The following is a 57,671-nucleotide window of genomic DNA, read 5'->3' on the forward strand; positions in this document are numbered from 1 at the left end:
ATACAAACTCATATCAGGTCGTAATAATATTGCAGCATATATAACACCGCTAACTGCTCCACTTGCACCAACAGCACTATAATTATACTCATTTTTATGAAAATAGAATGATAAAAAATTCCCTATTAACAAACTACCGATATAAACGGTTAAAAAACCCACAATACCCAAGTAAAGTATTACTAAACCAGAGAAAAAATAAAGTGATATCATATTAAAAAGAAGGTGCTGCATATCTACATGCAAAAACCCAGAGCTAAACATTCTAATTTGCTCACCTCTTCTTAACCCTCCAATGTTAAACTTATACTTTTCAAAAAAACCAAAGTCGTTAAATCCTTTATAAGAGATTAAAACATTAGCCGCTATAATTACTATTGTAACAACATCTATTTTACCCATAGAGTAGAAACGTTTAAAATGAAATTAATATATCTTTGCGCTTACAAATCTAAAACTTATAAATGCATTTTCTAGCGTATATTCTGCTTTATCCTTTTTTATATTTCATTTCTTTACTCCCTTTTAGGGTATTATATATAGTTTCAGACGGATTATATGTTTTACTATACCGCGTTTTTGGCTATCGCAAAAAAGTAGTTAAAAGTAATTTAAATTTAGTCTTTCCCAATAAAACAAATGAAGAAATAAAACGCATAACAAAAGTATTTTATCATCATTTGTGTGATATGATTGTTGAATCCATAAAGTCTTTAACAATCTCCAAAGAAGAAATGCAAAAGCGTTTTAAATTTACCAATGTAGAATTGATACAGAATATTGAAGCTAAAGACAAAAGTATCATTTTAATGTGTGCACATTATGGAAGTTGGGAATGGATTTTTATACTTCAAACTTACGTTAAATCCAGAGGCAATGCTGTTTACAAACAACTAGCCAATAGGTATTTTGATAAACTGGTTAAACGTATTAGAGCAAAATATAATAGCTATTTAATTTCCACTAAAGAAATTATTCCTACATTGATAAAAGAGAAAAGAGAAGGCATTATTTCTATAAACGGTTTTGTATCAGACCAATCTCCTAAACTCAACAAAGCCTATCATTGGAATGAATTCTTGGGCATAAAAGTACCTGTACATACTGGTGCCGAAATGCTTGCCAAAAAACTAGATATGGCTGTAGTATTTTTTGGAGTAAAAAAAATAAAACGTGGCTACTACGAAACCACATTTAAAACTATCACGCTAACACCAAAAGACTACAAAGATTACCAAATTACTGATATATTTTTAAAATTGGTAGAACAGCAGATACATGAAGCTCCTGAATATTATTTATGGACGCATAAACGTTGGAAACATAAAGACAAAGCACCTAAATAGTATTAGGTACTTTGAAAAAACAATAGTGTTATAGTTTTATAATTAAGACTTGGCTATGGCATCAATCTCTTCAATAAACTTATCTGCCAGGTTATCTGCCTCTTCTTGGGATTTGGCTTCAGTATAAATTCTAATGATAGGCTCCGTGTTACTTTTACGTAAATGCGCCCAACTTTCAGAGAAATCTATTTTTACACCGTCAATAGTAGTTAACTGCTCATTTTGGTAACGGTCTTCCATAGTCTTTAAAATACCATCAACATCTAAATCTGGTGTTAGTTGTATTTTCTTTTTGCTCATAAAGTAGTTAGGATAGGTTTTGCGTAATTCGCTTACCTTCATCCCTTTGTCAGCCAACAAACTTAAAAATAAAGCAATACCTACCAGTGCATCACGTCCGTAATGTAACTCAGGATAAATGATACCGCCATTACCTTCTCCACCAATCACGACTTTATTTTTCTTCATCAGCTTTACAACATTTACTTCTCCTACTGCAGAGGCCTCATACATACCTCCATGTTTTTCAGTAACATCCCTCAATGCCCTTGTAGAGCTCATATTACTTACTGTATTTCCTGGAGTTCTACTCAAAACGTAATCCGCACAGGCTACCAAGGTATATTCTTCCCCAAACATCTCTCCATTTTCATCCATAAACGCTAAACGGTCTACATCAGGATCTACTACAATTCCAAAATCTGCATTATGCTTTTTAACAGCATCAGATAGATCGGTAAGATGTTCCTTTAAAGGCTCTGGGTTGTGAGGGAAATGTCCGTTTGGTTCACAATATAGTTTTATTACTTCTACCCCTAAACGCTCTAAAAGTAAAGGAATTATAACGCCCCCAGTAGAATTTACACCATCTACAACCACTTTAAAACGCTCATCTTCAATAGCTTTTACATTTACCAGAGGCAAATCTAAAACTTCAATAATATGCAAATCAAAATACGCATCATTCTTAGTGATCTTTCCTAAACTATCAACATCAGCAAATTCTATAGTACCTGCCTCAGCCAGTTCCAAAATCTTTGCGCCTTCAACAGCATCTAAAAACTCCCCTTTCTCATTTAAAAGTTTTAAGGCATTCCATTGCTTTGGGTTGTGACTAGCCGTTAAAATAATACCACCATCGGCATGCTCCATAGGCACAGCTACTTCAACCGTAGGTGTCGTAGACAATCCTAAATCTACCACATGAATACCCTGACCAACTAAGGTTTGCATTACTAAACTTTGTATCATGTTACCAGAAATCCTTGCATCTCTACCAACCACAACTTTATAATTTTCTTTGTTGCGGTTTTGTTTTAACCAAGCGCCATATGCTGCTGCAAATTTCACAGCATCTATGGGTGTTAAGTTCTCTCCTACTTTCCCTCCTATAGTGCCTCGAATTCCTGAAATAGATTTTATTAGTGTCATGTCGTGAATTTCAAATTTAGCCACAAATATACAGTTTCAAAATTGTATTTGTAAAACTGAAATTTGTAAATTTCACGAATGAACTATTTGGCTCATATTTACCTGTCTGGAGATAACGATTTAGTAACTATTGGAAACTTTATAGCTGATGGCATAAAGGGAAACAATTATAAGAAATACAATAAAAATATACAGGTTGGTATTTTATTACATAGACATATAGATACGTTTACCGATGCGCATAAAACAGTTAGAAAAAGTACAAAACGCCTACATGCAAAGTATAGTCATTATTCAGGTGTTATTGTTGATATTCTCTACGATCATTTTTTGGCAAAAAACTGGAGTGTCTATAGCAAAACACCTTTGGAGGATTACGTAAACCATTTTTACACCACCCTACAACACCACTATCAAATTTTACCATCTCGCATACAAAAAATGATGCCGTATATGGTTACGGATAATTGGCTTTTAAGTTATGCGTCTATTGATGGCATCGCTAAGGTTTTAGCCGGAATGAATAGAAGGACACGTAATAAATCGAGCATGAATGAAGCTGTAGAAGAGCTGCAAGAGTACTATTTGGAATTCGAGGAAGAATTCACAAGTTTTTTTAGTGAGCTAATGGTGTTTTCAAACAAGAAAAGGATTGAATTAAATAAAAAAATACTGTCCTAATTACAAACCCATAAAATTATAATCACTCGATATAATTCCTTTTTTTAGTGACAACGTGCTGGTAGTTATTACAGGTTATCGAAAGGATGATACAACCATCGGTTTTTGTTTATTATATTTCTGTAACCGAATGATATTTGATACTTTAGAGGCCTAAAGCCTCAATCTACTTATTTACGATGAAACTGAAAAAACCAATAAAACTCATCCTAGGAGTTGTTATTTTCTTAACACTTCCAAGTCTCCTTTTTTTCGGTTTTTTATATTTTAAACACCACCAAGATTTGCCAAATGGCACAGAAGGCAAAGCTGCAGACGATCTAGCCACCAGAATGTTAGTAGCCTTAAATTATGAAGCCTATACTAGTACAGATTATATTGAATGGACCCATAAAAACAGACGCCATTATGAATGGGATAAAACCAAAAGTACCTGTGATGTGTTTTGGAAAGAGTATAAGATAAGACTGGATTTAAAAGACCATGCAGAAAGTAAAGCTTACGTACATGGATTTACCATAGAAGGCGACATGGGTAAAGATTTAGTGAATGAGGCAAAAGACTATTTTAAAAATGATGTATTTTGGCTTATTGCACCTTTCCAGGTTTTTGATGAAGGCGTATCCAGAAAACTTGTAACACTTCCTAATAACGAAAAAGGATTATTGATGACCTACAGTAATAAAGACGCCTATCTATGGAATTTTGATGAAACAGGAAAACCAAAAAGTTTTAACATGTGGGACTCTAAAACCCCTATAGATGGTTTATCTGCCTCTTGGGATGATTGGCAATTGGTAGAAACAGGCGTAAAGCTTCCCAAGTTTCATAAAATACTGTTTTTTGGAATAGAAATATCAGATATCAAAGCCAATTAGTATTATCCAAACAAATGCGCTCCCCTAAAATTCAAGCTTTAACGCTTTTATAACATTACCCCACCTTCATTTTTAACATCAAAAAACGTAACTTCGCAGTTTTGCGTTGCTATGACTGAATTTGAAGAGAAAATTGAAGTAAAAGGTGCCCGTGTGCACAATTTAAAGAATATTGATGTTTCCATTCCAAGAGAAAAACTGGTTGTTATTACTGGGTTATCTGGAAGTGGAAAATCATCATTAGCTTTTGATACCATTTATGCAGAAGGCCAACGCAGATATATAGAAACATTCTCCGCATACGCTAGGCAATTTTTAGGAGGGCTAGAACGCCCAGATGTTGATAAAATTGATGGATTATCTCCCGTAATTGCCATAGAGCAAAAAACAACCAGTAAGTCCCCACGCTCTACCGTTGGGACAATTACCGAAATTTACGATTTTATGCGCCTCTTGTTTGCCAAAGCTAGCGACGCCTATAGCTACAATACAGGTAATAAAATGGTAAGCTATAGCGATGAGCAAATTAAAGCATTAATTCTCAAAGATTTTGAAAATAAAAGAATTAACATACTGGCACCTGTAGTGAGGTCTAGAAAAGGACACTATAGAGAATTATTTGAACAAATTGCAAAACAAGGTTTTGTTAAGGTAAGAACCGATGGCGATATTAAAGATCTTGTAAAAGGCCTGAAACTAGATCGCTACAAAACCCATGATATAGAAATAGTAATAGACCGCCTAGTTGTAAACAAAAGTGTAGATAACGATAAAAGACTTTCTGAAAGTATAAATACCGCAATGTATCATGGTAATGATGTATTGATGGTTATAGACCAAGACACCAATAAAGTCCGCTATTTTAGTAGAAACCTTATGTGTCCATCATCGGGGATATCATATCCTAATCCAGAGCCTAATAATTTTTCGTTCAATTCCCCTAAAGGCGCCTGTTCACATTGTAATGGCATAGGAGAGTTGTACCAAATCAATGAGAAAAAAATTGTTCCAGATGACTCGCTTTCTATAAAAAATGGTGCTTTGGCTCCACATGGCCCAGAAAAGAAAAGTTGGATTTTTAAACAACTTGAAACCATAGCGCAGCGCTATAATTTTAAATTAAGTGATCCTTTTAGGGACATTCCAGAGGAAGCCAAACAAGTGATTCTCTATGGAGGAAATGAAAAATTCTCTGTGGAGAGTAAAACATTAGGCGTTACTAGGGACTATAAAATTGATTTTGAAGGCGTTGCTAATTTTATTGAAAACCAATACAAAACAGCAGATTCTACCTCTTTGAAACGATGGGCAAAAGCCTATATGGATAAAATTAAGTGCCCAGTATGTGAAGGTACAAGATTAAAAAAAGAATCGCTTTACTTTAAAATAAACAACAAAAACATAGCAGAACTTGCCAATACAGATATTGCTGAGCTAGCAGAATGGTTTAACGATTTACACCACCACCTATCAAATACACAGTTAAAAATTGCAGAAGAAATACTGAAAGAAATAAAAAGCCGCTTACAATTTTTGTTAGATGTTGGTTTAGACTATTTAACACTAAACAGGAGCTCTAAGTCTCTTTCTGGCGGGGAAGCCCAACGTATTAGACTTGCAACACAAATAGGATCCCAGCTAGTTGGTGTACTCTACATTTTAGACGAACCTAGCATTGGCCTGCACCAAAGAGATAATCAAAAACTTATTGATTCATTAGTATCGTTGCGGGATATTGGCAATTCTGTAATTGTTGTAGAACATGATAAAGATATGATAGAACGTGCCGATTATGTAGTTGATATTGGCCCTAAAGCAGGCAAACACGGCGGCGAAATTATCAGCATAGGCAATCCTGAAGAACTAAAATCCCATAATACACTTACAGCAGATTATTTAAATGGTAAAAAGGAAATTGAAGTTCCTAAAAACAGACGTAAAGGCAATGGGAAATTTCTAGAACTAAAAGGATGCACTGGCAATAATCTAAAAAATGTATCAGTAAAATTTCCTTTAGGTAAGATGATTGGAGTTACAGGGGTATCAGGAAGTGGAAAATCAACATTAATTAATGAAACCCTCTATCCCATTTTAAATGCACATTATTTCAATGGCGTAAAAAAACCAATGCCTTATAAAAGTATTAAAGGTCTGGAGCATATAGATAAGGTTATTGATATTAATCAATCTCCCATAGGAAGAACTCCACGAAGTAATCCAGCAACTTACACAAAAACATTCGACGAGATTAGAAGTCTTTTTGCTAAAGTACCAGAAGCTATGATAAGAGGCTACAAAGCCGGTAGATTTAGCTTTAACGTAGCAGGTGGACGTTGCGAAACATGCAAAGGCGGAGGGGTACGGGTTATTGAAATGAATTTTCTTCCTGATGTTTATGTAGAATGCGAAACCTGCCAAGGGAAACGTTTCAATAGAGAAACACTAGAAATTCGATATAAAGGAAAAAATATTAGTGATGTTTTAAACATGACTATTAATGAAGCTGTAGACTTTTTTGAACACATACCTAAAATATATCGAAAATTAAAAACGATACAAGATGTCGGCTTAGGCTATATTACGCTTGGGCAGCAAAGCACAACCCTATCTGGTGGTGAGGCACAACGTATTAAGCTCGCCACAGAATTGAGCAAAAGAGATACAGGCAATACCTTATATATTTTAGATGAACCCACCACAGGTTTACATTTTGAAGACATAAGAGTATTGATGCTTGTACTAAACAAACTTGTTAACAAAGGGAATACCGTGCTTATTATTGAGCATAACTTAGATGTTATAAAAACAGTAGACCATATTATTGATATTGGGTACGAAGGTGGTAAAGGTGGCGGACAAGTAGTAGCTAAAGGTAGCCCTGAGGAAATTATTAAAGACCAAAAAAGTTATACCGCTAAATTTTTGAAAAAAGAATTAAATTAAAAAAATAAATACCCGAAAAGGGCATACAAACACTATAACAATGAGAAAAGAACAAAGACATAAAAGCTGGAATGAAATAAAAACTAATGATTCTTGGGCCATATTTAAAATTATGGGAGAATTTGTTTCAGGGTTTGAGAAAATGAGTAAAATTGGGCCGTGTGTTTCTATTTTTGGTTCGGCCAGAACAAAACCAGAAGATGAATACTACCAGCTTACCGTTAAAGTTGCTGAAAAAATTGTAGAATCAGGGTATGGTGTTATCACTGGCGGTGGACCAGGAATTATGGAAGCAGGAAACAAAGGTGCACATCTGGGAGGAGGAACCTCGGTTGGATTAAATATAGATTTACCTTTTGAGCAACACGATAATCCCTACATAGATACTGATAAAAATTTAGATTTCGACTACTTTTTTGTACGCAAAGTCATGTTTGTAAAATACTCGCAAGGGTTTGTAGTTATGCCCGGTGGTTTTGGTACTTTAGATGAGTTATTTGAGGCCATGACACTAATACAAACCCATAAAATTGAAAAATTCCCAATCATACTTGTTGGGAAAAGCTTCTGGCAAGGACTAATAGACTGGATTAAAGCCACCTTGTTAGAAAAACATGGGAACATTAGTGCAAAGGATATAGATTTAATGCATATCGTTGATACTGAAGATGAAGTCATAGAAATTTTAGATGAATTCTACCAAAAATCAAGCTTAACACCAAACTTCTAAATTACCATAACATCTAATAATTAAGCGTTCATCATATAATTCATTATATTGCCGTGCCTTGTAACAAATCTTATAAACTATAAATTACAATTTGAAGTTCAGGTTTTTAACTTACTTATTACTTCTAACTTATTCTGCAATAAGTTATGGCCAAAATGCAATCGACATCAAAGCTGAATTTGATGTTGAACAAAGGCTTATTACCATATCTCAAGTTATTACTTATAAAAACACTTCAAAAGACACCCTAAAAACAATTTACTTAAACGATTGGAGTAATAGTTATGCTACGAAAAAAACAGACTTAGCCATACGGCTGGCTGATGAATACATCAATAAGTTCCATTTAGCAAAAAAAGAAGAGCGAGGGTTTTCTAACATAACCACAATACTACAAGGTAAAGACAGTTTATCTTTTACCAGATTAAAACATCAAATTGATGTGGTAGAAGCTACCTTGTTAACCCCTGTTTTACCACATCAATCTTACTCCATACAACTCAACTATACCGTTAAGCTACCAAGTGATCAATTTACAAGCTATGGTTATACCAAAGAAAATAATTTTAACCTAAGGTATTGGTACATTACCCCTGCTGTTTTTAATTCTGATTGGCAGTATTTTAGCAACAAGAATTTGAATGATCTATATATACCAATATCCGATATAAATCTTGAGCTTAAATACCCTAAAGACTACAAGTTAACATCAGAGTTAAACGTTATAAAATCTTCTGATAGTGATGGCTTTACCACTACGTTATTACAAGGAAAGGATAGAAATAACAATAAGTTACATCTCAGCAAAAATTCAAAGTTCAAATCCATTAAAAATGAGGAGATTGAAATAGTTTCTGATTTATATGACAATGACCTACAAGTAGTTGATAAGGTTCTAATTAACGATAAAATCATTAATTACATTACTGATAATCTGGGAGCATATCCTCATGAAAAACTATTACTCACAGAGATTGACAATACCAATGATCCTGTTTATGGTTTAAACTCCCTACCTAAATTTCTACAGCCTTTTCCTGATACATTTGAATATGAAATGCGTTTACTTAAAGTAGCATTACATAATTACCTCGAAAATGTTTTATTGGTTAACCCTAGAAAAGACCATTGGTTGCTTGATGGAATACAGATATATTTCCTAATGAAATATGTTGAAGAGCATTACCCTAACATGAAATTTTTAGGAAAACTGGCCGAGATATGGGGCATTAGGTCTTTTCACGCTGCTGATTTACATTATAATGATAAGTATAAGCTTGGTTTTATGAGTATGGCAAGAACCAACAGAGATCAGCCATTGGCAATGCAAAAAGATTCCCTGCTAAAGTTTAACAGCAACCTAGCAAACAAATATAAGGCAGGTATCGGATTAAAATATCTAGACGATTTTATCAACCATAATGTATTCGAAGACGCTGTAAAACCATTTTTAAAGGCAAATCAACTCAAACCAACATCATCCAAAGACTTTGAAACTTTTTTAAAATCTAGAACCGAAAAAAATATAGATTGGTTCTTTGAAGATTATCTAAAGACTCGAAAAAAAATAGATTTTAAAATAAAGAAGGTTAAAAAGACAGACGATTCCATCACTTTAACCATCAAGAACAAGCGTAATAATAGCATGCCCGTATCATTATATACGCTAAACAATGATAGTATCATTTCTAAATATTGGGTTGAAGACATAGAGCAACAAAAAACCTTTACCATACCTAGAAATGATGCAAACAAACTAGTACTGAACTACGATAATGCTGCTCCAGAAATTAATTTAAGAGATAACTGGAAGTCGCTCAAAGGTTTCTTTTTTAACAATAAACCATTACAGTTCAGGTTGTTTCAAGATGTAGAAGACCCCAATTACAATCAGGTATTTTTTATGCCTATAGTTGAGTTTAACAATATTTATGACGGACTTAATTTGGGAGCCAAAGTATATAATGCCACTTTACTTAGAAGAAACCTGAAATATAAAATACAACCACAATATTCATTAGGCTCAAAATCAATAACAGGTGGTGCTTCTGCTTTCATGACCCATTATCTCGAAAACCGAGATTTATTTGCAGTTACTTATGGAGCGAGCTACTCCTACAGGTCCTATGCTGAAGATTTATTTGTAAGTCGCATTATTCCCTCTATTGCGTTTTCATTTAGAGAAGATGACGATTTTAGATCGAACAAAAGGAAACTGCTACGCTTGAGATTTCTAGATTTTAATAGAGATAAAGATCCTCTAAACCCAGATAGTAGTGATGAACCTAACTATTCGGTTTTTAACGCACGTTACATACACTCTAACGACAACCTGATAAACTTTAGTAAATGGTATGCAGATTTTCAGGTAGCCAGAACCTTTAGTAAGGTATCGTTTAACTACGAATTCAGAAAGCTTTTTGAAAGCAACAGGCAACTCAACGTAAGGTTCTTTTCAGGGATTTTCCTAGATAATAGCAATAGTAGCGATTCCAACTTTTTTAGTTTCGCATTAGACAGACCCACTGATTATCTTTTTGAATATAATTATTTGGGACGCTCTGAGGCTTCTGGAATTTTTAGCCAACAATTTATTGAGGCAGAAGGTGGATTTAAATCCAAGCTAGAAGTACCTTTTGCAAATCAATGGATGACCACTACCAATGTAAGCACAACGCTTTGGAAATATATCCTAGCTTACGGCGACTTTGGATTAGTAAAGAATAAATTTAACCCAGCAAAATTTGTTTACGATTCGGGAATTCGTATTAATTTAGTAACAGATTATTTTGAAATTTACTTCCCTGTATACTCCAACTTAGGTTGGGAAATTGCACAACCAAACTACGATCAGAAAATTCGTTTCAGGTTTACCGTGGACCCTGAATCCTTATTAGGACTCTTTAGAAGACGCTGGTATTAACATATTCTTTTATATTTTGCGGTTTTATTGAAAATAATAAAAAATATTTTCTATTTCACTTTCAAAATTACATTTTTAGCATCTTTTTAACATCTGATTTAATTGCAAAATCTACTAGAATTTCGTAATTTTGCATGCGCTTATCAACCAACCAAAACATGCAATCACTAACAGACTTGAAAGACAACATATCCTTTGATGATTTTAAAGCTGAAGTCTTAAAAGACTACAAAGTTGCAATTACAAGTAGAGAATGTAGTTTACTAGGAAGGCGAGAAGTGCTTACAGGAAAAGCGAAGTTTGGTATTTTTGGCGATGGTAAGGAAGTTCCACAATTAGCTATGGCAAAAGCCTTTAAAAAAGGAGATTGGCGCTCTGGCTATTACCGTGACCAAACTTTTATGATGGCACTTGGAGAACTAACCGCAGAACAATTCTTTGCGGGTCTTTATGCCAATACAAACTTAGATTTAGAACCAATGTCGGCAGGAAGACAAATGGGAGGACATTTCGTTACCCATAGTCTAGACGAAAACGGCAATTGGAAAGATTTAACAAGTCAATACAATTCTAGTGCAGACATCTCCCCTACAGCAGGACAAATGCCTCGACTTTTAGGTTTAGCACAAGCCTCAAAAATTTTTAAGGAGTTAGAGCATATTAATGCACCTAAATTTTCTAAGAATGGAAATGAAGTAGCTTGGGGAACCATTGGAAATGCAAGTACAAGTGAAGGTTTGTTCTTTGAAACCATAAATGCCGCAGGAGTATTACAAGTACCAATGGTTACAAGTATTTGGGATGATGAATATGGAATTTCAGTACACGCTAAATACCAGACTACCAAAGAGAATATTTCAGAAATCCTTAAAGGATTCCAAAGAGATAAAGATAATAAAGGGTTTGAAATCCTTCGTGTTAAAGGGTGGGATTATGCAAATTTAGTTGAAACCTATATGGAAGCTGGTGCAATTGCTAGAAATGAACATGTGCCAGTAATTATTCATGTCACTGAGCTCACACAACCTCAAGGGCATTCTACGTCAGGTTCACATGAGCGGTACAAAACTGGGGAACGTTTGCAATGGGAATCTGAGCATGATTGTAACAAAAAAATGCGTGAATGGATTATTGAAAACAATATAGCTACAAATGAAACCCTCATAGACATAGAGCGTACCATTAAACGCGAGGTAAAGCAACAAAAAAACAAAGCGTGGAACACCTTTTTAGCTCCAATTGAAAAAGAGAAAAACGAACTTGTTAGTTTGATGCAAGGGCTTTCAAAATCAAGCACTAACGGTGTTTTTATCTCAAAACTAAAAGAGTCTTTAGAAACCATAAATGAACCAACACGAAAAGATATTTTGTCTCATGGGCGAAAAGCGTTACGTTATGTTATCGGGGAATCAACTACAGAAAGTACAATTTTAAAGAACTGGATAAACGAACGTTTTGAAAACGTTCAAAATGACTTTAGTTCGCATTTATATTGCGAAACTGATAAATCTGCACTGCATGTTACTGAGGTAAAACCTGTCTACAATGATGATGCAGAATTAGTAGATGGCAGAGTCATTATCCGTGATAACTTTGATGCTATTTTTAGCAAACATCCCGAAGCATTAGTTTTTGGCGAGGATACGGGAAATATCGGAGATGTAAACCAAGGGTTAGAGGGCTTACAAGCTAAATATGGAGAACTACGTATAGCAGATACTGGTATTAGAGAGGCAACCATTATAGGTCAAGGTATAGGGTTAGCCTTAAGGGGGCTGCGTCCAATTGCTGAAATTCAATATTTGGATTATATCTTGTATGCGATTAATGTAATAAGCGATGATTTGGCTACAACACATTATCGTACAAAAGGAAGACAAAAAGCCCCTCTGATTATAAGAACTCGCGGACATAGACTAGAAGGCATCTGGCATTCTGGCTCGCAAATGGGAGGAGTATTACATCTTATACGAGGCGTTATGGTTTTGGTTCCTAGAAATATGACCAAAGCAGCAGGCTTTTACAATACACTACTAGAAAGTGACGATCCCGCTTTAGTTGTTGAGTGTTTAAATGGCTATAGATTAAAAGAACGTCAACCTGCAAATATGGGGAATTTTAAAACCCCAGTTGGTGTAGTAGAAACTACTAAAGAAGGCTCAGATATTACACTAGTATCTTATGGATCCACATTACGATTAGTTGAAGAAGCGGCAAAACAGCTCACTACCGTAGGAATTGATGCAGAAGTAATAGATATACAATCATTAGTTCCTTTTGACATACATCATGATATTGTAAAAAGTATTGCCAAAACTAATCGTGTAGTGGTAATTGATGAAGATGTTCCAGGCGGTGCCTCTGCATATATAATGGATAAAATTCTTAATGAACAAAATGCATTTCAGTTTTTAGATAGTGCTCCTAAAACCCTATCAGCCAAAGCGCATAGACCAGCATATGGCAATGATGGCGATTATTTCTCAAAACCTTCAGCTGAGGATATTTTTGAATCGGTTTATGACGTTATGCACGAACTAAACCCTACTGATTTTCCTAAATTAAGATAAGTATATTTGTTTCATCACTATACAATCTTCTTTTATTGTAACCAGAATTACATATGAAAGCTACTAGTCTTCCAGAAATAAAAAAAGAATTAAACACGCTTTCGAGTCAAGAACTACAACAATTATGCCTACGTCTGGCCAGATTTAAAAAAGAAAACAAAGAGCTACTTACTTATTTATTGTTTGAATCTCACAGTGAAGATGGGTATATTCAAACCATAAAAAACTTTATGGATGAAGAGTTTCAACTCATAAATACAGATAGTTTCTATTACATAAAAAAGAGTATTCGCAAAATATTACGAAACGTTAAAAAGTTTATTAGATACTCCCAAAAAAAGGAAACTGAAGTAGAACTTTTACTGTACTTCTGTAATAAATTAAAGCATTTTAAACCTAGTATAAAACGAAGTACTCAATTACAAAATATGTATCTCCGTCAGATGGTATTGGCTAAAAAAACCATCTCTAAATTGCACGAAGATTTACAATATGATTATAATGTGATGCTTGAAGATTTAGAGTAAAACACAAAGAGTTAATAATCTATTAATTACCAAGGGTTTACAAAACCAAACATTTAGATAAAGTATCTTCGTAAATAGCTTCATATTGAGGCACTATAGCATGTAAATCAAATTTTTCTGCTTGCTTTTTAGCATTAACCTTAAAAGTCTCAAGCCTTTGTTCATCACTTAAAATATGTAACGCATTTTTTACCATATCATCAATATCTCCTACATCACTTAAAAACCCTGAAAACCCATCTATATTAACCTCAGGGATTCCCCCTGTGTTACTGGAAATAACTGCAACTCTTGATGCCATTGCCTCTAAAGCAGCCAAACCAAAACTCTCGGTTTGCGAAGGCAATAAAAATAAATCACTAAAACATAATATTTTATCGATCTCGTTACTTCTACCAAAGAATATTACCTTATCTAAAATACCTAAATCACTGCATTGTTGCTCAACCTTTTCTTTTTCAGGTCCTTCTCCAATAAACATCAATTTAGCTGGTATTTCTTTTTGGATCCCATAAAACACTTTTATTACGTCTTGAACGCGTTTTACTGGTCTTAAATTACTAATGTGTGTTATAATTTTTTCTTCATCTGTTGCCATCATACCACGTTGACAATCTGTAAAGCTATGATTGTACTTATCTAAATCAATAAAATTAGGTACAACATGAATGTCGTTCTTTATATCAAACAATCGCAAGGTATCATCTTTCAGACTTTGCGAAACAGCTGTAACAGCATCAGATTTATTGATACTAAATGTTACCGCTGGTTTGTAGAAAGGATGACTTCCTACTAATGTGATATCTGTACCGTGAAGCGTTGTTACGATTGGTAGATGGACACCTTCTTCTTGTAGCATTTTTTTTGCCATATATGCAGCATAGGCATGAGGTATGGCATAATGCACATGTAAAATCTCTATATTATGCAGCTTTACCATATCTACCAGCTTACTGGATAGTGCCAACTCATAAGGTTGATAGTGGAATAATGGATATTCTGGGACATTAACCTCGTGGTAATGCACATTATTACTAACAAGCTCTAAACGTACTGGTTGATTGTAGGTTATAAAATGAATTTCATGTCCGCGTTTAGATAATTCTAATCCTAGTTCTGTAGCAACAACACCACTACCTCCAAAGGTAGGGTAACACACAATACCTATCGTCATATTTTTACTCTATTAATCAATAATTGCTTCATAAATAAAGCGTTGAATTTCTGTTCTTATATTTTCTTTTAACAAGCGATTATGGCCTGCATGCGGATATGTTCTATTAGCTAAAAACACATATACTATTTCCTCTTCAGGATCTGCCCAAGCATAAGTTCCTGTAAACCCTGAATGTCCAAAACTTGTCATAGAAATACAACCACATGTTGGTCCTTCATCTTCTAGTTGTGGTTTATCAAAGCCTACCCCTCTCCTATTATCATTACCGCAATAATAACAGGTATTAAATTTATCGATGGTAACGGGGCTTAAATAACGTATACCTCCATAAAAGCCTTTTTGCAAATACATTTGCATAATTTTTGCTACATCATTGGCATTACTAAACACTCCTGCATGACCTCCTACTCCATTCTGCATTGCAGCTCCCATGTCATGCACATATCCTTGTACTTTTTGGTGGCGGTAATAATCATCAACCTCTGTTGGTACAATATGTTGATTGCTTATCCTTCTGTAAGGGTTGTACATCGTATAATTTGCTCCAAGAGATTGATAAAAATGTGTCTGCACCAACTCATCAAGCCCTTTGTCGTAATGTTTCTCAATAAATTTCTTTAAAATGTAATAGGGAAAGTCGCTATACCTGTAACGTAAACGCTCTAAAAGCTCAGACTCTTTTATTATTTTCTGTATAGAATCCTGATAATCAGACCTTAAGTATAAATTTTTAGCAACTTCAATATTGAATTTTTTACTTTTTTCGGTACGATAATATTTTTTACTGGGACGTTTGGTCACTGTATCCAACGTATGGTAATAAAATGGCTCCCAAGGACGAAGCCTAGCATAATGCGATAGCATTTGTTTTATAGTAATATCTGCTTTATTAGAGCCTTTGTAGTCTGGCAATAATTCAGATAAAGTACTATTTAAAGAGAGCAAACCTTTTTCCTCTAATTCCATAACCAAAGGTAAAGTTGCCAAAATTTTAGTTAAGGATGCAACATCATAAATATCATTTGAAGCTACTTTCTCTTTGCCTTTATAGGTGTGCTTCCCAAAATTCTTATTATAGATTACCTTACCTCTTCTTGCAACTAACAATTGAATTCCTGGAGTCATCATAGAATCTACAGCAACTTTAGCAATGGAGTCTATTTTCATTAATCGCTTTGAACTTATCCCTACACGCTCAGGTAAAGTATACCCCAATCGCTTTATAGCATTGTTTTCAATACCTTCTCCTGCTTTAAAAGAGGAACCTATTGATACAGGTAATTTTCCTCTGGACGGAATTGCACCAAAGATAAGTTGTGCAGATTTTTGTTGTGTAATTTTGTTGTTTTGATAGTTAACCACTACACTTTCTATATTTTCAAAAGTCTTTATATCATCTAAGGCATATGGTTTTACAAATACACTCAATATTACATCATGAGTTCTGGCTATTTCATATAACCATACTAACTCTTCAGTAGTGAATTTATATGATTTCCATGGGTTATCATCAGAACGATGAAATCCTATAATTACAGTGTTATAAGACTGTAATTTGTTCATTAGTTCATCAAGTTTATCAGCTTTTACATGGTGTACTTTTGTATATTTTTTTAACTCATTAAAAAATGGCCTACCATCATCATCGCCTAAATTAACATAAGCTAGTGTTTTTGTTTCTAGACGTTTTAGAGGCACTAAGTCTGATTTGTTTTTAACTAGCGTAATAGCATTTTCATACAATGTTTCAGATAGGATATCATCTTCTAAACGATTTAAATCTTTAGCTAAACCATACAAGCCTACAGGCTCATAATTATGGAGCCCTACCTTATATTTGGCCATTAATATTTTTTTCACTGAATGTGCTAGTCGCTCTTCTGTTATTTCTTTATTATTATAAGCTTCAATTATTTTTGACACACCTATCTGAACATCCTCAGACATCAACATTACATCATTTCCTGCCTTAAAAGCTGCCAAATCTATATCGCCGGTATCACTAAAATCCGCAGCACCTTTCATAGTTAGGGCATCAGTAAAAATAAGTCCTTTAAAACCAAGAGAGTCTTTTAAAATATCAGTAACAATATGTTTTGACAGTGATGATGGGGAACCTTCTCTAGATTCTAAACTCGGCACATTTAAGTGCGCTACCATTACACTAGACAATCCTTTAGGAATTAACTTTTTGTATGGATATAATTCAATGGAATCAATACGCTTTGCATTAAAATTAATTGTTGGTAAAGTAAGGTGCGAATCTGCTTCCGTATCTCCATGTCCTGGAAAATGCTTTGCATTTGCCAATACACCGGCACTCTGCATACCCTTCATAAAAGCCAGAGCTTTTTGGGTTACATTATCCCTATCTTCTCCAAAAGAACGGTTGCCTATAATAGGGTTTTTAGGATTAGTATTTATGTCTACAACTGGTGCAAAATTAAAATGTACCCCTAAACGTTTACAATGCTCTCCTATATGCCTACCTGTTTGCTCTACCAATTTATCATCCTTAACAGCTCCCAGTGCCATATTGTATGGAAAAGCATATGTGGAATCTAAACGCATACTTAAACCCCACTCTGCATCCATACCTATAAGCATTGGTAGCTTAGATATTGCCTGCAATTCATTGTTTAACTTAGCTTGCCTGTACGGGCCACCATTGGAATATATAATACCACCAATATGGTGTTTATGTATGAGATTAACTATCTTGTTTTTAGTTGCTGCATCTTGATTGGACATGACTTGAACCATGTACAATTGCCCTATCTTTTCTTTAAGGGATAATGTATTATAAATACTATCTACCCATTTGGTTTGGGCTTCCGCATCAGTAGTTACTAATGGATGTGTAGATTCTTGTGCACTAACAACACACGATACTATACATAGGATATAAAAGATATGGCGCATAGGGGATTAATTAAATGTGATTATTGCATGTATAATTAATAATCATGCCAAAATACTACTTTTAAAAAAAAGAGGAAAATACTTTGAGGTTGTTTTAGTTATCAAACATACCTTTCACGATTAAAATTGCAAAAGCCTCACAAATTGTGAGGCTTTTGCATAACTTATAGTTTACCATTTTGGCATTACCAGAATTTAGTATACAAAAATGCTAAAATTAACATTACAACAAAAGAACCAATATTAAATAACGGAGTTGTTTTGAAAAGGTTTTTTGAGAAATGAATGCCTTTTTCATCATCTTTACCTTTATTGTTCAAATAGCTAGCTATTATAATAACCATGATGGACATTAACGTAGAAATACCCATTTGATGCATCCATGGTGCTAGCCAGGTAAATGCATCCACTTTTTGAGGTAAAACCTTTAAAATAAGAGCAATTGGAATAGATAATATAGCTCCCCATATAGCACCAGAATTTGTAGTTTTTTTCCAAAACAGACCTAATAAGAATACTGCTAAAATACCTGGACTTACCAGTCCTGTATACTCTTGAATATCCTGAAATACCTGATCTGAACCTTCTAGCATAGGTGCTATTAAAACAGCTATAACCAAAGCTAAGGCAGCAGTAATTCTTCCCACATTTACAGTTTTCTTATCATTTGCATTTTTATCAAAATATTGTTTGTAAATATCCATTGTAAATATAGTAGATGTTGAGTTCAACATTGAAGCTAATGATGACACTACAGCAGCTGCTAGAGCAGCAAATGCAACTCCTTTAAGCCCCGTAGGCAAAAATTGAAGTAACCAAGGATAAGCTTTATCCGCTTTTTCTACTGATGGTAAGTTCATTTGTCCTATTTCCCCAAGGCGAGACATAATTTCCGGATCATTAACCATTACATAAGCTGCGATACCCGGAACTACAACAATTAATGGTATTACTAATTTCAATGCTGCTGCCAAGAGAATACCTTTTTGAGATTCCTTCAGCGATTTGGCAGCTAATGTTCTTTGAATAATGTATTGATTAAAACCCCAATAATAAATATTTGCAACCCATAATCCTCCAATCAACACCCAAATTCCAGGTAAATCTAAATAATTTTTATTCTTAGTGCCATCACTATTAAACTCATCTAAAACCATATGGAATTTTTCAGGAGCAGCATCAATTACCATATTAAATCCTTCAACTATTCCTTGTCCACCTGAAACTGTATTTAATGCTAAATATGTAGTAACTATACCACCTAAAACCAAAAACACAACCTGTATAACATCTGTCCATGCCACTGCAGATAATCCACCATATAACGAATACGCCGCTGCAAATAATGCTAAACCAATCATGGCGTAAACAATATCCACCCCTAAGATAGTTTGAATAGCCAAACCTCCCAAATACAATACAGTAGTTAAGTTTATAAAGACATATAATCCCAACCAGAAACAAGCAAGTATTGTTTTTAGAGTTGTAGAGAAACGCTTCTCAACAAACTCTGGAATAGTGTACAACCCTTTTTCTATAAATATTGGCAAAAAGTACTTACCTACTATAATTAAAGTTAACGCCGCCATCCATTCATAAGAAGCGATAGCTAATCCTAACGCAAAGCCAGAACCCGACATTCCTATAAACTGTTCTGCTGATATATTTGCTGCAATAAGCGAAGCCCCTATGGCCCACCAAGGTAGAGATTTACTGGCTAAGAAATAGTCCTCTGCGTTTTTTTGATGTCCTTTTTTATCTCTAGACACCCATAAGCCTACTCCTAAAATTAAAATGGCGTAAGCAATAAAAACCACATAATCCCAAGTATCAAATCCTGAAGTCATAATTGTATTAGTTAGTTTAGTTAAGCTTTCAAATATAATAGATTTAAAAGTGAAAATGTCAACTTAAAACTAAGTTCTCCAAACCCAACTAGTAGGGTCTAGTAGGTTTTAAAAAATTATTCGTATTTTTACCTCCACTTTTATGATTAAAATCAACAATAAAATAAGTACTCCTAAGTATCAACAGATTGTTTTTTCCATAGAGAAAGCTATCCTAGAAGGAAAATTGAAAAAAGGAGACCAAATACCCTCTTTAAATGCTGTTAAAGAAAAGCACAGCTTATCTAGAGATACCGTTTTAATGGCTTTTAATGATTTAAAAAGCCGAGGGGTTATTCAATCTGTAGTTGGAAAAGGGTATTATGTTACCAGTGAAAATATTACAGTAAAACAAACAGTATTTTTACTATTTGATGAACTAAATTCCTTCAAGGAAGATTTATATAATGCGTTCATCAATAACTTAAATGACAGTTTTAAGGTAGACATTTATTTTCATCACTTTAACCCTGATGTATTTAACAAGATAATAGAAGATAACATTGGCAACTATAACAACTATGTCATAATGCCTGCCAATCTAAATGACACCCATCATGCTTTAAAAAAATTACCACATGAAGATGTTTATATTTTAGACCAAATGCCTGAAGAATTACAAAGCTACTCTGGTATTTATCAAAATTTTGAAAAGGATATCTGTCAAAATTTAGAAAAAGTAACTTCTCATATTAAGAAGTATGACAAATTAATTTTGATCTTTTCATCTAAAAAACAACCAACTGGTATGAAAGAGGGTTTCATTAAATTCTGCAAACATCATGATTTATACTATTCCATCTTAGAATCCATGAAAGACAAAACTCTGGAAAAAGGTGAATTATATATTGTACCAGAGGACAAACAACTACTTCGCATCATCAAAAAAATGAAATTAAAACAATACGCCTTAGCCAAAGACATAGGAATAATTTCATACAATGACACATTGTTAAAAGAAATCGTTGAAGGCGGTATCACTACAATTTCAACAGATTTTACCGCTATGGGAGAGCGTTTGGCAGAAATGATACAAAATAACACAAACCAACATATAGAAAATCCAAACCGCCTTATTTTAAGGCATTCACTTTAAAAATTTACTCAGTGTACCACATCAACTACAACAAGACATTAAATATTTTAGAAATTACAAACCCAGAAGCTTCTGTTTATGGTAAAATTTATTTGGAGCAAGGCGCTAGTCTTCAAGAACTAACATTAAATAACCATGAAATTATTCAGGACCTTAGCCCTTTACCCTACAGTGACACTTATGCGTCTTCCATTTTGTTCCCCTTTGCAAATAGGATAAAGGATGGAGAATATGAGTTTGCAGGAAAAACGTATCAGTTTGAGAAAAACCAAGCAGAAGAACAAAATGCATTACATGGTTTAGTATATAACAAAACCTTTCATGTAATTAATGAAGAAACCACTAAAGATAAGGCTTCCATAACATTGGAATATGTTGAACAAAATACTGCTATTGGATTTCCATATACCTATAAAATTAGGGTTGAGTATGTTTTTGCACAAACATTGGTAGATGTAAAAATAACTATTGAAAATACTGATACAAAAGTATTCCCTTTTACTGTAGGATGGCATCCTTATTTTACAAGTTCCAATCTTTATGAAAGCCATGTAAGTTTTGATAGTACTGAAAAAATAACTTTAGGAGATCGTAATATTACTACTGGAACAGAATCCATAAATAACAATGATACGATTCAAATAAAAGATAGTTTTTTTGACGATTGCTGGATATTAAACTCTGATAATGTGGTGTTTAAAACACCCGATTACAACCTAAAATTTAATGCTACTGGCAATAATAATTTTGTACAATTATACACCCCCCCAAGACAAAACACTATAGCCATAGAGCCTACTACAGGCGTTTCTGATAGCTTTAATAACAAAATAGGATTAAACACTTTAGAGCCAGGTAAAACATACAGCATTACATGGTCAATAAAAATAAAATAATAAACAAACCAATGAATACTGCACTAATAAAAGACGTAAAAAATAAATTCATTAAAACCTTTAAGGCAGACCCGCTTCTAATTTTCTCACCTGGTAGAATAAACATTATAGGAGAGCATACTGATTATAATGATGGGTTTGTATTTCCTGCTGCCGTAGACAAAGGCATCGCCGCAGCAATTCAAAAAAGTGATTCTGGCTACTCCACAGCGATTGCACTAGATTTGGATAGCACTGTTGAGTTTGAACTCGATAAACTAAAGCCATCTAAAGAGGGGAATTGGGAAAATTATGTATTTGGCGTTGTAGCCGAAATACAAAACAGAAATATCGTAGTTGGAGATTTTAATATAGTTTTTAAAGGTAATATTCCTAGCGGAGCAGGCATGTCTTCATCAGCTGCACTAGAAAACAGTGTGGTTTATGGATTAAATGAGTTATTCGATTTGGGCCTATCTAAACACGACATGATTTTAATTTCACAAAAAGCAGAACATAACTATGTTGGTGTAAAATGTGGTATCATGGATCAATATGCCAGTATGTTTGGTATTAAAAACAATGCGCTGCATTTAGATTGTAGATCTGTGGAGTCTAAGCCGTATGAAATAAACTTTAAGGACCATCAGTTAATGCTTATCAATACAAATGTAAAGCATAGTTTATCAGATAGTGCCTATAACGACAGACGCTCTGCCTGCGAAAATATTTCAGAATTATTAGGCATAAAAGCACTTAGAGATGCTACTGAATCAGACTTAGAAAAAGTAATAGATAAAGTAACGCCAACCAACTATCAAAAAGCTCTTTACGTTATCCAAGAAAATGAACGTACTCTAAAAGCAGCTCAAGCGATTGAAGATGGCGACTTAGAAAAGTTAGGAATGTTAATTTATCAATCCCATGCTGGTTTGTCTGACCAATTTAAAGTAAGCTGTGATGAATTAGACTTTTTAGTAGCTCAAGCCAAAAAGAACAAAGATGTTTTAGGTGCAAGAATGATGGGAGGAGGTTTTGGTGGCTGCACCATTAACCTTATAGCAAAAAGTGAAGCGAAAAATTTTGCGGATACAGCGTCTAAAGCATATAAGAAAAAATTCGATAAAGAATGCTCTGTGTACTTTATTGAATTATCAGATGGAACACACATAGTAAACTAAATAAAAACGCAACAATACTGTATTCTAAAAAATGGAAAGTTCATATTTACAAGATTACTCCCATAAACGTTTTAATATTTTAACTGGAGAATGGGTTTTAGTCTCTCCCCATCGCGCTAAACGCCCATGGCAAGGGCAAAATGAGGTTGTTAACAATGACAAACGACCTGAATATGATGAAAATTGCTATCTCTGTCCAGGGAATACCAGAGCCAATGGAGAAGTAAATCCTAACTACGAAGATGTTTTTATCTTTAATAATGATTTTGCTGCATTACAAAGCGACTCCCCTGAATTTCAGGTTAATGACGGTCTTTTAATTGCAGAAAGTGAAACAGGCATCTGTAAAGTAATTTGCTTTAGCCCAGATCACTCCAAGAGTTTAGCAGACATGTCTCCCAAAGAAATTAAAAAAGTAGTCCATGCATGGCAAAAAGAATATAATGAGTTGGGTAAAAATCCAAAAATAAATTACGTTCAAATCTTTGAAAATAAAGGTGCCGTAATGGGATGTAGCAATCCGCACCCACATGGACAAATTTGGAGTCAGTCTACCCTACCAAACGAGGTACATAAAAAGAACACCCAACAGTTCAACTATTTTTCTAAAAACAAAAGTAGTTTGTTGGGCGATTATTTATTGCAAGAACTAGATAAGAAAGAACGTATTATCTATGAAAACGAGAGTTTTATAGTACTTGTACCCTTCTGGGCTGTTTGGCCTTTTGAAGCCATGATTGTTCCCAAAAGACATATGGCTAGCATTTCTGAAATGGTAGAAGAAGAAACATTGCTATATGCAGAAGCAATAGCTGTACTGACAAAAGCTTATGACAAAATTTTTAATACATCATTCCCGTATTCAGCAGGTATACATCAATCCCCAACCGATGGTAATGATAATTCGCATTGGCATTGGCACATGAGTTTTTACCCTCCACTACTAAGAAGTGCCACAGTTAAAAAGTTCATGGTAGGATACGAAATGTTTGGTACACCACAACGAGATATTACACCAGAGAGTGCTGTAAAAATGATAAAAGCCTTGTTGTAAACTGCTAAATAACTTATCCAGTAAAACCCGATAACGTTAAAAAGTATCGGGTTTTACTTTTTTGTGTTAATAGTTAGCTAAAATCACTGTTAAAGTATCTTAATATGGGAGTTACTGTTCTACAAAAAACTTTTATTTGAATGTTACTAGACATCCAAACTCGTGAAATATCTCATTCTATATCTCTTCCCATTGAGTATTTTTTCTCAACATTTAAAAGGAAAAGTTTACGATCAACAATCTACCGTAAAGGGCATTAAAGTATACAATATAAGCAAGCAAATAAAAACATATACTGATGATGCGGGAGAATTTTCTATTGCAGCTTCTGTGAATGATACTTTATTGTTTGAATCTCTATTCCACAATCCAAAGCAGGTTAAATTAAAACCAACAGACTTTGAAGACATCGTAGTTTTTGAACTAAAAAAGACAATTAATGAATTGGGAGAAGTATTATTAAACAATAATGATGCTAAGACATTTAATGCAAAAACATATACAAACGCTACGGGGCTTCAACTTGCAAACGATATAAAAAACAATCCACACTTGTATAAGCCAGAGTCTGCCTATACAGGCGGTGCAAACATATTAGGTATAATAGGTATGGCTATACAACTATTTAAAAAGAAGAATAAATACAAACCCCAGCCTATTGAATACATAAACTATAAGCACCTAGATTCCTTATTCAAAAACGATGATTTTTTTAATTTAAGATTATTACATCAAGATTTAAGAATTCCAGAAACGTATGCACACCTATTTCTAGATTACTGTGAAACTAAAAGTCTGAATAAAGAACTAATTTCCGAAGAAAACAAGGTTGTTCTGCTAGATTCATTAGTAGAATTTAGTAGGGAATTTTTAAAAATCACTAAAAATCATAATAGCGCTAAAGATTCGTTATTGATAAAAAATTAATAGCAGAACCATTCTTCAACTTAAAAATGATATTTTTATCTAATGAATCATTATTACCATAAATCCTACATTATCTACCATTTTATATTAAAGTATATCTTTTTATTTTTACTCCCAATAAGCATATTCTCCCAAACCATCAATGGTAAAGTTTACGATAACGAGTCTACTGTAAAAGGTATAAAAGTTTATAATATCAATCAAAAAATATTAACCTATACCAATAATGAAGGAGACTTTACGATTTCTGCAATTGTTAACGACACACTGTTATTTGAATCCTTATTTCATCATACCAAAATGATAAAGTTAAAGGAGAGTGATTTTAATGATATTGTGGTTTTTGAATTAAAAAAGTCTCTAAATGCACTTGGAGAGGTTTTAATAAGTGATGATAACGAAGATTTTAACCCGCTTGAGTATACGCAAAATGCAGAAAGTGCCCTGGAAAGGGATATGAAAAACAATATGCAACTATATATTCCTGAGTCTTCATATTCTAGCGGGATGAATTTTGTTGCCATTGCAAAAATGATAGGAAAGCTGTTTAAACGGAAAAATAAAAAACAACCTGTTACTTATATAACCCAAAAAGATCTCGACTCTCTTTTTAAACAAGACGACTTGTTCAATTTAAAATTATTACAAGACGATTTAAATATACCAGAAAAATACGCTCTGTTATTTCTAGACTATTGTGAAACTAGAAATATCAACAAAGATTTAATACTTAAGGAAAATAGGGTAATTTTACTAGATTCTATGGTAAATTTCAGTAAAGACTTTTTAAAAATTACAGAAACCTTTGAGACATCTAAAGACTCATTGTATCTAAAAAACTAATATTATACTAATTCTTCGTTTCAAAAGTTATATTTTTATCCATAATTTTTTTTAGACAGAATGAAACGCCTCTCTTACTTTATACTTACCATTTGTTTTTTAATGTTTTGGAGTTCCTGCAGAAAGGATTTTGAGTTTTCGGCAAGTACAGGAAGTTTAGAATTCTCTAAAGATACCGTATACTTAGATACCATTTTTACAAACATAGGTTCTAGCACCTATAATTTAAAAGTATATAATAGAAGTGATGATGATATTGTTATCCCTACCGTACGATTAAGTTTGGGAGAAGCTTCCCAATACCGTTTAAACGTTGATGGTATTACGGGAAAAACATTTGAAAATATTGAGTTACTTGCAAATGATAGCCTATTTATTTTTGTTGAGACTACTGTAGATATTAATAATTTCCCTAACCCAGATGGAGAGTTTTTATATACCGACAAACTTGAATTTGATTCTGGAGCTAATCTACAGGAAGTAGAGTTAGTTACATTAGTTAAGGATGCTATTTTTATTTTTCCAGATAGAGACAATACCACCAAAATTGTAGAAACGCTAACGTTGAATATTGACAACGAGCAAGTAGAAACCAGTTTGCAAGGGCGAGAATTACTTCCTGAAGAGTTAACCCTAACAAATGAAAAACCCTATGTTATTTATGGGTTTGCTGCAGTGCCAGAAGGAGAAACCTTAACCATTGAAGCTGGAGCCAGATTACATTTTCATGAAAACTCAGGTATTATAGTCCAATCTGGCGCTTCCATAAATGCAAATGGCGCACTAAGTACAGATCAAGAACTATTGGAAAATGAAGTTATTATGGAAGGTGATAGGTTGGAGCCAAATTTCGCCGACAGGCCAGGACAATGGGGCACCATATGGTTATTGGATGGCAGTATAAATAATACATTTAATCATGTAACTATAAAAAATGCATTAGTAGGTATTTTATGTGATGGTAATGCTGATGCTACGGAGGATAAATTGGCTATTACTAATTCCCAAATCTATAACTCAGGAAGTTTTGGCATACTTGGCAGAAATACTTCCATATCTGGAGAAAATTTAGTTGTAAATAATGCAGGACAATCTTCTTTGGCAGTAACTTTTGGGGGGAAATATAATTTTACACATTGTACCATTGCTAACTACTGGCAAGGTGGACCAAGACCATTACCTGCACTCTTAGTCAACAATTTTATTGTAGCCGACGAAGAAACCGTTGTTGTTACAGACTTAGTTGAAGCTAATTTTAACAATTGCATTATTTATGGCAATGATAACCCTGAATTTTTATTAGATGAAGTTGAAGACAACGACGTTGATTTTAACTTTAAATTTACAAATTGCTTGGCTCGTTTTGATGATAGAAACAATAATTTTACTGATCCTAATTTTGACTTTGATAATACTACGTTGTACGAAAACATGATTTTTAATCAAGACCCTAATTTTAAGGATCCCAGTAACAATATGTTAATTATTGGAGATGATTCTGCTGCCAACGGACAGGGCAACTCAACTTTTGCAAGTCAAGTGCCTAATGATATTTTAAATGTTAGCAGAACTGCGAGCCCAGATTTAGGTGCTTACCAGCATATTACGTTTCCTGAGGAAAACTAAATAATTACATTCAAGATTTGTATCATAGAGCCTTTTTTAGATTTTTTATTGACATAAATATCTTTAATGTTCCTTTTTCATTAATTTTTGCTTTTTCATCTGGTATCTTATGGAGTTTAATTATTTTCTCTTCATTTGGGATTTTTATAGGAGTTTTGGGGTATAGAACATTTAAAAAAAATCAGTATTATGGCTATTATAATCTTGGTTTTACCAAAATGAGCCTATTGTTAAAAGTCTGGTTAATTAATCTCATTATTTCTTTAACCCTATTGTTAATTCTTGTAACATTTTAATAAAGAAATGAATTCATTAAAAATTACAAATCTTAACAAATCATTTGGCAAAAAAGTTTTACTAAAAGATATCACATTAGATTGTTCTACTGGAGAAATAATTGGAATTTTTGGTAGGAATGGGACAGGAAAATCTACTTTATTAAAACTTATTTTTGGCACGGTTAAAGCCAACAACTTACAAATAGCAATAAACTCCCGTAATATTGCACAGCGAAATATTATTTCATCAAAGAGGATAGGTTATTTACCTCAAGAAACTTTTTTACCTAAGGAATTAAAAGTAAGACAAATAATCCCTTTGTTTTTCCCTGAGGGAAACGATCAGGACAAAATCTTTTATTCCCCTCAAGTAGCTAGTTTTGAAAAAACAAAAGTTGGAAAGTTATCTTTAGGGCAACTTAGATATCTTGAATTACTAATTATTGGAAATCTTAACCATCAATTTTTAATGTTAGATGAACCCTTTTCTATGATAGAACCTCTTTACAAAGATTTTATAAAGGAATTATTAATCAAGCTAAAAGAAGTAAAGGGCATTATAATAACAGACCACTATTACAATGACGTTCTTGAAATAGTAGATAAAAGTTTTATCATCAAAAATGGAACTATGAAAAAAGTATTGAGCAAAAACGATTTAGTTAAGTATAAATACCTAAAATCAGAACATTAATCGGAGATATCTACTCTCCCTCTAACTGCGCCTTATACAAATCTAAATTAACTTTAGTTTCATCGTCTAATTCAGGCTCCTTGATATCATCGTATTGCTTCAAAGTATCTAATAGTATTTGTGCCACAATTAATCTGGCACTGGGTTTATCATCAGCTGGAATCATGTACCAAGGTGCATGCGGTTTAGAGGTTTTATTGATAGCTTCCTCATAACACACCTGGTATTCATCCCAAAGTTTACGCTCTTTTAAGTCTCCAGCAGAGAACTTCCAGTTTTTTTCCTGTTTTCTTAAACGCCTTAGCAAACGGTACTTTTGTTCATCTTTAGATAGGTTTAAAAAGAACTTAAAAATTAAAGTGCCATTTTCTGCCACGTGTTTTTCAAAATTATTTATCTGTTCAAAGCGTTTTTCCCAAAACGTCTCATCAACAGCATCTACTGAATCTACGCCAGGTATATTTTCTCCCATAATATAACCGGGATGTACTCGTGTTACTAAAACATTTTCATAATGAGTTCTATTAAAAACACCAAATTTGCCTCTTGCTGGCAATGCAATATAGTGTCTCCATAAGTAATCATGCTTCAGTTCTAATTCCGTAGGCACTTTAAAACTATGCACTTCCACTCCCCTAACATTAAAATCTTTAAATACCTCTCTTATTAAACTATCTTTTCCTGCGGTATCCATACCCTGTATGCATATTAAAACCGCATATTTACCATGCGCATATAATGTGTCTTGAAGTTCTCCCAGCTCTCGTCTGGTTTGTTTTAGTTGTTTCTTGGCATCTTCTATAACCACTTTAGTTTGAGTGTTTTCTAATGCAATTGGCGTTGTTACTTTGTAGTTATTCATATTTTAAATATTAGGTAGAGCTTATAAAAGTAAAAAATAGCATATTATTTAGAAGCAAATAATTTTACATCTTGCTCACTAACCTCAGACCCCCCAAGAATTATTAAGCGCTCTATCACGTTTCTTAATTCACGAATATTTCCAGTCCAGTCGTAATCCTGTAATAGCTTTGTGGCTTTGTCAGAGAAGTTCTTTTGGGCTGTGCCTTGTTCGTCTGAGATCTTCTTAGAGAAATGCTTAATTAACAGAGGTATATCATCACGTCTATCATTTAAAGCTGGTACTTTAATTAAAATTACCGCTAATCTATGGTATAAATCCTCTCTAAACTTACCGTCCTCTATTTCCTTTTTCAAATTTTTGTTTGTAGCTGCTACCACACGAACATCAACCTTTATATCTTTATCGCTTCCCACGCGCTGAATCCTACTTTCTTGTAAAGCACGAAGCACTTTAGCTTGGGCAGACAAACTCATATCCCCTATTTCATCCAAAAAAATAGTACCGCCATTAGCTGCCTCAAACTTACCAGCCCTATCCTTGTTGGCGCTAGTAAAAGCCCCCTTTACATGACCAAACAATTCACTTTCAATTAATTCACTGGGGATAGCTGCGCAATTTACCTCTATCATGGGGCCTTTAACCCGTTCGCTCTTTTCATGTAACCAATGGGCTACTAGCTCTTTTCCAGTTCCGTTAGGTCCGGTAATTAAAACACGTGCATCAGTAGGAGCAACCTTATCAATCATCTCTTTAATTTGAGTAATGGAATCGCTCTCCCCTATCATCTCATATTTTTTACTTACTTTTTTCTTTAGAATCTTATTTTCTACCACAAGTTCCTTTCTATCTAAAGCATTTCTAACGGTATTTAACAATCTATTTAAATCTGGTGGTTTAGATATATAATCAAAAGCACCTAAACGCATGGTATTTACGGCAGTGTCTAAATCCCCATGCCCTGATATCATCACAATAGGAGTTTCAGGTTTTATCTTTCTAGTGGCTTCTAAGACCTCTACGCCATCCATCTTTGGCATTTTAATATCGCACAACACTAAATCAAAATCTTCCTTTTTTATTTTTTCCATTCCAGCTAAACCATCTTCGGCTTCTTCAACCTCGTACGTACTACTTTCCTCAGAAAGAATTTTAACCAGTACGCGCCTTATGGCAGCTTCATCTTCAATAATCAATATTTTTGGCATATTCTCAAATTTTAAATTTTATTCCCGTTCTTAAATAAAAGGCATTTATCTCGTCTAATTTAAAAACTTCATCTCTATTTTCATTACGTAATACGTTATTTAATCTAAATGTATAGCCAGTATACAAATACCCTACCAAATTTTTAGTAAATAGGTATTCATAACCTAGCCCTCCTACAGCTACTGATAGTGAAATATGATCGACTAAATCGCCGTTAACAGGATATTTCTCCTGTATATGGGCCAAATAACCATCAAGCGCTACAAATGCTTGCAAATTATTTTTAGTATTTATAGCGTATTTTAAATTTGATTTTGGCACACCAGCGTTAAAACTCCAACGGTGGTTTATATTTCTAAAATAACTTACAAATGGTAATGGAAATGGTATCCCCGTAGTTGCATTATATGTTAACCCCAAAATGAGACGGTAAGGGCGATTTATATCTTCAGCTTTAGTTCTATCGTTTATAAAAAACACCCCTCCATTTAAGAAAAAATCATCCATACTTAAACTCGTTGTAAGTGTGGATGAGATTCTTGGATTAAAATTTAAACCTACACGCCATGTATCTTTCCACTTAAAAGTATACCCGAGATTTAAATCTATTATATGAATTCTGTCTAGCGCTGATGTATCAAAGGGATAATCTTCTTCTAAATTCAAAATAACCCTGTTATATTCAGCACCAACAACTAAATAGCAATCTTTTTTAGTTTCAATAGGATAGTTAAATAATGCTCTTAATCTGTTATAATTATCCTCCGAATTACTCTGTGGTATAAAAGAATACTCTAATCTGGCGATATCAGTTAATTGGCAGTGCCCGTGCTGTATTCCCATTAAAGACAGCAACAAATACAACATATACCTATATAGCATACTGTTCCTTGACTTATTTATCTTCTGAAGGTTTTGAAACAATATGGATATCACGTTGTGGAAATGGAATTTTAATGTCGTGTGCTCTAAATAAGCGGTCTATTTCAAATCTTATATCACTTTTCGGAATTACTCCTATAAAACTATCATTAAGCGTGAATACCAATTTAAATTCCAGAGCACTATCCCCAAAATTTTCGAATAATACCAAGGGGGCTGGATGTTTTAGTACCATGTCATGAGAATCGGCTGCTTTTAGCAATACATCTTTTACCAAATTAACATCACTACCATAGGCCACACCAACCGATACACTCTCTCGTGTTAGCTTACCATTTTGGGTCCAGTTATATAGACTATTGGTTAGGTATTGATGATTAGGGATAATTAGTACTTTATTATCTATGGTAACCGCTCTTGTGGTCCGTAATTTTATTTCTTCAACACGCCCTACTTTCCCCTCTAATTCTACAATATCGCCAACTTGAACAGAACGGTCTATCAAAATAAAAATCCCAGAAATAATATCTTGAAAAAGGGTCTGTAGAGCTAAGCCTATACCTATTAATAACGCTGCTGAAGCCGCAAAGATAGCTGTGATATTAAAACCACTAGCGTCCAACACTACCAGCATTACTACAAGATATATAACCCATCGTGTAAAGGAAAACACTGTATTGAACTTAACCTTATCTTCTTGTGGTAGCCTTCTGGTAACTATTTTTTTTACCCACCTTAACAAAAAGGTAGTAAGTATCATTACCAAGATAACCAAAAGTAAATATTTTACCCTGAGTACTATTTGATGTGCATCAGCTCCTGTACCATAGGTAAAATCTACAATTTTAAAATTTAGAAACTCCTGGATTGCTTGTCCTACAGAGGAGTCTTGCAATACCTCTTCTATAGCGCCTACTTCACTTTGTATGTTATCCTTAGATGTTTCTTGCATTAGTATTTTATCCACTTTAAAAGTTCCTTGTAAGTAGGTTTTTTACCATACATTAAAATACCTACTCTATAAATTTTTGCAGCAAACCAAACTGTAAAAATAAAAGTACCTATTAATAACCCTAAAGATAGTAGTTGTTGCCAAATAGGTACACCAAAGGGTATACGCATTAGCATAACTACTGGGGAGGTAAAAGGTATAAATGAAAACACCGTGGATACTGTTCCATGTGGATCTTCTATTACCGTAAAAATACCAATGTACACCGCTAAAATCAAAGGCATTAAAATAGGTAACATAAATTGCTGCGTATCGGTCTCATTATCAACCGCAGCGCCAATAGAGGCATAAAGCGAACTGTATAATAAATACCCACTAATAAAAAATAATATAAAGGCAATTATGAGATTAGTTAATGGTAAATTGAAAAAACTCTTTATCCCTTCAAGAAAATCAGCATTAAATCCAGTCTGATTAATTAGTTGATCCATAATATCTTGCTGAGGGGTTCTAAATTGACTTATATCTATTCCTAAAATAAGTGAAAGCACTAAAATAAATATGCTACCCAAAATTAACCAAATAGCAAATTGCGTAAGTCCCGCCAAAGAGGTTCCAATAATTTTACCTAACATTAATTGTACAGGTTTTACTGAAGACACAATAACTTCAATAATCCTACTGGTTTTTTCTTCTATAACACTTCGCATAATCATATTGCCATAAATAATGATAAACATAAACAGCAAGTAACCAGCTGCGCCACCAAAAATAAGTTTGATGATGCTATCTGTTTTAGATGATGTCTCACCAGCAAAATTCTCTTGAAAAATATCTACTTTTACTTTTGATGCTTCTATTTCGTCGACATCAATACCAACATTTTTATAATTAATTAATGTTAGATGCTTTTCTATTTTATTTTCTAAGTTAGGTATTGTAGATATTGACGGAGACTCTTCTGAATAAAATTTTATTCCTTTTGATAAGGTTTCTATATTTGAAGCATCTTTTATATGTAATAAACCATATCCTGAAGTTTCTGTTACCAACGTTTTGGCATCTTCTAAGGACATGTCGTCATCTAAAAAATTATAAGTGGTATTATCAGTACTTTTGAAGATATCTTTCACTTTGCCAGATTCATCCAAGATTGAAATTGTTCGCACCTTGTCTTTATTTAATTGTGATAAATAAGCGACAATACTTATAAAAGCAATCATGATAATAGGACTTAAAATTGTCATTATTATAAAGGACTTATTCTTAACCTTAGATAAATATTCACGTTTAATGATAAGTGGTAAATGATTCATAATTACTGTAGGTTATTGTTAGTTACTGTTTGTATAAAAATATCATTAACACTGGGTATAAGCTCAACAAAATGAGACACTTCTCCTTGAGACAACAAGAAACTCAATAAATCTTTAGATGATTGATTTTCAGATATTTTCACATTTAACTTCAACTCATCATTTAAGGTTTTAAAACTAGCGGAAGATGTAACAAATTTATCTGACAACATTTTTTCTAGTGCTACATTATCATTGGAATTTATACCAACTTCAAACGTATTGGATTTATATGCTCGTTTCACATCTAAAATCTTTCCATCTAAAATTTTGTTAGATTTATGGATAAGCGCTATATCATCACAAAGTTCCTCTACCGATTCCATTCTATGTGTTGAAAAGATAACAGTAGCTCCATTATCGCGAAGTCTTAAAATTTCATCTTTAATTAAATTAGCATTTATGGGATCAAAACCAGAAAAAGGCTCATCAAAAATTAATAGCTTAGGCTCATGCAATACGGTAACCACAAACTGTATTTTTTGAGCCATTCCTTTTGAAAGCTCTTGAATTTTCTTGTTCCACCAGTCCCCAATTTCTAATCTATCAAACCAATACTTAAGTCGTTCTTTAGCTACCGCTTTACTTAATCCTTTTAATTGTGCCAAATACATCGCTTGCTCTCCTACTTTCATAGATTTGTACAAACCGCGTTCCTCTGGTAAATAACCAATATCCTTTATATGCGATTCGTTTAAAGGTTCTCCATCTAAAACAACACTGCCTGAATCTGGTAAAGTAATTTGATTTATAATTCTGATTAAAGTGGTTTTTCCTGCCCCATTAGGACCTAAAAGCCCATAAATACTACCTTTAGGTACGGTTATAGAAACATTGTTTAATGCTGTAAAATTCCCGAACTTTTTACTAGCACCATTAACTTCCAATAGTTTGTCCATGCACAATTTTTAATTAAAAGAAATGTAAAGATATTAAATGTATGTGAGTTCATTAAACTCTAAACAAGTAAATTAATTGGGAAAAATTGACAATACTACTACCTTGATTTAGGATTTATCATTAAAAAATGATAACCTATTAACTCGCAGAAAAGACGGAATTATGTTGAGTTTGGTACAAAAACAAAACCCATCCTTAATTAAAACTAAGGATGGGAAAAAAATTGCTATGAAAAAGAAAAATTATCACTAATGTTAATTAGCGATAATCAAATATAGTTTTTTTTTCTTAACTAATAGCAAAACTATTAAGATAAGTTGTGCCTCACACAAAAAATTCCATTTTACTACGGATTTTTTTTAATCTATTGCACTATCTTCAATCTTATCATGAATATGATAAAAAATCTAAAGTTAGATCGGTAATAATCTTAGTTTAGAAAACTAATTATAAAGTTGCCTGCACAGAATGTTTAAGAAAACATATCTTTTACTTTTTCAAAAAATGACTTATCTGAACTCTCTGGCTTTGGGGAAAAATGATCATCTTCTAACATCGCCTCGAAAAACTCACGTTGTTCTTTGTTAAGTGTTTTTGGTGTCCAAACATTTACATGAACCAACAAGTCTCCTTTACCATAACCATTTAAACTAGGAATACCTTTTCCGCGCAAGCGTAAAATCTTTCCAGATTGTACACCAGCTTCAACTTTAATACGAACCTTGCCTGTAACGGTGTCAATTTCTTTGGAAGTTCCTAGTACAGCCTCTGGGAAACTTACATATAAATCGTAATGTAAATTATCGCCTTCTCTTTGTAATCGTGGGTGTTCTGTCTCTTCTACGGCTACTAACAGGTCTCCTGAAATACCATTACCGGGAGCTTCATTACCTTTACCTGATACCTTAAGCTGCATACCGTCTACCACACCTGCAGGTATTTTTATAGAAACTGTTTCTTCATTTACTTTTAAACCTTGGGCATCGGCATCAGCTGGTTTTCTATCGATAATTTGTCCAGAACCACCACATACATTACAGGGTGCAGAAGTTTGCATTCTACCTAATATGGTATTTGTAATTCTGGTTACTTGTCCTGTGCCTTGACATGTAGAACATGTTTTATATGTAGTACCTGGTGCTTGTACTTTACGTTTAACCTTAATTTTTTTCTCTACACCATTAGCAATCTCTTCCAAGGTTAACTTAACGCGTATACGAAGATTACTCCCTTTTACACGACGTTGGCCACCAGCACCTCCAAAACCAGAGAATCCGCCACCGCCAAAAGCACCACCAAAAATGTCTCCAAACTGGCTAAAGATATCATCCATGTTCATACCACCGCCTCCAAAGCCACCGCCACCTTCAAAAGCTTGATGACCAAACTGATCGTAACGGGCCTTTTTATCGGGATCACTTAATATCTCGTATGCCTCAGCCGCTTCTTTAAATTTAGCCTCTGCTTCTTTATCATCTGGATTTTTATCTGGATGAAACTCGATAGCTTTCTTTCTGTAAGCTTTTTTTATCTCACCGGCACTAGCACCTTTACTTACTCCTAAAACTTCGTAATAATCTCTCTTCGCCATGATTTTGTTTTATTGACCAACAACTACTTTTGGAAAACGAATGATGGTATCTCCTAATTTATACCCTTTTTCAACAACATCAACTACTTTACCTTTTAAATCATCACTAGGCGCTGGGATTTGTGTGATAGCTGTATGTACTTCTGCATCAAAAGTATCGCCTTTGGCGACTTCTGCCACAGAAAGCCCTTTCTTCTCAAGTGTTGATAATAATTTTTGGTAAATTAACAACACCCCTTTTCTTAATTCTTCTGCTTCTTTATCGTCTTCAATGTGAGTTAAAGCACGTTCAAAATCATCAAGAACAGGCAATAATTCTAACATTATTTCTTTACCTGCTGTTTTAAACAATTCTACTCGCTCTCTGGAAGTGCGCTTCTTATAGTTTTCAAATTCAGCAAATAAGCGCAAAAACTTATCCTTTTCTCCTTGGAGTTCTTCTTTTAATTTATCTTCAACAGATATTTCCTCTGTTGGTACTTCAGTGGTCTCTTGCTCTTCAACCGCTACTGCGTCGTTTTCTATGCCGTTAGCTTCCTCTGCTTTTATATCCTTTTCTTTGTTTTTCTTACTCATTGTACATTACATTAATACTGCTATATTTCGGTTGGCAAAAGTACTGCCATTATTACTAAAATGCCATATTGTCACAACTTTTTTTAACAAAATTTTTGTTTAACTTTTTTTTTATTCTATGAAACAAATTAGTTACATTTGATTTTTAAACACTAAAAACTATAAAAAATGAAAAAGAGTTTTAAAACTATACTTTTCCTAAGTGTAATTAGTATTGCACTCGTATCATGTAAAGATAAAGCTAAAGAAGCTGAAACATCCACTGCTGAAGAAGTAGCCGAAGCCAAAGTAGAAGCCGTAAAATATGTTGCTGATGCCAGTGCTTCTACCATAGAATGGAAAGGATTTAAGCCCGCAGGAACACATAATGGTGTGGTAAATTTAGAATCAGGTGTGATTAATATGAATGGTTCTGATGTTGAAAGTGGATCTTTCCTAGCAGACATGACATCTATTACCGTTCTGGATATTCCTGCTGATAAGAAAGGCAATGCAGATTTAGTTGGCCACTTAAAGAGTCCTGATTTTTTTGATGTGGAAAACCACGCAAATGCCGCTTTCGAAATTACAGGTTTAAGTGATGCTGAAGGTAAAACAATGTTATCTGGTAATTTAGCCATAAAAGGTATTAAACAAAATATCACTTTTCCTGTAAGTGTAACTACAGCTGAAGACACTATAACACTTACAAGTGAAGCGTTTACCATAGATAGGACTAAATGGGACATAAAATATAAGTCTAAATCTATTTTTGGTGATTTAGGGGATAAGTTCATCAATGATGATATTGAACTTAAAATAAATATCACGGCCAAAAAAGCTTGATTTTAAGAGTAGTGACTAACTCAAATTAATTTAAAAACCACCTTTTCAAGGTGGTTTTTTTGTACTAATACCTAAATTGAAGTAATAACATTTTATTAAGATATTACCTATCAATATTTCCATACTTTTAAAGCACAATCAAAAAAAAACTAAAATATTATGAGCACACAAGACGTAGCAAACCAATGGGCACAAATGTGTCGAGAGGGAAAAAATTTAGAATGTATCCAAGAGCTTTATGGTGATAATGTAACCAGTAAAGAAATGCCAGGAGTACCTTATGGGGAAGTGGTAACAGGCAAACAAGAGGTTTACGAAAAAAGTAAGCAGTGGTTAGATAATGTTGTGGAGTTTCATGGTGGAGACATCAGCGACCCAGTTATTGCTGGTAATCATTTTACAACTAAGATGAGTTTTGACGTTACATTTAAAGATAGAGGAAGACAACAAATGGAAGAAGTTTGTGTATTTGAGGTTAACGACGGAAAAATTGTTTTTGAGCAGTTCTTTTACACAATGTAAACTCTAAAAGTTTTAAAAAACATTGCCTCATTCAATTAGAGTGAGGCTTTTTTGTACCCTAAACAAATATTTTTCATGTGATATCTTTCTTACTCATTTAAAAAATATTATATTTAACGTAAGTAACCAACACCCTTGTACCATGAGAAAGCTAGTTTTTTTACTGTTTTCTATGTTCTTCCTAAGTACTTTTGGTCAAGAAATATCATGTTCTGATTTTAGAACAGGTAATTTTGAGTATGATAATACCTCTTATTCCGCATGGAAAATTACCAGAACTAACTCTGAACAAATTGAGACTAATACCTCTACTGGTCTTATCATACATAATGATATTGAGTGGCTATCAGACTGTGAATTTAAATTGACTTGTAGTAAAGTATCACAAAAGGAATATGAATACGCAGTTGGTAAAGTGTTTAAAATTATAATTACAGATACTGCAAAAAACGGTTATACCTGTATTATGAAACAGGGTAACACTCAGGCTAATGATATGACATTTAAAATGATCATCTCTAAATAAACGTAAAGAGGTCTTTAGCTTACTAACCTTTTTATAATATCACTTACTGGTAATATGGCTTTAGTATGTTCTATACTTGGTCCTGCTACCCAAACCGTCTTGTAAGTGGCTTTGGTAGCTGCATTTTTTGTGGCATTCATGCCAATTGAAAAACGTATCATTTTCACCCACTTTTTTAGCTTTCGGTTTTTATTTAATAGATGCTCTATCCAAGTTGCCTTAGTGCCTATTTTTTGAACATAAGGGGTATTTATTACTGTACATGGTGTCCCCGAGATACGTTCTGTCATAACAATGTCGTCTGCTCCAAAATCTACACATGCCTGTTTGTATTCATCAGTAACGTTAGCTTCTTTAGAGGCTATAAACGGACTTCCTACAGATACGCCTGCAGCTCCATAACTTAGCATTTTATCTATATCTGCCTTGCAACCTACCCCTCCTGCGGAAATTATCGGGATATTACAATTTGCGGTTAACGTCTTTATTAAGTTCTCTGGAGACATATTACCTCTGTGTCCACCAGCTTCATTGTTTACCGCTATTATTGCATCTGCTCCCAAACCTTCAACTTTTTTTGCAAACTTTAAATCGGTAACATCACAAAATACTTTTATACCTACTTTATGGGCTTCCTTAATAGTTTCTTCTGGGCTACCTAAAGACGTAATAATAAAGTCGCATCCCTCTTCACAAATTACTTCTAACTGCCCTTTGAATTTTACGTTAGACTTGTTCACTATTAAATTAAATCCAAAAGATCCGCCCTTGGGTTTAGCGGCTCTTAATTCCCGTAAAGCCACTCGAAGTTCATCCAAAGTTCTATAATTCAGGGCGGGAATACATCCAGCGATACCTCCATTCATAGCCTCTTTTACCATTGGCACATTAGACACTAAAAACATGGGGGCTTGAATAATTGGGTACTTAATATGAAGTAAATCTGTAAGTGTTGCAGCCATTAAAAATTATTTTATCAAATATACAAAAAATATTATGCATGCATAATATTTATAATCAGCAAGTTATATAAACCATACCAAAAGAATACAATAAAACACTGATAACATGATAATTATCATTGTATTTATTATGCATGCATAGCTAATTTTACAATCAAATAAACTTTACTATCATGAAAAATACTATTACAACTTTAACTTTCTTTTTTTGTGTTGGGATAATATACAGCCAAACCATAACACTTCCTGAAACAATCATTACTCTAAATGCTGAATATTTGAGTTTTGAAGCTTATAAAAATAGGTGTGATTACGTAAAAAAAATAGAACAAGCACTTCTAAGCTATAAACACGATGGCATCTCTGAACTTTATGACCGTAAAGATGATATCTACATGGTTACTTTCGAATTACCTAAGGGTAAAATAATTGCTTCATTTAATAAAGATGGCAAAATTGTTAAAACCTTTGAAACTTATCATAATGTAAGATTACCTGAAAATATTCTGCAATCCATATCAAAAAAACACCCAAAATATGCTATTGTAGCAGATAAGTATATCGTGAAATACGATGTAAAGTCTGGACATTTAAAACAAGTGTATAGAATTATAATTGAAAATAAGAATACAGTTATCACACTAAAAACTAATAACCAAGGGGAGCTTATTTAAACAAATCATCTGTACTATTCCATAAATTGGTAATACCCGCTTTTTAAATAAGCTCCTTCTGGAAACCCAATAGGATGATCTACATCGTGTTGGGTTTTTAATGTAATGGTATAGGCTCTACCTGTTGATGATAACACCTCTTTATTAATATCAAAAAAACGCTGTGCTGTTACTCTGGAAGAGCATGACGCCAGAACTAGTAGTCCGTTTTTAGATGTTAGCTTCTCTCCTAACTTCGCTAATTGTGCATATTTCTTTTGTGCTAGTGCTATCTCCGTAGCTTGTTTCGCAAAACTTGGAGGATCTATAACAACCACATCAAAAGTAATACTGTTTTTTATGAGCTTATTTAAGGCTTCAAAAGCATCGCCTACAATGGTTTTATGTTTTCCTGAGTATGAGTTTAATTTTCCGTTTTCAACAGCAATTTCTAGTGCTTGTTTACTAATATCTAAACTCGTTACTTCTTTTGCGCCATTAGCAAGGGCATGCACAGAAAAACCTCCTGCATACGAAAACACATCTAAAACTGTTTTACCTTTACTCCACGCTCCTACTTGCTTTCTGTTGGCACGATGGTCTAAAAAATAGCCTGTTTTATGACCTTTAATAACATTGGCTGAAAAATTCACACCATGTTCTACAAAAGTAACAACGTTATCCTCCAAAGTTCCATAAACTATCTCTCCGTCTTTTAGTTGGTGTGATTTTGAATTCTTTAAGCTTCTGCTTAATCGCATCACTATAGTTTCAGCATTAGAAATTAGTTGTAAACTTTTTAATATAGGTTCTAAATAAGGTAACCATATTTCAGAATACATTTTTACCACTAAAACGGAAGCATAAACATCTGCAATCAATCCAGGAAACCCATCGTTTTCTCCAAATATAAGTCGATAGCTATTCGTATTGGTTTCTAATAAGGTCTTTCGCTTCTTAAAAGCATCCTTTATCTTATTTTGAAAAAAAGCTGTATTAATTTCTACCTTTTCCATCCCAGAATGCAGCATTTTTATTCGGATTGGGGAATTGGCGTCATATAAGCCTAAGCCAATAACACGGTTCTTATGTTTATGAAATATAACAGCTAAATCCCCTGTTTTAGCATCCTTGTTTATTTTAGTGATGCTATTAGAAAACACCCATGGATGTCCTTTTAAAACAAACTGTTCGCCCTTAGCGTTTAGTTTTACAGCTAATCGTTTAGGATGATAATTCGATATGATATGGGATGAAAATGACATACGTTCTTTATATACCTCAAAAATATTGGTTTTGTATTGATTAAAAAATTATCAGTTATAACAAATAAAAAATGCACCTCCATATCAAAAAAATATAGAGGTGCATATGAGCAAACAAAATATAGTTTTTAATTTTTGATGATCTTTTTTATGACTTGATCTTCTCCAATATTTAATTTTAAAAGATATAAACCATCAGATAAATTTGAAATATTTATACCTCCATCTACTACATCTAACTTTTGAGCTATCTTTAATCCTTTAGCATCAAATAGCTCAAACGTGTAAGAGGTATTATGATTAGTTATATGAATGATATCTTTTGTTGGGTTAGGGTATATAGATATTTCATTGTAGTCTATAGAATCAGTATGTAATGGATTGTTAACAAAAACTCTACTACTACCATTACTGTAGTTAAATGCTAGTAACTCATTCCAAATAAAATCTATTGTACTTTGAAAATTAGCTTGTACCAACCCGTTTACGGTATTTGGAATTGTATAGGTTACTGGGGCCTTTTCTTCGTAAATAGCCATATACGTTATTAAACTAGCTAAAAAATAAAGTGTTGGTTCGCCGTGCGGTGCGTTATCTTCATATAAGTCTAAAATAGGGATTTGACTTAAAGGTGTTTCTGTTAACAGCTTACTCATAACAGGTCCTACAGGAATCATTCTTATATTTTCACTTGGGCGCGCAGCGTGTACAAAATCCTGATAATCAATCCACCAGTTGTGAAAGTCTCCAAGCGTGTAATTATTATAATTTTCAAATTCAGTTTCTGATGGAGGGAAACTTTCTCCTGCAATAAAACCTGCCATATCAGGCCAATTCTCATAAATATAGGTTACTGCCTGCTCTTCTTGACTATCAATCCAATCTACAATATCTAAAGTTGCAGATAAGGGAGATGTAGTTGGGTTTCCATCATAATTAACGTTAGAGGGTTGATATTGTACAAAATTTGCAGCTGTTAATAAAAAGGTATTAAAGTTAGCTTCTGAAAAATTTTGAGTATCAGAATCCCACGCTGATGGTACTTCACTAAAACCCCATTGCGAAATAGGCGGCAGGTTGGCATGCTGTGGCAAAAACCCATATTGTCCAGAAACCGAAATATTATGTCCTGCTTCTTGGGACAGTAGATGCAACCAATGAGGGACAGTAGTTTCATCCGAATCTGTAGCATGCACAATGAGACTATGTCCAAAAACAAACATAGTTCTATCCTGTTGAGCTATTGTTTTATTAGAAATAACAAGACATAATAATACTAAGGCTAATTGTAGTAGGTTTTTCATTTGATAATAATTTTTAAGATTTGGTATTCATCAATATAACAAACTACTTAAAAAAATTCCTACCTAATTTTTTAAAAAATTCACAAAATATTTTTGCTAGTAATTAAGTTTCTGGACTATATAATTAGTTTTTAAAATGTTACATAAAAAAGGTTAGCAAAATGCTAACCTTTTTAAGTATTACTTTTATAAAAAATTGTGGTTATTCCTTAATAAATTTAAAAGAAGCACCACTTTCTAAAACTAGAAAATACATACCAGAAGTCAATCTTGAAATATCCACTGAGTTAAAATTACCATTGATTATGCTTGTAGATAATTTTTTTCCAAATGCGTCATAAATATGTGCTTGTTTGTCTGTGATATTGCCTCTAATATTGATAGCTAAATTTGCAGGATTAGGAAATACCGAAACCTTTGTTTTTGATACGTTATTAGTGGATAGTGTCGGTAAGTCTCCTGTTTCCCCTACAATTAAAATGGCGTTATCGAATCTAAAAGTGCCTTGAGAATCTGCTAAACTAAATAGTACTCTTACATCTGATGGATCAAAAGCAGGATCTAAATTTGCTAACTCTATGTCAAAGGTAAAGGTAACTGGATGAAAGTTACCATCTGCTGGGAAATCTCCTTGCGGAAATGCAGCTCCTTGAAACCCACCATTCTCTGTAAAAACCTGAATCTTTAATGTATCATCTGTACCATTTCCACCTGGAGTTGGAGCATTTGAGCTTACCCAAATACGCCCTGAAAATGTTGTTGGTCCTGTAGGTTCTAATAAAGGTGCAAAATTTAATTCCTGTCGTATAGAACTAGCTCCATCATTTAAAGGGTTTGAAACTACCTGTACGTTCATTTCTAGTGAGCCACTACCAGACGCTCCAGAAGAGCCTCGATTTTCTGTAGAAAATGCAAATGTATTCATTGCGCCAGAAAAACCAAGTTGGGTAGTCCATCCAGAAAGATCGGTATCAAAATCTGGATTAGCCAATAAGTTTGTTTGAGAAAAAGCTAAACTAAAAGTAAAGCTTAAAAATAAGAATGTAATTTTTTTCATAATTAGTTTAATTTAAATGAATATTAACCAATATTTATGCCTTAACGTATTGGTCTAGTCTAATATATCATCACATTAAACCTTGCTTTAGAACAAATAAAGCATTTAGTATAATTATAGCGTCTTAATATTAAAATACCTTGTAATACACTGATAATCAATTATAAATATTAGTACTACTTAAACTACATTATGATACTTTCAAACAAAAAAGGCATAACCAAATTGGTTATGCCTTTTATATTACTTCGAGCTTAGATCTTCCGACTTTTAGCTTTTACTTCACTTCTTCAAAATCAACATCTTCCACATTGTCGCCTTCAGATTGTGCTTGCTCTCCTGCACCAGCATCTGGTCCTGGTTGTGCACCACCAGCTTGTTGTGCTTCTGCCGCTTGTGCTTTGTAAATTTCTTCACTAGCAGCTTTCCAAATCTCATTCAGATTATCTAGAGCTGGCTGTATTAAAGCCAAATCTTTTGTTTCAAATTGCTTTTTCAATTCAGCTAAAGCCTCCTCAATCTTAGACTTGTTATCCGCTGATAATTTATCTCCAGACTCTTCTAGTAATTTTTCAGTTTGGAAAATCATAGAATCTGCCTCATTCAATTTCTGGGCTTGTTCTGCAGCAGCTTTATCAGCTTCAGCATTTGCTTCAGCATCAGCTTTCATTTTTTGGATTTCTTCTTCAGTTAATCCAGAAGATGCTTCAATTCTAATATCCTGTTTTTTACCAGTTGCTTTATCTTCAGCAGAAACTTTAATGATACCATTGGCATCAATATCAAACGTTACTTCAATTTGTGGTGTACCACGTCTTGCTGGTGGTATACCATCTAAATGGAAACGCCCAATAGTTTTATTATCTGCAGCCATTGCTCTTTCCCCCTGTAACACATGAATCTCTACAGAAGGTTGATTATCAGCAGCAGTAGAAAACACCTGTGATTTTTTGGTAGGAATGGTAGTATTTGCCTCAATAAGCTTTGTAAATACATTACCCATGGTTTCAATACCAAGAGATAATGGTGTTACGTCTAATAAAAGTACATCTTTTACATCTCCTGTTAATACACCACCTTGGATACCTGCACCTAGAGACACCACTTCATCTGGATTTACACCTTTGCTTGGTGCTTTTCCAAAGAATTTCTCAACAGCAGCCTGTACAGCAGGAATACGTGTAGAACCTCCTACTAAAATCACTTCATCAATATCACTTTTACTCAAACCAGCTGCTTTCAATGCAGACTCACAAGGCTCTATAGTACGCTTAACTAAATCGTCGATTAACTGCTCAAATTTAGAACGTGTTAATGTACGCACCAAGTGCTTTGGTCCACTGGCAGTCGCAGTGATATATGGTAAATTAATCTCAGTTTGAGAAGAAGATGATAACTCAATCTTAGCTTTTTCAGCAGCTTCTTTTAAACGCTGTAAAGACATTGGGTCTTCTCTCAAGTCCATAGACTCTTCAGCTTTAAACTCATCGGCTAACCAATTGATAATTTTTTCATCTACATCATCACCTCCTAGATGTGTGTCACCATCAGTAGACAATACTTCAAACACACCGTCACCTAACTCTAAGATAGATACATCGTGGGTACCACCTCCAAAGTCAAACACAACTATTTTTTGGTCAGTCCCTTTCTTATCTAAGCCATAAGCTAACGCAGCAGCAGTAGGCTCATTAATAATACGCTCTACTTTTAAACCTGCAATTTCTCCAGCTTCTTTAGTAGCCTGTCTTTGCGAATCGTTAAAATAAGCAGGTACTGTAATTACTGCTCTACTTACATCTTGTCCTAAGTAATCCTCTGCAGTTTTCTTCATCTTTTGAAGAATCATAGCAGATAATTCCTGTGGTGTATACAACCTGCCGTCAATATCAACTCTTGGCGTATCATTATCACCCTTTACCACTTTATATGGTACGCGTTCTGCTTCTTTGGTAGATTCAGAATATTTATTTCCCATAAAACGCTTTATAGAATAAACCGTTTTAGTAGGATTAGTTACAGCTTGTCGTTTTGCAGGATCTCCAACCTTAATCTCTCCGCCTTCTACAAAAGCTATCACAGATGGTGTAGTACGTTTACCTTCAGCGTTTGGGATAACAACAGGATCATTACCTTCCATTACCGAAACGCAAGAGTTGGTTGTTCCCAAATCGATTCCAATAATTTTACTCATAATATGTTTTTTATTGTGTTGAATATTCTTTTTAAATTTCGTTTTATAATAGTCAATCTTTATGCCAAGGCAAAAAGTGTGACATAGTGTCAGCTATCAGTAAGCAGTATACAGTGGCAGTAGGCAGTTTCTCTAATAGTCAATAATAAATATTTGGGCGCAACCCACAAGGGGTCAGGCTTTCACTACTCAATCCCTCCTACGTCGGGGATTTCAAACATGCCGTTCAATCCCTTGCGCGGGTATGTCCGCAAAAGTCAGTGCTAAATCATTGCTTTTCGGTTTTCAAAACACTTAGTGTCTTACCGCTTTTGCAAGAGTAAAAAACACTCTATATTTGTTTACTATAACGTTTTAGTAACTATGGAATGTATTTCAGTTTTTGATATGCTTAAAATAGGGGTTGGACCTTCAAGCTCCCACACTTTAGGCCCATGGCGCGCAGCCGAACGCTGGATTCAAGAACTAAAGTCTGAAGAAAAATTTCATCAGGTAGAAAAGGTTACCGTGAACCTTTACGGATCACTCTCTTTAACAGGAAAGGGACATGCCACAGATTATGCAGTGATATTAGGACTTAGTGGTAAAGATCCCGAAACCATTTCAACTGATAGTATAGAGCGTACAGTAAAATCCATTCAAAAGAGCAACATTTTACATTTTGGAGGAGAAATACAGATAGACTTTAATCCAGAGACCCATATTGTTTTCAATAGAAAATTTTTACCCTTTCACGCCAACGGTATCAGTTTCACAGCCATAATAAATGGTAAAAAACACACTTCAAAATTTTACTCTATTGGTGGCGGTTTTGTGGTAAAAGAAGAGCGTAAAAATGCCAAACGCAATTTTGAAATAAAATGTAGCTTTCCCTACCCTATTGAAAAAGGTACGGAACTACTCCAGTTTTGCAAACAACTTAAGATTCCCATCTCAGAAGTTGTTCTGGAGAATGAAAAATCCATTCGATCTGAAAAAGAAATTGATAAACAACTAAAGCGTATTTGGGATACCATGCTAAATTGCATGTATACAGGCTGCCATACTGAGGGTACGCTTCCTGGAGGACTAAATGTAAGACGTCGCGCCTACGATTTACACCAAAACCTAAAAGGCAACACACCCTACTCCAATCCAGTAGAATGGATTTATTCCATTAGGAACACAGAAGTAAAGTTTAGGCAAATTTTAAAATGGGTAAGCTGTTTTGCTTTGGCGGTAAATGAGGTTAACGCCTCCTTAGGACGTGTAGTTACTGCCCCGACCAATGGAAGTGCTGGTGTGATACCAGCTGTTTTAATGTACTATCTGGTTATAGAAAATCATGATGGTAATTTTGAGGATATCAAACGGTTTCTATTGATTGCCGGAGAGATTGGCAGCATCTTTAAAAAAGGAGCTACCATAAGTGCAGCAATGGGAGGATGCCAAGCAGAAATAGGAGTGTCTTCTGCTATGGCAGCGGGGGCATTATGCGAACTTCTAGGTGGTACTCCAGAGCAGGTATTAATGGCCGCAGAAATAGCTATGGAACACCACTTGGGATTAACATGTGATCCCATCGGGGGTCTAGTGCAAATTCCATGCATAGAACGTAATGCTATGGGAGCCATAAAAGCTATTAATGCCTCTGAATTGGCACTAGATACCTCTCCCGAACATGTAAAAGTACCTCTAGACAAAGTGGTACATACCATGTGGGAAACCGCAAAAGACATGAATACAAAATATAAAGAAACCTCAGAAGGCGGTCTAGCTGTTGGCGTACACATATCAGACTGTTAAAAAAGCTAAAAGCGTCTGACTCACAATTACTTGTATATTTTGCCGTTTATGTTTTTATGTATTGAAGTGAAACCTCTATAAATTACAACCCTACAATACGCTTTATCGAAAAAATAATTCTTTAATCGGTAATTTATTTATATTTGGACGGATTAAGACTTAAAAAACTTACATTTTAAGTGAATTCATACAAAACACTATGAAAAAGTTTCTACTATGTGTACTTTGCTGTCTAACACTAAATATCTCAGCTCAAGATTATAGAGATTATTTAGGTGCAGGACATAGTAAAGGCATAACGGTAACCTCAAGTAGCCAACAAACAAGAACGGATTGGCGAGAAAGTGCCGAAGCCATCAACACCATTAATGGTCATGGTTTAGATGGAAAGCTTTTAGAAACGTCACGTTTTCTCGCACAAGCCACATTTGGAACAGATTTAAATTATATAAAATCTGTTGCAGAACAACCTTTTGAGGATTGGATTGACACCCAATTTGGAATAGATTCTTCTCCACTTCAACAATTAACACAAAGTATATTTAGTGAAGCGCGTCAAATATATTTATCAAATGGTGGTAATCCAGATAATAACACTACGCCTAACTGGACACACTTTATGTATGCGTGGTGGCAGTCTAACATCAATAACGAAGACCTACTACGCCAAAGGATAGCATTAGCGCTTAGCGAAATTTTAGTTATTTCAAGAGAGTCTAACCTTTCTAGTTACGGTGTAGGTTTGGCCGACTATTATGATGTATTAAAAGACAATGCATTTGGCAATTTTAGAGACCTTTTAAAAGATGTAACCATGCATCCAATGATGGGTGTTTACCTAAGTCATTATAACAACCCCAGAAGTATTCCTGATAGAAATATTCATCCGGATGAAAATTATGCACGAGAGATCATGCAATTATTTACCATTGGTTTATATGAATTAAATCAAGATGGGACGTATGTTACTGACGGACAAGGCAATCGTATCCCAACCTATGACAATAACGACATTAAGGAATTTTCAAAGGTTTTTACAGGTTTAGGACCAGCAGGAATTGAAGATGAATTTCCAGACAGAACATTACGATTTGGAATGGGACATTATTTTGCCAGAAAAGATATGCCTATGATAATGTATGATGATTGGCATGAACCAGGAGCCAAACAACTGCTTAACGGTTACACTATACCAAGTGGACAATCTGGTATGCAGGATATCGACGATGCTATCAATCATTTATTTAATCACAACAATACGGGACCTTTTATCGCAAAACGATTAATTCAACAATTGGTAAAATCTAATCCTTCTACTGGTTACGTATCACGCGTCAGTGCTGCTTTTAACAATACCAAAGGTGTAAGAGGAGACATGAAAGCCGTGATAAAAGCAATTTTATTAGATGAAGAAGCCAGAAACTGTAGCTGGATTGAGAATCCTACAAGTGGTAAAATGATAGAACCAATGATGCGTTACTTTAACGTAGTAAGACAAATAGATTTGGATAATGATAATGGACGTTATTGGAATAATGGATACGATTTCTTTAACAATACAGGACAGGCACCGCTATCTGCTCCTAGTGTTTTTAATTTTTTCCTCCCAGAATATGTACCCAATAGTGAATTTGCAGATGCAAATCTATTAGCTCCAGAATTTCAAATCCATAATTCTGCTACCAGTATAAATTACTTAAATCAGGTAGATGCATGGACAAATCCACGATGGTATGATGTTCTAAGAACTTGGGGCTTAGAATTAGAAGGTACACCTCTAGATTTTGAGGCGTTAAAATATTACGCCAAAGACAGCGAAGTACTAGTAAATCAATTAGATAAATTATTTACGCGTGGTCAACTTTCAAACGAAACTAAACAAATTATTGTTGACGCTGTAGAACCAATTGTAAACGGTTGGGGGCAAGAAGTTCAATATACAGACCTAAGGGTAAAAATGGCATTATACTTATTAATGTCAAGCCCAGATTATGTCATACTTAAATAAAACACATGACGACGAAGAAAAATACAATGTCTAGAAGAAAATTTTTGGGAGACTCCTGCGCTGCTTTGGGTTATACAACACTGTTTTCTTCGCTTATCAACTTAAAAGCTATGGCCGCCGCCGCCATGGATAATTCAGCAATTATACCTTATGGTGGAGATTATAAAGCATTAGTTTGCATAATGCTTAGTGGAGGAAACGATTCGTTTAATATGCTTATTCCTAAAGGGGACAACGAATATAATGAATACGCTACTTCCAGATCAAACTTAGCGATTCCACAAAATGACGTATTGCAAATTAACCCAAATACTAGTGATGGAAGAGTTTTTGGTCTACATCCAGAACTTGCAGACATGCGTCAACTTTTTGAGAGTGGTAACCTAGCCTTTATATCTAACGTGGGTACTCTTATAGAACCTTCAACAAAAAGTGATATAAAAAATAATTCAGTTAAAACACCTTTAGGGCTCTTTTCGCATTCAGATCAATCCCAGCAATGGCAAACAGGAAAACCCGGGGAGCGGACCAATATTGGTTGGGGTGGTAAAATTGCAGATTTGGTTCAATCTATGAACTCCAGTACTGATATATCTATGAATATTTCTTTACGAGGTACAAATATATTTCAGCAAGGAGACCAAATAACACCTTACGCCATTAGAAATGAGGGCAGTGTAGGCATTAATGGATATCAAGGAGATGGTTTTTTCAACGAACTTAAAACCGAAGCTCTTAATTCCATGCTAGAAAGGGATTATCAAGACATATATAAAAACACCTATAAAAACACGATTAAAGCATCTAATGATGCAAATTTAGCATTTCAAACTGCTGTTGATGGAGTTCAAGATTTTGTGACTCCCCTTCCTGAAGAAAACGAGTTAGCACCCCAACTTCGTATGGTAGCCAAAACTATTGGTGCTAGAGATACTTTAGGATTTTCAAGACAAATTTTCTTTGTTGAAATTGGAGGTTTTGATAATCATGATGAATTATTAATCAACCAAGCAAGTAAACTAAAAGAAGTAAATGATGCCCTTGCATATTTTAACAGTTTACTTTTTGAATTGAATGCAAGTGATTGCGTAACAACATTTAGTGTATCTGATTTTGCGAGAACCTTAACATCAAATGGAAATGGAACAGATCATGCTTGGGGTGGCAATGCTTTTGTGATGGGAGGTGCAGTAAATGGGAAAGACATTTACGGAGACTACCCTACCCTTGCACTAGACAGTGATTTAGATTTAAGAAGTGGGGTACTTATCCCAACAACAGCTGCAGATTTGTACATGGCAGAATTAGCACTTTGGTTTGGAGTTTCCCCTTCAGATTTAAATATGGTATTACCTAATTTATCTAATTTTTACGATACCAGTAGCAGTAACCCACCAATAGGATTTATGAATTTAACATGATGAAACACACCTCTCTTTACCTAATATTATTTTTAGTTTCTTGTGTACAAGTTATAGAAGCACAATGCTACCCAGATAGGCATAGCACTAATTGGTTTGATGGTTGGGTGTCTTGTGAACCCTCTCAAAATCCCATAACATCCTATGGAGAAACACACTGGATTATGTACGATTTAGGGTATAATTATGTATTGAACGAAACCCAATTTTGGAACGCTAACGAACCCCGAAATTTAGATTTTGGTATCAACGAATTTCACGTAGATTACTCTCTTGATGCTATTACATGGAATACCTTGGGCACTTTTAATTTAGAACAAGCCTCAGGGACATCCACATACCAAGGCAGTGAAGGACCAAACTTTAATGCCACAAAAGCCAGATATGTGCTTATAACACCAACTTCAAATTTTGGAGGTAGCTGTTATGGTTTTAGCGAATTAAAAATAGAAATTACAGATCCTTTCACAGTAGTTGAAGAGGAAGATGGATACAACGCATCGGTGTACCCAAATCCGTTTATTGATTCTGTTTCATTGAGGGTTGTAAGTTTGTCACAATCTGAGCCGGTAAATTTTACGTTGTACGATATCATGGGGCGTGCCATTACCAGTGGTAATATTAACATTACAGAAGACAATCAAAACTACCAGCTACCAATTAACGGTTATAATCTATCCGTTGGGATTTACATCTTAAAAACCAATCAAAACGGTAAAGAAAAATCCTTTAAGCTGATTAAGAGAAAATAATCGTGTGGGCTGTATACAAACCTTAAATTAATATTCTACTTTATTAAGGCACATCACATATTTAAACTTCGAGAAGAAAATATTTAGGACTATCTTTAATTTATTATTTTTACGAGCAACTAAAAATGAATAAAGAATGTCTACTGCTAAAAAAGAATACAAACGCGTTACCGTAAAATCCTTGGTGGATATGAAAGCTTCGAGCGAGAAAATATCCATGCTTACCGCTTACGATTATACCATGGCAAAGATTGTAGATGGGGCAGGTGTTGATGTAATTTTGGTTGGCGATTCTGCTAGTAACGTTATGGCTGGACATGAAACTACCTTACCTATTACTTTAGATCAAATGATTTATCATGCCTCTTCTGTAGTACGTGCCATCAAAAGAGCCTTGATTGTTGTTGATTTACCGTTTGGAAGCTACCAGAGCGACCCTAAAGAAGCCTTACGCTCCGCCATTAGAATTATGAAGGAAAGTGGTGCGCATTCTGTAAAGCTAGAAGGTGGCAAAGAAATTAAAGAATCTATAAAGCGTATTTTAAATGCTGGAATTCCTGTTATGGGACATTTAGGATTAACACCACAATCTATATATAAATTTGGAACTTATACAGTTCGTGCAAAAGAAGAGCGAGAAGCTGAACAATTATTGAGTGACGCCAAAATGTTAGAAAAATTAGGATGCTTTGCTATTGTCTTAGAAAAAATCCCTGCTAAATTAGCCCAACAGGTTGCAGAAAGTGTTAGCATTCCCATTATTGGTATTGGAGCAGGACCAGATGTTGACGGACAAGTTTTGGTGCTTCATGACATGATTGGTATGACCCATGAGTTTAATCCAAGATTTTTAAGACGTTATTTAAATTTATATGAAGAAATGACCTCTGCTATTTCCCAATATGTTGATGATGTTAAGACCAAAGACTTTCCAAATGAAAGTGAACAATATTAATCTAGATGTCTTAGATAGTTAGATTTTTAATAATAACTCTCAGTTCAGCTTACGGAATGGAGACACAATTATTAATAGCTTTTGATTTAAAGTGTATTTCAAAAGAAACGTTAAATAGTGCCTCGTCCGCATTGGTTGAAATCAATTTTAAGATACTAAAACCTAAAAGGTCTAATAATGTCTAAAAGATCTAATCCATCTAATTTACAAGTACTTTACGAAGACAACCATATTATAATCGTAAACAAACGTGCTGGTGATATTGTTCAAGGAGACAAAACAGGAGATACCCCCTTAAACGATGTTGTTAAAGCCTACATTAAAAACAAATACAATAAACCAGGAAATGTGTATTTAGGAACAGTACACCGGTTGGACAGACCAACATCTGGCATTGTAATATTTGCAAAAACAAGCAAAGTCTTACCTAGGTTAAACAAATTATTTTTAGCAAAAGAAATAAAAAAAACCTATTGGGCTGTCGTAAAGCAAGCACCATCAAAATCTGAGGGCACGCTTGTACATTGGCTTAAAAAGAACCCTAAAAACAATAAATCTTACTCACATATAAAGGAAGTTAAAGACAGTAAAAAAGCCATTTTACATTACAAAACGATACAACAACTAGATAACTACACACTTTTGGAAATCAATCTAGAAACTGGCAGACATCATCAAATTAGAACGCAATTATCTAGTATTGGCAGCCCTATAAAAGGGGATTTAAAGTATGGGTTTAGTAGAAGCAATAGAGATGCTAGTATACATTTACACGCTAGACGTATCGAGTTTATACATCCTGTAAAAAAAGAATCTTTATCTATTATTGCTCCATTACCCAATGACCCCATTTGGAATGCTTGCACTTAAAGTTTTATCTTAGGGCAATGAAATCAATTCCAGAACTTGTTGCTTCTCATAAAGCATTTTTTTTATCGCAAGGAACTAAAGACGTTTCTTATCGCTTGCTACTTTTAAAAGCTTTAAAGCAAGAAATCATCAAAAAAGAACAAGATATTTTTGATGCATTGTATAACGATTTCAGAAAATCAGAATTTGAAACCTATATCAGTGAGTTTGGATTGGTAATTTCTGAGCTAAACCTAGCCATTAAAAAACTAAAGACCTGGAGCAGACCTAAACGTGTTAGAGCTTCAATCTTAACCTTTCCCTCCAAAGACTACATTTATAAAGTGCCTTATGGCTCAGTTTTAGTAATTGCGCCTTGGAATTATCCGTTCCTATTAGCCATGAATCCACTAATTATGGCTATTGCTGCAGGAAATACCGTTGTTTTAAAACCAAGTGAACTTACCGAAAACACATCTAAAGTATTAACTAAAATTATTAAAAATGTATTTCCCGAGGATGTATGCACTTCTATCGAAGGAGGTATTCCTTTAGCTACAGCATTATTAGCCCAAAAGTGGGACTATATTTTTTTCACAGGAAGTACTAAAGTTGGTAAAATTGTTGCAGAAGCTGCAGCAAAACATTTAACCCCAGTAACATTAGAATTGGGAGGGAAATCACCCTGTATTATTGATGACACTATTGATGTAAAATTGATAGCAAGACGCTTAGTTTGGGGGAAGCTATTAAATGGCGGACAAACTTGTATTGCTCCAGATTTCGTTATTGTTAAATCTAGTATTAAAGCCAATTTAGTAAATGCTATAAAAAAAGAAATTACTAGGAGATATAGCGAAGATATTTTTCAATCGGGAGATTTTCCCAGAATTATCAACTCAAAAAACCTAAAACGACTGGTATCATTAATTGAAAATGAAAGTATCATTTTTGGAGGAGAAATCGATGAAAAAACCAATTACCTATCCCCTACATTAGTAGACAGTCCTAAATTGGATAGTAAGATTATGACGGAGGAAATTTTTGGTCCCATTTTACCAATTTTAGCTTATGAAGCTGAAAAAGACATTGCCAAAATTCTAAATGGTATAGAGAGACCTTTAGCCTTTTATGTCTTTTCTAAAAACAAGAGTTTTTATAGCAAAATAATTACTACCTATAATTTTGGTGGAGGAGTAATTAATGATCCTTTAATCCATTTTGGTAACTCAAAATTACCTTTTGGTGGTATTGGAGCCAGTGGTATGGGTAACTACCATGGCATTCATGGATTTGATACGTTTTCGCATAAAAAAGCTATTATGAAACGTGGTACATGGCTTGATCTACCTCTAAGATATGCGCCTTATAAAGGGAAAATAAATCTCTTAAAAACAATATTTAAATATTTTGGGTAAACGTTTAATGTAAAGGATACACCAATACAAGTTCAACACCTTCATTAGGTTTTGATTTTAACTCAAGTGTTGCTCCAATAAGTTCCGCCCTACTTTTCATATTAATTAAACCAGAGCCTTTTTCAACCTCATTTATATCAAAACCTTTTCCATCATCTTTAGCAGTAATAACTATACTATCAAGCTTATAATCCAATGTTATATTCAAATTTTTTGCTTCGGAATACTTTACGGAATTGGATAAAAACTCCTGAAGTATCCTAAATACAATAATCTCGTGATTTCTATCTGTAAAGTTTATTTTATTACCAATAATCTTTAATTCAGCCGATGTAAACTTCATGCGTTTTAAGCGATCCAGCTCATTGGTAATGGATTTTTCAAAACCTATATTTAAAATCACATCGTTATTTAGGGTTTTGGATAAAGCACGTACTTCCTTCAGTCCATTACTTAAGGCCTCTGTGGTGTCTTTAAATTTATCTCTAACATCATTAGAAACCTGCATTTTTAAAATACTTAACTGCATACTGGCAAACGACAACAACTGCCCTACATTATCATGTAGTTCCCAACCAATATTTTTTAAAGTTTGTTCTTGGGTTTCGGTTTGCGCTTTTACCATTTCCTCTTCAAAAGCACGCTGCTGTTTGATTTTATCTAACAGCAACTTATTTTTTCGCTTTTGGAATACTATGAAGAATATAACAACAAGCGAAGTTATAATCACTAGAACAGCAATCATATAAACTAACATATAACGCTCAGAAGCGCTGCTTACAATTCGTTCTCCGGTTTGCACCATATAAAAGCAAAGGTATAAGTTAAATACATAAATATATTGGCGAATAAAAATACTTGACGTCTTAAATACAAAAACTCCTTATCAAAATGACCAATACCAATCTCATACTCATAATAAACATCATAAAATGTCATAGGAGAAATAATTAACCACCAAATAAATATAGTCGCACTAATATAAAAATTAATGTTTTTATAAAATACCAATACTTTTTCGCTAAGTAAAATCTCAACAAAAAATAAAACAGCGCAAAGAAATATTATTACGGCTCCTAATAAATTTAAAACTATAAAAAAATGATTAAAGAAGTCCTGCCAATTAACTATAACATATATTATAGAAAAAGTAAGAAAAGAATACCTAGCAACTTTAATCAACTTCTTAAAGGATTGAGTCTCTAAAATATTAATATAATAAAAAGAAAAAAACATTATAGCACCTATAACCCAATAAATATTAGTCCACCAATGATTCTTTTCAAGTTTTGTCCCTATGAGAAAGTGTAGCCATTTATCAGGCTTAACAAAATAATTGTAGGCTCCAAAAATTTCAGATATTGCAATAAAAACAAGAAAATAAATAAAGTATTTAACAGGTGTTTTACTAAATTTTTTTAAATATAAAACACCTGTTATAGCTGCCAATAATTCGAGAGCAACTATTATGTAGAAATAATTTTCTAAGAGAAATGTAACCACAAAAAACAGAACAGTTTATCAAGGGTATTGTCCTTGCCCACCTCCACCTGCGTTCAATGGTGGTGTATTATCTTTATCACCTTGTAGCATTAGGTCAAACATACTTGCCTTAGATAATTCACCATCAACAGTAGGTGCAATAAACAAAGTATTTCTATTTTTTAACTTGGGGTCAGAGTTTTTACCATAATTCCCCATAAATACTGCAATACCTGTCATTTTATACCCCAAAGAATCAATTCTAGCTTCAGCATAGTCTAAATAATCCCTTACAACATCTAAAGACCAAGCTACATTGGTAGTTTGCTTTCTAGACCCTTCTACTTCTAATGTAGAGTCAATTTCAGTAGGATTATTTCGTTGCCAATTCTTAAATAATTGAGTCGCCTTTACTACAGAAATAGTATCCTTAGGTGCTCTAATTTTTCTATCCATTCCATGCATATCGTCTCCAGTTGGTCTTGGGCAAAAGAAATAGGTTAATAATGCCCCGATAATAAACCCTAAAATAATTGATCCTAAATTTTTCATAATTTAATATTGTTAGTTAATAATAGCTTCCTTAAAAATAGCAAAAAGATTTAATTATGTACGATTTTATCTAAAAAAATCAGTTAGGAAATCCGAGCATATCCCCCATACCAACGGTAAACAACCAACAGCCATAAACTGCATGCTCAATAGAAACAAGTAGTGTTGATTTTGTTTTTAAATAGGTAAAGGCAAATAATATGCCTCCTAAAAACGTAAGGATCAA

49 protein-coding genes (2 of these 49 cut by a window edge) are annotated in these 57,671 nt (G+C 34.0%); 27 read left to right on the forward strand and 22 right to left on the reverse strand.

Features of this window, described 5'->3' with window-relative positions; all coding sequences use genetic code 11:
- On the reverse strand, positions 1–402 hold the 5' portion of the coding sequence (locus tag JS605_RS06075; RefSeq protein ID WP_203256812.1) for a rhomboid family intramembrane serine protease. Its footprint begins 249 nt before the window's first position; 402 of the gene's 651 nt are visible here — the first part of the coding sequence; the start codon lies at positions 400–402; the stop codon falls past the left edge of the window.
- Positions 403–464: 62 nt separating this feature from the next.
- On the opposite strand from JS605_RS06075, the gene JS605_RS06080 reads away from it, so the two are divergent.
- Positions 465–1,346, forward strand: a complete 882-nt coding sequence (locus tag JS605_RS06080) for a lysophospholipid acyltransferase family protein (protein WP_203256813.1) — start codon at positions 465–467, stop codon at positions 1,344–1,346.
- A 42-nt stretch (positions 1,347–1,388) separates the two neighbouring features.
- On the opposite strand, the gene glmM is transcribed toward JS605_RS06080, so the two are convergent.
- Positions 1,389–2,777 (reverse strand): phosphoglucosamine mutase, encoded by a 1,389-nt coding sequence (gene glmM / locus JS605_RS06085; protein WP_203256814.1) that lies wholly within the window; start codon positions 2,775–2,777, stop codon positions 1,389–1,391.
- Positions 2,778–2,855: 78 nt separating this feature from the next.
- Between glmM and JS605_RS06090 the strand changes: the two genes are divergently transcribed.
- The 7 genes from JS605_RS06090 (at position 2,856) to JS605_RS06120 (ending at position 14,029) form a co-directional block, all read left to right on the forward strand.
- Entirely contained in the window at positions 2,856–3,458 is a 603-nt protein-coding gene (locus tag JS605_RS06090) for an acyl carrier protein phosphodiesterase (RefSeq protein ID WP_203256815.1), read from the forward strand.
- Between the two features lie 179 nt (positions 3,459–3,637).
- Positions 3,638–4,336, forward strand: coding sequence for a hypothetical protein (locus JS605_RS06095; protein ID WP_203256816.1), 699 nt, complete (start codon positions 3,638–3,640; stop codon positions 4,334–4,336).
- A gap of 111 nt (positions 4,337–4,447) precedes the next feature.
- Complete coding sequence (uvrA, locus tag JS605_RS06100) at positions 4,448–7,279, forward strand: excinuclease ABC subunit UvrA (RefSeq protein ID WP_203256817.1); 2,832 nt, start codon at positions 4,448–4,450, stop codon at positions 7,277–7,279.
- A gap of 40 nt (positions 7,280–7,319) precedes the next feature.
- A complete protein-coding gene (locus JS605_RS06105) occupies positions 7,320–8,009 on the forward strand; it encodes an LOG family protein (protein ID WP_203256818.1) in 690 nt (229 codons plus the stop codon).
- Between the two features lie 91 nt (positions 8,010–8,100).
- On the forward strand, positions 8,101–10,932 hold the full coding sequence (locus tag JS605_RS06110) for a gluzincin family metallopeptidase (protein ID WP_239000282.1): 2,832 nt from the start codon (positions 8,101–8,103) through the stop codon (positions 10,930–10,932).
- A gap of 158 nt (positions 10,933–11,090) precedes the next feature.
- On the forward strand, positions 11,091–13,502 hold the full coding sequence (locus JS605_RS06115; protein ID WP_203256819.1) for an alpha-ketoacid dehydrogenase subunit alpha/beta: 2,412 nt from the start codon (positions 11,091–11,093) through the stop codon (positions 13,500–13,502).
- Between the two features lie 53 nt (positions 13,503–13,555).
- Positions 13,556–14,029 (forward strand): hypothetical protein, encoded by a 474-nt coding sequence (locus JS605_RS06120; protein ID WP_203256820.1) that lies wholly within the window; start codon positions 13,556–13,558, stop codon positions 14,027–14,029.
- A 37-nt stretch (positions 14,030–14,066) separates the two neighbouring features.
- On the opposite strand, the gene bshA is transcribed toward JS605_RS06120, so the two are convergent.
- The 3 genes from bshA to JS605_RS06135 all read right to left on the reverse strand — a co-directional run bounded on the left by bshA (position 14,067) and on the right by JS605_RS06135 (position 19,975).
- Complete coding sequence (bshA, locus tag JS605_RS06125; RefSeq protein ID WP_203256821.1) at positions 14,067–15,203, reverse strand: N-acetyl-alpha-D-glucosaminyl L-malate synthase BshA; 1,137 nt, start codon at positions 15,201–15,203, stop codon at positions 14,067–14,069.
- Between the two features lie 12 nt (positions 15,204–15,215).
- Entirely contained in the window at positions 15,216–18,128 is a 2,913-nt protein-coding gene (locus JS605_RS06130) for a glycoside hydrolase family 3 N-terminal domain-containing protein (RefSeq protein ID WP_203256822.1), read from the reverse strand.
- Positions 18,129–18,313: 185 nt separating this feature from the next.
- Complete coding sequence (locus JS605_RS06135; RefSeq protein ID WP_203256823.1) at positions 18,314–19,975, reverse strand: sodium/sugar symporter; 1,662 nt, start codon at positions 19,973–19,975, stop codon at positions 18,314–18,316.
- 142 nt (positions 19,976–20,117) lie between these two features.
- Here JS605_RS06135 and JS605_RS06140 point away from each other — a divergent pair, with 142 nt between their 5' ends.
- The 8 genes from JS605_RS06140 (at position 20,118) to JS605_RS06175 (ending at position 28,588) form a co-directional block, all read left to right on the forward strand.
- Positions 20,118–21,110: a GntR family transcriptional regulator gene (locus JS605_RS06140; RefSeq protein WP_203256824.1), complete on the forward strand. Its 993-nt coding sequence runs from the start codon at positions 20,118–20,120 to the stop codon at positions 21,108–21,110.
- Positions 21,111–21,121: 11 nt separating this feature from the next.
- On the forward strand, positions 21,122–22,006 hold the full coding sequence (locus JS605_RS06145; protein WP_203256825.1) for an aldose 1-epimerase: 885 nt from the start codon (positions 21,122–21,124) through the stop codon (positions 22,004–22,006).
- A gap of 11 nt (positions 22,007–22,017) precedes the next feature.
- Positions 22,018–23,166 carry a galactokinase gene (galK, locus tag JS605_RS06150; protein WP_203256826.1) on the forward strand — a complete coding sequence of 383 codons (1,149 nt, stop codon included), beginning with the start codon at positions 22,018–22,020 and terminating at the stop codon, positions 23,164–23,166.
- A gap of 31 nt (positions 23,167–23,197) precedes the next feature.
- A complete protein-coding gene (locus JS605_RS06155; protein ID WP_203256827.1) occupies positions 23,198–24,220 on the forward strand; it encodes a UDP-glucose--hexose-1-phosphate uridylyltransferase in 1,023 nt (340 codons plus the stop codon).
- A gap of 192 nt (positions 24,221–24,412) precedes the next feature.
- On the forward strand, positions 24,413–25,147 hold the full coding sequence (locus JS605_RS06160; RefSeq protein ID WP_203256828.1) for a carboxypeptidase-like regulatory domain-containing protein: 735 nt from the start codon (positions 24,413–24,415) through the stop codon (positions 25,145–25,147).
- 42 nt (positions 25,148–25,189) lie between these two features.
- Positions 25,190–25,990 carry a peptidase associated/transthyretin-like domain-containing protein gene (locus tag JS605_RS06165; RefSeq protein ID WP_203256829.1) on the forward strand — a complete coding sequence of 267 codons (801 nt, stop codon included), beginning with the start codon at positions 25,190–25,192 and terminating at the stop codon, positions 25,988–25,990.
- Between the two features lie 60 nt (positions 25,991–26,050).
- Positions 26,051–27,616: a hypothetical protein gene (locus JS605_RS06170; protein WP_203256830.1), complete on the forward strand. Its 1,566-nt coding sequence runs from the start codon at positions 26,051–26,053 to the stop codon at positions 27,614–27,616.
- A gap of 303 nt (positions 27,617–27,919) precedes the next feature.
- On the forward strand, positions 27,920–28,588 hold the full coding sequence (locus JS605_RS06175) for an ATP-binding cassette domain-containing protein (protein ID WP_203256831.1): 669 nt from the start codon (positions 27,920–27,922) through the stop codon (positions 28,586–28,588).
- Between the two features lie 10 nt (positions 28,589–28,598).
- Here JS605_RS06175 and JS605_RS06180 read toward each other — a convergent pair whose 3' ends face one another.
- The 8 genes from JS605_RS06180 to JS605_RS06215 form a co-directional block, all read right to left on the reverse strand.
- Positions 28,599–29,450 (reverse strand): PPK2 family polyphosphate kinase, encoded by an 852-nt coding sequence (locus JS605_RS06180; protein ID WP_203256832.1) that lies wholly within the window; start codon positions 29,448–29,450, stop codon positions 28,599–28,601.
- Positions 29,451–29,494: 44 nt separating this feature from the next.
- Positions 29,495–30,658, reverse strand: a complete 1,164-nt coding sequence (locus JS605_RS06185) for a sigma-54-dependent transcriptional regulator (protein WP_203256833.1) — start codon at positions 30,656–30,658, stop codon at positions 29,495–29,497.
- A 4-nt stretch (positions 30,659–30,662) separates the two neighbouring features.
- A complete protein-coding gene (locus JS605_RS06190; RefSeq protein WP_239000283.1) occupies positions 30,663–31,541 on the reverse strand; it encodes a DUF6268 family outer membrane beta-barrel protein in 879 nt (292 codons plus the stop codon).
- A 13-nt stretch (positions 31,542–31,554) separates the two neighbouring features.
- Positions 31,555–32,493 (reverse strand): mechanosensitive ion channel family protein, encoded by a 939-nt coding sequence (locus JS605_RS06195; RefSeq protein ID WP_203256834.1) that lies wholly within the window; start codon positions 32,491–32,493, stop codon positions 31,555–31,557.
- Complete coding sequence (locus tag JS605_RS06200; RefSeq protein ID WP_203256835.1) at positions 32,493–33,809, reverse strand: ABC transporter permease; 1,317 nt, start codon at positions 33,807–33,809, stop codon at positions 32,493–32,495. The genes JS605_RS06195 and JS605_RS06200 overlap by 1 nt, the downstream gene beginning before the upstream one ends.
- Before the next feature lie 2 nt (positions 33,810–33,811).
- The gene (locus tag JS605_RS06205; RefSeq protein ID WP_203256836.1) at positions 33,812–34,747 is read right to left on the reverse strand and encodes an ABC transporter ATP-binding protein; all 936 of its coding nucleotides are present in this window, start codon (positions 34,745–34,747) and stop codon (positions 33,812–33,814) included.
- 473 nt (positions 34,748–35,220) lie between these two features.
- Entirely contained in the window at positions 35,221–36,339 is a 1,119-nt protein-coding gene (gene dnaJ / locus JS605_RS06210) for a molecular chaperone DnaJ (RefSeq protein WP_203256837.1), read from the reverse strand.
- A 9-nt stretch (positions 36,340–36,348) separates the two neighbouring features.
- Positions 36,349–36,915 carry a nucleotide exchange factor GrpE gene (locus JS605_RS06215; RefSeq protein WP_203256838.1) on the reverse strand — a complete coding sequence of 189 codons (567 nt, stop codon included), beginning with the start codon at positions 36,913–36,915 and terminating at the stop codon, positions 36,349–36,351.
- Positions 36,916–37,083: 168 nt separating this feature from the next.
- Between JS605_RS06215 and JS605_RS06220 the strand changes: the two genes are divergently transcribed.
- From JS605_RS06220 to JS605_RS06230, 3 genes are all read left to right on the forward strand, one after another.
- Positions 37,084–37,740 carry a YceI family protein gene (locus tag JS605_RS06220; protein ID WP_203256839.1) on the forward strand — a complete coding sequence of 219 codons (657 nt, stop codon included), beginning with the start codon at positions 37,084–37,086 and terminating at the stop codon, positions 37,738–37,740.
- A gap of 159 nt (positions 37,741–37,899) precedes the next feature.
- The gene (locus JS605_RS06225; RefSeq protein ID WP_203256840.1) at positions 37,900–38,262 is read left to right on the forward strand and encodes a nuclear transport factor 2 family protein; all 363 of its coding nucleotides are present in this window, start codon (positions 37,900–37,902) and stop codon (positions 38,260–38,262) included.
- 142 nt (positions 38,263–38,404) lie between these two features.
- A complete protein-coding gene (locus JS605_RS06230) occupies positions 38,405–38,788 on the forward strand; it encodes a hypothetical protein (protein ID WP_203256841.1) in 384 nt (127 codons plus the stop codon).
- 14 nt (positions 38,789–38,802) lie between these two features.
- Here JS605_RS06230 and JS605_RS06235 read toward each other — a convergent pair whose 3' ends face one another.
- On the reverse strand, positions 38,803–39,750 hold the full coding sequence (locus JS605_RS06235) for an NAD(P)H-dependent flavin oxidoreductase (RefSeq protein WP_203256842.1): 948 nt from the start codon (positions 39,748–39,750) through the stop codon (positions 38,803–38,805).
- Positions 39,751–39,923: 173 nt separating this feature from the next.
- Here JS605_RS06235 and JS605_RS06240 point away from each other — a divergent pair, with 173 nt between their 5' ends.
- On the forward strand, positions 39,924–40,424 hold the full coding sequence (locus JS605_RS06240; protein ID WP_203256843.1) for a hypothetical protein: 501 nt from the start codon (positions 39,924–39,926) through the stop codon (positions 40,422–40,424).
- A 14-nt stretch (positions 40,425–40,438) separates the two neighbouring features.
- On the opposite strand, the gene JS605_RS06245 is transcribed toward JS605_RS06240, so the two are convergent.
- The 4 genes from JS605_RS06245 to dnaK form a co-directional block, all read right to left on the reverse strand.
- The gene (locus tag JS605_RS06245) at positions 40,439–41,668 is read right to left on the reverse strand and encodes a class I SAM-dependent rRNA methyltransferase (protein WP_203256844.1); all 1,230 of its coding nucleotides are present in this window, start codon (positions 41,666–41,668) and stop codon (positions 40,439–40,441) included.
- A gap of 128 nt (positions 41,669–41,796) precedes the next feature.
- Entirely contained in the window at positions 41,797–42,972 is a 1,176-nt protein-coding gene (locus JS605_RS06250; RefSeq protein ID WP_203256845.1) for a T9SS type A sorting domain-containing protein, read from the reverse strand.
- A gap of 202 nt (positions 42,973–43,174) precedes the next feature.
- On the reverse strand, positions 43,175–44,029 hold the full coding sequence (locus tag JS605_RS06255; protein ID WP_203256846.1) for a T9SS type A sorting domain-containing protein: 855 nt from the start codon (positions 44,027–44,029) through the stop codon (positions 43,175–43,177).
- Positions 44,030–44,306: 277 nt separating this feature from the next.
- The gene (gene dnaK, locus JS605_RS06260) at positions 44,307–46,247 is read right to left on the reverse strand and encodes a molecular chaperone DnaK (RefSeq protein WP_317194143.1); all 1,941 of its coding nucleotides are present in this window, start codon (positions 46,245–46,247) and stop codon (positions 44,307–44,309) included.
- A gap of 339 nt (positions 46,248–46,586) precedes the next feature.
- Between dnaK and JS605_RS06265 the strand changes: the two genes are divergently transcribed.
- The 7 genes from JS605_RS06265 to JS605_RS06300 all read left to right on the forward strand — a co-directional run bounded on the left by JS605_RS06265 (position 46,587) and on the right by JS605_RS06300 (position 55,411).
- A complete protein-coding gene (locus JS605_RS06265; protein WP_203256848.1) occupies positions 46,587–48,008 on the forward strand; it encodes an L-serine ammonia-lyase in 1,422 nt (473 codons plus the stop codon).
- A 199-nt stretch (positions 48,009–48,207) separates the two neighbouring features.
- Positions 48,208–50,016 carry a DUF1800 domain-containing protein gene (locus tag JS605_RS06270; RefSeq protein ID WP_203256849.1) on the forward strand — a complete coding sequence of 603 codons (1,809 nt, stop codon included), beginning with the start codon at positions 48,208–48,210 and terminating at the stop codon, positions 50,014–50,016.
- Positions 50,017–50,021: 5 nt separating this feature from the next.
- Positions 50,022–51,437, forward strand: coding sequence for a DUF1501 domain-containing protein (locus JS605_RS06275; protein WP_203256850.1), 1,416 nt, complete (start codon positions 50,022–50,024; stop codon positions 51,435–51,437).
- The gene (locus tag JS605_RS06280) at positions 51,434–52,189 is read left to right on the forward strand and encodes a T9SS type A sorting domain-containing protein (protein WP_203256851.1); all 756 of its coding nucleotides are present in this window, start codon (positions 51,434–51,436) and stop codon (positions 52,187–52,189) included. Before JS605_RS06275 ends, JS605_RS06280 begins: the two co-directional genes overlap by 4 nt.
- A 136-nt stretch (positions 52,190–52,325) precedes the next feature.
- Positions 52,326–53,144 carry a 3-methyl-2-oxobutanoate hydroxymethyltransferase gene (gene panB / locus JS605_RS06285; RefSeq protein WP_203256852.1) on the forward strand — a complete coding sequence of 273 codons (819 nt, stop codon included), beginning with the start codon at positions 52,326–52,328 and terminating at the stop codon, positions 53,142–53,144.
- A gap of 177 nt (positions 53,145–53,321) precedes the next feature.
- Positions 53,322–54,014: an RluA family pseudouridine synthase gene (locus JS605_RS06295; RefSeq protein WP_203256854.1), complete on the forward strand. Its 693-nt coding sequence runs from the start codon at positions 53,322–53,324 to the stop codon at positions 54,012–54,014.
- 17 nt (positions 54,015–54,031) lie between these two features.
- A complete protein-coding gene (locus JS605_RS06300) occupies positions 54,032–55,411 on the forward strand; it encodes an aldehyde dehydrogenase (protein WP_203256855.1) in 1,380 nt (459 codons plus the stop codon).
- A 4-nt stretch (positions 55,412–55,415) separates the two neighbouring features.
- On the opposite strand, the gene JS605_RS06305 is transcribed toward JS605_RS06300, so the two are convergent.
- From JS605_RS06305 to JS605_RS06320, 4 genes are all read right to left on the reverse strand, one after another.
- Positions 55,416–56,216, reverse strand: a complete 801-nt coding sequence (locus JS605_RS06305) for a sensor histidine kinase (RefSeq protein WP_203256856.1) — start codon at positions 56,214–56,216, stop codon at positions 55,416–55,418.
- The gene (locus JS605_RS06310) at positions 56,189–56,914 is read right to left on the reverse strand and encodes a hypothetical protein (RefSeq protein WP_317194130.1); all 726 of its coding nucleotides are present in this window, start codon (positions 56,912–56,914) and stop codon (positions 56,189–56,191) included. The genes JS605_RS06305 and JS605_RS06310 overlap by 28 nt, the downstream gene beginning before the upstream one ends.
- Positions 56,915–56,932: 18 nt before the next feature.
- On the reverse strand, positions 56,933–57,445 hold the full coding sequence (locus tag JS605_RS06315) for a hypothetical protein (RefSeq protein ID WP_203256857.1): 513 nt from the start codon (positions 57,443–57,445) through the stop codon (positions 56,933–56,935).
- Between the two features lie 79 nt (positions 57,446–57,524).
- Positions 57,525–57,671, reverse strand: the 3' end of a protein-coding gene (locus tag JS605_RS06320) for a CPBP family intramembrane glutamic endopeptidase (RefSeq protein ID WP_203256858.1). Its footprint extends 480 nt past the window's final position; the window shows 147 of its 627 coding nt (coding positions 481–627); the start codon falls outside the window, past its right edge; its stop codon occupies positions 57,525–57,527.

The sequence above is a fragment of the Hyunsoonleella ulvae genome, assembly GCF_016827605.1.
GTDB classification, from domain to species: Bacteria; Bacteroidota; Bacteroidia; order Flavobacteriales; family Flavobacteriaceae; genus Jejuia; species Jejuia ulvae.

Excerpts from the sequence above, each read along its gene's own strand:
- JS605_RS06080 (WP_203256813.1), top strand. The coding sequence starts at position 465 with ATGCATTTTCTAGCGTATATTCTGCTTTATCCTTTTTTATATTTCATT.
- glmM (WP_203256814.1), bottom strand. The coding sequence starts at position 2,777 with ATGACACTAATAAAATCTATTTCAGGAATTCGAGGCACTATAGGAGGG.
- JS605_RS06090 (WP_203256815.1), top strand. The coding sequence starts at position 2,856 with ATGAACTATTTGGCTCATATTTACCTGTCTGGAGATAACGATTTAGTA.
- JS605_RS06095 (WP_203256816.1), top strand. The coding sequence starts at position 3,638 with ATGAAACTGAAAAAACCAATAAAACTCATCCTAGGAGTTGTTATTTTC.
- uvrA (WP_203256817.1), top strand. The coding sequence starts at position 4,448 with ATGACTGAATTTGAAGAGAAAATTGAAGTAAAAGGTGCCCGTGTGCAC.
- JS605_RS06105 (WP_203256818.1), top strand. The coding sequence starts at position 7,320 with ATGAGAAAAGAACAAAGACATAAAAGCTGGAATGAAATAAAAACTAAT.
- JS605_RS06115 (WP_203256819.1), top strand. The coding sequence starts at position 11,091 with ATGCAATCACTAACAGACTTGAAAGACAACATATCCTTTGATGATTTT.
- JS605_RS06120 (WP_203256820.1), top strand. The coding sequence starts at position 13,556 with ATGAAAGCTACTAGTCTTCCAGAAATAAAAAAAGAATTAAACACGCTT.
- bshA (WP_203256821.1), bottom strand. The coding sequence starts at position 15,203 with ATGACGATAGGTATTGTGTGTTACCCTACCTTTGGAGGTAGTGGTGTT.
- JS605_RS06130 (WP_203256822.1), bottom strand. The coding sequence starts at position 18,128 with ATGCGCCATATCTTTTATATCCTATGTATAGTATCGTGTGTTGTTAGT.
- JS605_RS06135 (WP_203256823.1), bottom strand. The coding sequence starts at position 19,975 with ATGACTTCAGGATTTGATACTTGGGATTATGTGGTTTTTATTGCTTAC.
- JS605_RS06140 (WP_203256824.1), top strand. The coding sequence starts at position 20,118 with ATGATTAAAATCAACAATAAAATAAGTACTCCTAAGTATCAACAGATT.
- galK (WP_203256826.1), top strand. The coding sequence starts at position 22,018 with ATGAATACTGCACTAATAAAAGACGTAAAAAATAAATTCATTAAAACC.
- JS605_RS06155 (WP_203256827.1), top strand. The coding sequence starts at position 23,198 with ATGGAAAGTTCATATTTACAAGATTACTCCCATAAACGTTTTAATATT.
- JS605_RS06165 (WP_203256829.1), top strand. The coding sequence starts at position 25,190 with ATGAATCATTATTACCATAAATCCTACATTATCTACCATTTTATATTA.
- JS605_RS06170 (WP_203256830.1), top strand. The coding sequence starts at position 26,051 with ATGAAACGCCTCTCTTACTTTATACTTACCATTTGTTTTTTAATGTTT.
- JS605_RS06175 (WP_203256831.1), top strand. The coding sequence starts at position 27,920 with ATGAATTCATTAAAAATTACAAATCTTAACAAATCATTTGGCAAAAAA.
- JS605_RS06180 (WP_203256832.1), bottom strand. The coding sequence starts at position 29,450 with ATGAATAACTACAAAGTAACAACGCCAATTGCATTAGAAAACACTCAA.
- JS605_RS06185 (WP_203256833.1), bottom strand. The coding sequence starts at position 30,658 with ATGCCAAAAATATTGATTATTGAAGATGAAGCTGCCATAAGGCGCGTA.
- JS605_RS06190 (WP_239000283.1), bottom strand. The coding sequence starts at position 31,541 with ATGCTATATAGGTATATGTTGTATTTGTTGCTGTCTTTAATGGGAATA.
- JS605_RS06195 (WP_203256834.1), bottom strand. The coding sequence starts at position 32,493 with ATGCAAGAAACATCTAAGGATAACATACAAAGTGAAGTAGGCGCTATA.
- JS605_RS06200 (WP_203256835.1), bottom strand. The coding sequence starts at position 33,809 with ATGAATCATTTACCACTTATCATTAAACGTGAATATTTATCTAAGGTT.
- JS605_RS06205 (WP_203256836.1), bottom strand. The coding sequence starts at position 34,747 with ATGGACAAACTATTGGAAGTTAATGGTGCTAGTAAAAAGTTCGGGAAT.
- dnaJ (WP_203256837.1), bottom strand. The coding sequence starts at position 36,339 with ATGGCGAAGAGAGATTATTACGAAGTTTTAGGAGTAAGTAAAGGTGCT.
- JS605_RS06215 (WP_203256838.1), bottom strand. The coding sequence starts at position 36,915 with ATGAGTAAGAAAAACAAAGAAAAGGATATAAAAGCAGAGGAAGCTAAC.
- JS605_RS06220 (WP_203256839.1), top strand. The coding sequence starts at position 37,084 with ATGAAAAAGAGTTTTAAAACTATACTTTTCCTAAGTGTAATTAGTATT.
- JS605_RS06225 (WP_203256840.1), top strand. The coding sequence starts at position 37,900 with ATGAGCACACAAGACGTAGCAAACCAATGGGCACAAATGTGTCGAGAG.
- JS605_RS06230 (WP_203256841.1), top strand. The coding sequence starts at position 38,405 with ATGAGAAAGCTAGTTTTTTTACTGTTTTCTATGTTCTTCCTAAGTACT.
- JS605_RS06235 (WP_203256842.1), bottom strand. The coding sequence starts at position 39,750 with ATGGCTGCAACACTTACAGATTTACTTCATATTAAGTACCCAATTATT.
- JS605_RS06240 (WP_203256843.1), top strand. The coding sequence starts at position 39,924 with ATGAAAAATACTATTACAACTTTAACTTTCTTTTTTTGTGTTGGGATA.
- JS605_RS06245 (WP_203256844.1), bottom strand. The coding sequence starts at position 41,668 with ATGTCATTTTCATCCCATATCATATCGAATTATCATCCTAAACGATTA.
- JS605_RS06250 (WP_203256845.1), bottom strand. The coding sequence starts at position 42,972 with ATGAAAAACCTACTACAATTAGCCTTAGTATTATTATGTCTTGTTATT.
- JS605_RS06255 (WP_203256846.1), bottom strand. The coding sequence starts at position 44,029 with ATGAAAAAAATTACATTCTTATTTTTAAGCTTTACTTTTAGTTTAGCT.
- JS605_RS06265 (WP_203256848.1), top strand. The coding sequence starts at position 46,587 with ATGGAATGTATTTCAGTTTTTGATATGCTTAAAATAGGGGTTGGACCT.
- JS605_RS06270 (WP_203256849.1), top strand. The coding sequence starts at position 48,208 with ATGAAAAAGTTTCTACTATGTGTACTTTGCTGTCTAACACTAAATATC.
- JS605_RS06275 (WP_203256850.1), top strand. The coding sequence starts at position 50,022 with ATGACGACGAAGAAAAATACAATGTCTAGAAGAAAATTTTTGGGAGAC.
- JS605_RS06280 (WP_203256851.1), top strand. The coding sequence starts at position 51,434 with ATGATGAAACACACCTCTCTTTACCTAATATTATTTTTAGTTTCTTGT.
- panB (WP_203256852.1), top strand. The coding sequence starts at position 52,326 with ATGTCTACTGCTAAAAAAGAATACAAACGCGTTACCGTAAAATCCTTG.
- JS605_RS06295 (WP_203256854.1), top strand. The coding sequence starts at position 53,322 with ATGTCTAAAAGATCTAATCCATCTAATTTACAAGTACTTTACGAAGAC.
- JS605_RS06300 (WP_203256855.1), top strand. The coding sequence starts at position 54,032 with ATGAAATCAATTCCAGAACTTGTTGCTTCTCATAAAGCATTTTTTTTA.
- JS605_RS06305 (WP_203256856.1), bottom strand. The coding sequence starts at position 56,216 with ATGGTGCAAACCGGAGAACGAATTGTAAGCAGCGCTTCTGAGCGTTAT.
- JS605_RS06315 (WP_203256857.1), bottom strand. The coding sequence starts at position 57,445 with ATGAAAAATTTAGGATCAATTATTTTAGGGTTTATTATCGGGGCATTA.